We start from the raw sequence: 55,870 nt of genomic DNA on the forward strand, positions 1-55,870 counted from the left end.
TCACATCCTCGGGCAGATGATAGATGGGGCGGCCCTTGGCGTCGCGGGTCTGGTAAATTTCATGCGTGACCATGCCTTGGGTGAACAACGCGTCAAAGGGTTCAATGGCTTTTTTCGGCAGGTGGCCGGTGATCTGCATCGCCCGCGCGAAGAAACGGGAATAGAGCAGGTGCAGAATCGCATGCTCGATGCCGCCGATGTACTGGTCGACATTCATCCAGTACTCGGCCTCGGCCAGATCGGTGGGCGTTTCCGCGTTTGGCGCAGTGAAGCGGGCGAAATACCACGACGAATCGACAAATGTGTCCATCGTGTCGGTTTCACGTTTGGCCGGAGCGCCACAGGACGGGCAGGTGCAATCGCGCCAGGTCGGATGGCGATCCAGCGGGTTGCCCGGCTTGTCGAAGGTGACATCGTCGGGCAGGCGGATCGGCAGGTTTTCTTTCTTCTCAGGCACCACGCCGCAAGAATCGCAATGAACCACAGGAATCGGGCAGCCCCAATAGCGCTGACGGCTAAGACCCCAGTCGCGCAGGCGGAATTTGGTGACACCTTCACCCCAACCGGCCTTTTCCACGAAATCGACGGTGGCGTTGATGGCGTCGTCGCCCGTGGCCTCGGTCAGGCCGGCAAAATGGTTTACCCAGCAGACTTTCTCGGTTTTCGGTGGCACGAAGGCGACCTTGTCCACCGGCGTGTCATCGTCCAGCGCAAAGAACGTATCGACCACGGGCAGGCCGTATTTGCGGCAGAAATCCAGATCGCGCTGGTCATGGGCCGGGCAGGCGAAAATCGCGCCGGTGCCGTAGTCCATCAGAATGAAGTTTGCGATCCAGACCGGCAGTTCCCAATTCGGATCCAGAGGGTGTTTGACCTTGATGCCAGTGTCATAGCCCAGCTTCTCGGCGGTCTCGATGGCCTCTTCTGTGGTGCCACCCTTGCGGCATTCGGCAACGAATTCAGCGACTTCTGGGTTTTCAGCCTCAAGCTGTTTGGCAATCGGGTGATCTGGCGAGATGCCGACAAAAGACGCGCCCATCAGAGTGTCGGGGCGCGTTGTATAGACGGTGATCGGCTCACCACCATCGGTGCGCTCAAAGCCAAACTGCAAGCCACGCGACTTGCCGATCCAGTTCTCCTGCATCAGACGGACTTTTGCTGGCCAGTTTTCAAGTGTGTCCAGGGCGTCCAGCAACTCCTCGGAGTAATCGGAGATCTTGAAGAACCATTGCGTCAACTCGCGCCGTTCCACCAAAGCGCCCGAGCGCCAGCCGCGTCCCTGTTCCACCTGCTCATTGGCCAGAACGGTCATATCGACCGGATCCCAGTTCACCACAGCGTTCTTGCGGTAAACCAACCCGGCGTCGAGCATATCCAGGAATAGCGCCTGTTGCTGGCCGTAATATTCAGGATCACAGGTGGCAAATTCGCGGGACCAGTCGATCGATAGGCCCAAAGGCTTCATCTGTCCGCGCATGTCGGCGATATTGCCATATGTCCAATCTTTGGGGTGACCGCCAATCGCCATCGCGGCGTTTTCGGCGGGCATCCCGAACGCGTCCCATCCCATTGGGTGCAAGACGTTGTGGCCGGTCGCCAGCTTGTGCCGCGCGATCACGTCGCCCATCGTATAGTTGCGCACATGCCCCATATGGATGCGGCCGGACGGGTAGGGGAACATCTCAAGCACATAGTATTTCGGCTTGTCTGCCTTGTGATTGGCGGTGAAGAGTCCGGCCTTGTCCCAGGCCTCTTGCCATTTTGTTTCGATTTCATTGGCCGAGTAGCGCGACATCATACGGTCCTTCGTAACTGAAAACGCCGGGTAGGAACCCGGCGTGGTCTTTAGAGCGATTTTGAGCGGGTTGCTAGAACTTGTTGTCCGCAATCCGCAACTGTCGCGCGCGCGACAGGATCGCATCTTCGACAGCACGCGTGGTTGCGGCGCTGACCGGAGAGCCCCCGCTTGACTGCAGGGCAACCGACAAGGACCGCGCAGCCAAGGCCGGATCGCTGATGTGAACCGTTGCGCGATAGGACCGCCCTCCGCCCGGAGGGGTGCCGTATCCCGTTACAATCACTCCGGTAAACGGATCAACCTCTTGTACAGGCAGGAAATTCAGAACGTCCAGCGATGCGGCCCACAGGTAGCGGTTCACATTGGTGGTCTGTTCGGCGTTGTTGGGTCCGAAGACGTCCCAGATGGTGGAACGATTGGGATCGTTCAGCTCTCGTTCCTCGGTGCGGGTGCTTTCTGTGTTCAGCAACGCAGGGTTTGGCGCAGCACCTCGATTCTGTCCGCAGGATGCCACGGCTGCGGTCAGCATGATCAAACCCAAAATCGTCGGCAAGCGCATCGTCAGTTGGTCCTGTTTCGCTGTATTTGCGGTCTTTGGATGCTACTCCTAGCCAAGGACCCTGTGCGCAACAAGCCTAATCTTATCAAATCCCGGCTCGGAGATCGGATCAGAGCGCAAAACTGACTGTGGCATCCTTGCACCAATTTTACCACAATGCAGCCCGGTCATTTAGGCCAAGCTTGCGCAATAGGGGCAAAAAGAGCGAAACGGTTCCCGTGCTGAGACATGTGCTTTGGCATGTGTCGAGTAGATAACTCTTTTTAAACCGAGGGAAACAAGATGAAAAAAGTTCTCTTCGCATCGACGGCGCTGATTGCGACCGCAGGCGTTGCAGCAGCTGAAGTGAAATTCAGCGGTTACGGCCGTTTCGGTATCGGCTACTTCGAAGACCGCACCGCGGATCTTCCGGTTGCTGGTGCAGTGACCACCAACACCAACACTCAAACCACCACAGGCGGTGGCGTGATCACCACCACCACCACATCGACGACCGGTGGCGGCGGTACTGCTCAAGACATCGACATCGACGACACAATCCTGGTCTCGCGCTTCCGTCTGAACATCGACGGCATTGTTGAAACTGATGGTGGCGTTCGCTTTGAAGGTCGTGTGCGTATTCAGGCTGACGACGACGGTGAAGGTGAAGCCAACGAAGCACAGTTGAACGGTGCTCGCTACTCGGTCATCTTCGGTGGTCTGCGCGTTGACGCGGGCAACATCGCCGGTTCGTTCGACAACCTCGCGAACTACTATGGCTACGAAGTTGGTCTGGAAACGTTCCTGGGTCAGTACTCGGGTGTTGACTACAGCTTCGCAACCTACAGCTCGTCGGGCGCTGGTGTGAACGGCGTGTTCTTCCAGTACGCTGTCGGTGACTTCGCATTCGGTGCATCCTATGACACCGGAGCGACCAGTGTAAGCTCGGATGGCACCAACATCTCCGTCGACGATGGTCTGGATCGCTGGGACATCAGCGCAACCTACACCTTCAACAACATCACTGCCGCTCTGGCCTATGGTCAAACCGACGCAGCTTCGGGTAGCGACCCGAGCCTGACCGTTCTGACCCTGGGTGCAGAATTCGGTGATTTCGCAGGTACCCTGTTTGTCGCAGACGATGCGACCGAAGTAGATGCCACTGACGGCACTGCCTATGGTCTGTCGGTTGCCTACAACCTTGGCGCCGCGACCACCATCCAGTTCGTCTATGGTGACGGTTCGGCTGATGGCGATACCCGCAACATCGGTATCGGTGCTCACTACGACCTGGGCGGCGGTGCATCGCTGCGCGGCGGTATTGGTGAGGTCAAAGAAGGTGACGCAGACGGCCGTATCCGTGCCGACTTCGGTGCCCAGTTCAACTTCTAAGTTGATCTGAACCGCAAGGTTCTGGGGCGGGTCTTCGGACCCGCCCTTTTCTTTTGTGCTGACATGGTGTTTGTCTCGCTGCAAACCGATTGAGGATCATCATGTCGCTGACAGAGATTTCTACGCGTATCGCCAAGGCCGAAGCCAAATCCGGTCGGACCGCCGGATCGGTGAAACTGATCGCTGTATCCAAGGTGCAGCCGAATGAACGGGTGCAAGCGGTTCTTGAGCAAGGACATCGTTGCTTTGGCGAGAACCGGGTGCAAGAGGCTGCGGGTAAGTGGCCAGCGTTCAAAGACCAGTTCGAGGGGATTGATCTTCATCTGATCGGACCGCTGCAAACCAACAAAGCCCGACAGGCCATGGAACTGTGCGACGCCATCCACTCGGTTGACCGCACCAAGCTGGCGAAGACTCTGGCGCGGTTGGCGCAGGAAATGGGAAGTTGCCCGGACCTGTTCATCCAGGTCAACACAGGCGAAGAAGAGCAGAAAGCCGGTATTCTGCCTGCTGAAGCAGACGGGTTCATCGCTGATTGTCACGCGCTTGATCTGCCGGTTCGCGGCCTGATGTGCATCCCGCCGGTAAATGAAGAACCTTCCTTGCACTTTGCCCTATTGGCCAAGATCGCCGGGCGCAACGGGCTGGCCGGGATGTCTATGGGAATGAGCGGGGATTTCGAGCAGGCGATCGCCTTGGGGGCAACCCATGTCCGTGTCGGGTCTGCCATCTTTGGTGAACGTGTCAAAGCCGAGGGATAATCAGGCGCGTACCGGATGTGACGCGTTCGGCAATCCAGCGCAGGTGGTCGCGGCGAAAGGCGACACAGCCTTCGGTCGGATAGCCGGGTCGGCGCCATTGGTGCAGAAAGATTGCCGATCCTTGGTTGGGCACCGCGTTCGGCCAGTTCCAGTCCGTCAACAGAACCAGATCATACAACGGGTCGGCACGGCGCAAGCGCTCATGGCTAAACGGATAGGGGCTGGTGACCAATTGATTGTACCTGCTATCCGACGAGTCATCTGACCACAGATCCCGGGGGCCAATCGGAATGGCCCAGGGTGCGGGCGCTGAAATCCGATCCGGGCGATACAACATGCCGACGATACAGTGTGTGCCAATTGGCGTCGCACCATCCCCTTCACGTTTCGTCTCGCTCAGCCCACCTTTGCCGATGGAACATGGAAAGTGGCGACCCCGGAACCGAACGCCCTGTGGTGTCAGTACAAGGTCAGTGGGGGTCACAGCAAGTGCCCGGACTTCGCAGCTTTGGTCGCCAGATACCCGCGGTTATGTGCGGTTTCGCCAACCTTCAATGGAACACGCTCAGTCACCGCGATGCCGGTACGTTCCATCATTGCGATCTTGGCCGGATTGTTGGTCAGCAAACGGACCGAGTTGAACCCAAGAGACTTCAAGATGTCTGAGCCCAGACGAAAGTCGCGCTCATCATCTTCGAACCCAAGACGATGGTTTGCCTCGACCGTATCGAACCCCTGATCCTGCAGAAAATATGCGCGCATCTTGTTGGCCAAGCCGATCCCGCGTCCCTCCTGATTGAGGTAAAGCAGAACGCCTGCGCCCTCTGCCCCCATCTGAGCCAATGCGCCGCGCAATTGAGGTCCGCAATCGCATTTCAGGCTGCCCATCAGATCCCCCGTGAAGCACGCCGAATGCAGCCGGGTCAGAACGGGCTTGTCCCGATCCGGGCGTCCGACTTCTATCGCGTAGTGCTCTTCCCCCCCATCCTCGGGGCGAAAAACATGCAGTCGCCCGGCCTCAGAAACCTCCATCGGCAGACGGGCGGCGACGACCTCTTGCAGAGCACTACGTTGAGTCAGATGCGGTGCGGCCATGGTGTGTTCAATGCAGGTCAGCCCATGGGCCGCGGCAAAGGCACGCCCATCGTCCACCGGAACAACGACGACCGCGGGCAGCAACCGGGCGGATTTGGTCAGAGCGATGGCAATGCGATGCAGATTGGCACTGCCATTCCGTTCGGTCATCAATGGCCCCTTCATGGGTGCGTTCAGATCGTCTGAGGGGTCGGCCAGGGCCTGCACCCATGACATGTCAGCATCTGAAGGGATCAGAACGCGCGCCAAATCGCCGTCATAGGCGCGTGCTTTCAGGGTCTCGGCGCGACGTCCGGTAATCGCCACGACGGGCGCGCCACCTAGGCCTCGGACGTCGGCCAGACGCTGAGGGCTCAGCGTTTCCGCGGAAATGGCAAGCACGCTGCCCCCACTGGCATCCACCAGTGCAATGGGTACGCCCATGCGCAGGTCCGCCCGGGCACGGGCCAGAAGTTCTGTGATGTCGGGGATGAGACTCATCTGAGCTAACCTAAAACGTTTCGCCTTTTTCGTAGCGCTTTCCACCTGAAATGTGAAACATTTCCGCCGCGTCTGACACGAAGGCGTGAGACGATTGCAGTAAAGCTTGTTGATTGCATATTCCACACGCAAGTGATGGAAAAGGCTTTGGAGGACCCGGAAATGGCTCAGCTCAAGAAAATCCTGCTGGTGGATGATGACGAGGACCTGCGCGAGGCGCTCAGCGAGCAGTTGGTGATGACCGAGGATTTCGACGTGTTCGAGGCTTCGGACGGGGCATCGGCAATGGAACGCGCTCGCGAGGCGATTTACGACCTCGTGATTCTGGACGTAGGTCTGCCGGACACCGATGGGCGCGAGCTGTGCCGCCTGATGCGCAAGCAAGGTGTCAAAAGCCCGATTCTGATGCTGACAGGTCACGACAGCGACGCCGACACGATCCTGGGTCTGGATGCCGGCGCGAACGACTATGTGTCGAAACCATTCAAATTTCCGGTTCTTCTGGCCCGCATTCGCGCGCAGCTGCGTCAGCACGAGCAATCTGAAGACGCCGTGTTTGTTTTGGGGCCGTATACGTTCAAACCCGCGATGAAGATGCTGATCACCGAAGAAGATCGGAAAATCCGTCTGACCGAGAAAGAAACCAATATTCTCAAGTTCTTGTATCGCTCGGCCGACGGGGTGGTGGCGCGAGATGTGCTGCTGCATGAGGTCTGGGGCTACAATGCCGGGGTGACGACTCATACGCTGGAAACCCATATCTACCGTCTGCGTCAGAAGATTGAGCCTGATCCATCCAATGCACGCCTTTTGGTCACAGAATCGGGCGGATATCGTCTGGTGTCGTGATCTGAGGTAGATTGACTTGGATCAAAGTGATACTCTGTAGTCATCATTAAGGTATTCTCAACCCGCGCATGTCCGGGTCATGACATGCACCTCCCTGTTGGACTGCCGGGCCTGATGGCCCGGCCTTTTTTTGGAACCAGATGTCCGCACAGAAGTCCAAACCGACGCTTGGGTATCGCCAATCGGGAACACCTTTCGAAACTGTCTGTTTTGGTCAGAAATAGCGAAAAAAGAACGGGATGCTGTCCAGAAGAAGCGCAGGTTCGGTGGACTTTGGCTCTATCTCAAAAACTGCCATTCGCCCGACAAACCTGACGGGTTTTTTGATCTTCTCGAGCGCTTCAAACCGTGGGCGCGTTGTCGTCCAGTTCGTGCGAGGATTCAGATAGTCATCGAATACCAGTCGTGCAGGCTTTTTTAGCATAAACATTGCTGCAATCACGCAAGCTGGTCGGTAGATTCCGTCAACGAACACCAAATCGGGTTCTCTGAACTGTTCGTGAGAATAGATTTCAAGCGGATAGCGCCAATAGTTCCGCCATTTCTTGTCTGATTTGGGAATGCCCCATCGCTTGGTCGGTCCAAGATCAACGTGGTGCACTGTTACTTCGCTTTTGCTCTCTGCGTTCTGATCCAGGTATCGACGCAGGTTTTCAGCCCAGCTTTCGTCGGATTCTACCGAGAACACTCTTTTGTTCTCCATCTCAGCACCCATGACCGTCGAGCCGCCGCTTCCGTATTCCAGGATCGTTTCAGCTTTGCGATACGCGTCCCGCAGAAAAGCGGCTTCGGCTTCAGGTAGCGTCAATTCTGGCCGAAATGGCGTCTCGCTCACATTGTCGCGCATTTCACCGCCCTTCAAATCAAAACTGTCCGCCTCTAGGTTTCCACGACGCCCGATGGAATACAATGTTTGTTTCATTGTGGTTTTATTGCTGGGCCAAGACAAAAGTGCGGTTGGCCGCTTTCAATGTCCGTGGAACGTCTCGCCTACCTTTTCTCGTGGCAACCAGCATCGTGCCGCGCTAGGTTCCGCCCAACTGTGACAGAGGAAACCCACATCATGTCCTTCACCCTTGCCACCTGGAACATCAACTCGGTCCGTCTGCGCGAGCCTATCGTACTGAAATTGCTACAGGAAGAGGCACCGGATGTTCTGTGTCTGCAGGAGTGTAAATCTCCGGTCGAAAAGATCCCAACCGAAGGGTTTGCAGAACTGGGATACACCCACATGGTTGCGCGGGGTCAAAAGGGATACAACGGCGTCGCCATCCTGTCGCGCCTGCCGATGGAAGAGGTGGGCGACAAGGATTTTGCCGGTCTCGGCCATGCCCGTCACATCGCAGGGCGGCTGGAAAACGGTGTGACGATCCACAATTTCTATGTCCCGGCGGGCGGCGATGTACCGGATCGGGACGTGAATGAGAAATTCGGGCAAAAGCTCGATTACCTCACCGATATGCGCGACTGGTTCCATGCGGAGAAGCCGGAGAAATCCATTTTGGTCGGCGATTTGAACATCGCCCCGCGCGAGGATGACGTGTGGTCGCACAAGCAACTGCTCAAGGTCGTCTCGCACACGCCGATCGAGGTCGAACAATTGGCTGAAACACAGGATGCCGGTGGTTGGGTCGATATCACCCGTCAGGATATACCCGAGGGTCAGCTTTACAGTTGGTGGTCCTACCGGGCGCGGGATTGGGATGCGGCCGACAAGGGACGGCGGCTGGATCACGTTTGGGCCACGCCGGATATCTCGAATGCAGGGCATTCCAGCCGCATCTTGCGCGACGCGCGTGGATGGGAAAAGCCCAGCGATCATGCACCTGTTTTTGCGAGCTTTGATGTTTGACCTTTAACTCGCCCCTTGGTTTCTGCGCCAAGCGGTTGCATATAGGGCGCAAGTTCGAACCGGAGAGTGAATGCCATGGACCTTCTGAGCGGCGCAGACAGCACACCAGCCACCGATCTGATCAAGGACAGCTCTGAGGCCACGTTTATGGCCGATGTGGTCGAAGCGTCCGAAGAGATACCGATCATCGTCGATTTCTGGGCGCCTTGGTGTGGTCCCTGCAAAACTCTGGGTCCGGCCTTGGAAGAGGCCGTGACCGCCGCCAAGGGCGCGGTGAAGATGGTCAAGATCAATGTGGACGAGGCGCAGATGATCGCGTCGCAACTGCGCATTCAGTCGATCCCGACGGTCTATGCGTTCTTCAAAGGACAGCCCGTAGACGGGTTTCAGGGCGCGCTGCCGGGGTCCGAAATCAAGGCTTTCATCGACCGTGTGATCGAAGCGGCGGGCGGCGAAAGCCCCGGTGGGCAATTGGAAGATGCCGTGCAGGCCGCAGAAGAAATGCTGGCTGAGGGGGCTGCGGTTGATGCGGCACAGACTTTTGCCGCCATTCTGGGCGAAGACCCGAACCATGCGGCAGCCTACGGTGGTCTTGTCCGGGCCCATATTGCGTCAGGCGATCTGGACCAGGCTGAGGCCATCCTGAACGGAGCACCGGCTGAAATCTCTTCTGCGCCCGAACTGGAAGCGGCGCATGCGCAACTTGAGCTGGCAAAGCAAGCTGCAGATGCCGGACCGGTGGCTGAATTGACGGCATCCGTAGAAGCCGAGCCTGACAACCACCAGGCACGTTTTGATCTGGCACAGGCCCTGCACGCGAATGGCGATGTCGAGGAGGCTGTGGCGCAGTTGTTGGAGCTGTTTCGCCGGGATCGCGCGTGGAATGACGATGCGGCCAAGACACAGCTGTTCACAATCTTCGATGCGCTCAAGCCCAATGATCCGATTGTTCTGAACGGGCGGCGCAAACTCAGCTCAATGATATTTGCCTAATTCCTGATCAGAGCTACACTCGGATACATGATGCATCCCGCCGACCTGCCGGATACGGTATCCGTTTTTCCACTACCTGGGGCGCTGTTGCTGCCCCGGTCCCGCTTGCCCTTGCATATCTTCGAGCCGCGTTACCTGCAGATGCTGGATGATGCGCTGAAAACCAAGGAGCGACTGATCGGTATGGTCCAGCCCAACCCATCGGTGAGCAATGAACACAAGCTGCACAAGATCGGTTGCGCAGGCCGGGTGACGCAGTTTTCGGAAACCGAGGATGGTCGATACCTGATCACCCTGACAGGCGTGTCCCGGTTCCGGATCAAGTCCGAATTGGATGCATTTACGCCTTACCGCCGATGCGAAGTATCGTGGGATGGTTTCGATCGCGACCTGGGAAAATCCGAAAAAGATGGCGTGTTTGACCGGAAACGGTTCATGAACCTGCTCGAGCGCTTTTTCGACTCGCGCCAATTGTCGACCGATTGGGATTCGCTGAAGGAAGCGGATGATGAACTTCTGGTGAATTCGCTTTCGATGCTGATGGATTTTGACCCGGAAGACAAACAGGCCCTGCTTGAAGCGCCTTGCTTGCGCACGCGGCGCGAGACCCTGGTGACATTGATCGAATTCGCCCTGCGTGGCGGATCAAACGAGGAAACGCTGCAATGAGCGAAGCCGCACACATCTTTGACCGCCACATGCTTGAGGCACTGATCTGCCCGCAGACGCATACAACTTTGCACTATGATGCGGACAAGCAGGAACTTGTATCAAAAGCAGCGGGTCTGGCATTTCCGATCCGCAACGGTATTCCCGTGATGTTGGTGGATGAGGCGCGACAGCTGGATTAGATCGCGCGTCCTTGCAGCAGTTTTGGCAGGTCTCCGGTCAGCCCGGCCGCTTCGCGCACAAAACCACGCCGCAACCCCGGTAACGACCCAACGATCCCCATGCCAATATCGCGCCCGAATCTAAGCAGCGGATTGTCGTTCGAAAACAGCTTGTTGAACACATCCGTCGCCATCGCGAGTGAGGCCGTATCAAACCGCCGCCACGCCTGATAGCGTTCCAATACCAGGATGGAACCGATGTCCTCGCCACGACGTCCGGCCAGTGTCAGCACCTCGGCCAGCGCACCGACGTCGCGCAGTCCGGCATTCAAGCCCTGCCCGGCAATAGGATGCATCCCGTGCGCCGCGTCCCCAACCAGCGCAAGGCGTTCCGCGACAAAGGAATTGGCGATGGTCAGGTTCAGCGGGTAGGTGAACCGGTCGCCCTGAAGGCTGATATCACCCAGGAAATCCCCGAACCTTGGGCGCAGAACCTGCAGATACTCTGCCTCGGGCAGCGCATTGATACGACGCGCCGTCTCGGTGCGTTCGCTCCAGACGATGGAACTGCGGTTGCCGGTGAGCGGCAGAATAGCCAGCGGACCGGGTGGCATGAAGAACTGATGGGCTACGCCATGATGGGGCAGCTCGTGCGCGATGGCGCAAACGAGGGCGGTTTGGCCATAGTCCCAGCCGCTGCGTTTGATGCCGGCCCGTGCCGCCGTGCCGCTGCGCCGCCCATCGCAGCCGATGACCAGCTGGCCGGCGACTGAGGTGCCGTCATCCAGTGTCAGGGTCACGCCCACCGCATCCGTCTCTTGCGCCACAACGGTCTTGCCGCTGATCTGGGTGATCCGCTTCTCCTCGGTCATCGCATCAAGAAACGCGCGGCGCAGATGGCGATCTTCGACCATGTAACCCATCGGGCCTTCCTCGATCTCGGCATGGTCGAAATGCATGAAAAAGGGCGAAGGGCCCGCACCTGCGTGGCCATCGGTGACTTTGATCTCAAGCATCGGTTGAGCGTGCTCGGTGATCCGGTCCCAGATTCCGATCGCATCCAACAACCGTTTGGACGCCAGTGCCAGCGCATAGGACCGCCCGTCAAAGGCCGCGTTCTTGCGAACCTTCTCCACCAGTGAATCTATCACGCTGACCGTGTGCCCGGTTTGCGCCAAAGCCAGTGCCAGGGCAGGACCGTTCAGGCCGCCGCCAACGATCAGGATATCCGATGTCCGTGTCATGCCCTGCACTATGCGCGCCCTTTCGGGATTGTCCATGTGCGGTCCTGTCGCTACCGTCCGGATCAAGCAGAACCAAGGAGGGGTGTGATGCAGGAGTGGTTGACCATGACGGCCTGTGATCTGGGTCGTGGCATTGGCATGGGGCAGATCGATCCTGTTGAACTGACCGAGACCTATCTGGCCGCCATCGACGCCCATCCACATCGCGATCGCATCTATGCCCGCGTCACACATGCCCGTGCCCGCGCCGAGGCCAAAGCTGCCAAGGACCGCGCGACGTTGAGCCAACGCAGGTCCCTGCTGGATGGCGTTCCGATCAGTTGGAAAGATCTGTTCGATACGGCGGGTATCGGGACCGAGGCGGGCTCGGCCCTGCTGACGGGAAGGGTGCCTGATACAGACGCCGTAATTGTGCGCAATGCCACGGCCTTGGGGGCGGTCTGTCTGGGCAAAACTCATATGAGTGAGCTGGCCTTTTCCGGGCTCGGACTGAACCCGATCACGGGCACACCGCCCTGTATTGATGACGAAGATGCTGTGCCAGGCGGGTCATCCTCGGGCGCTGCGGCTTCGGTCGCGTGGGGGCTGGCAGCTGGCGGCATTGGCTCGGATACCGGAGGGTCCGTGCGTATTCCGTCGGCCTGGAACAATCTGGTAGGGCTGAAAACCACGGCTGGCCGGGTGAGTCTTGAGGGTACGGTGCCCCTGTGTCTGCGGTTTGACACGGTTGGCCCATTGGCCCGGTCGGTCGAAGATGCCGCACATTTGCTGGCGCTGCTGGAAGGTGGGACGCCCGCTGATCTGCGGGGGGCTTCCGTCAGGGGGCGCCGTTTTGCGGACCTGCAGAATGTGGCAAAGGATGATCTGCGAGAGACACCACGCAAGGCCTATGAAGATGCCTTGCAACGCCTGTCTGACGCAGGGGCCGAGGTTGTCCCGCTTGACGTGCCGGAGCTGAACGAGGCGATGGCGCTTTCGGGTGTGCTTTATACGACCGAAGCCTATGGCTTGTGGAAGGACGTCATCGAAGCCAACCCGGATGCGATGTACCCCGAAATTCTGGAACGGTTTCGCGCGGGCAGGGACGTAGCCGGGGCGGACTATGTGGCGGCGTGGTCCAAGCTCAAGGCCTGTCGCGCTGCGTGGGATGCGGCAACGGCCGGGTTTGACGCGGTACTGGCCCCCACCGCGCCCATCCTGCCGCCCAATCTGGACCGGCTGATGAGCGATCACGACTACTACGTAACCGAGAATCTGCTGGCCCTTCGCAACACCCGCATTGGCAACCTGATGGGGCTGGCAGCCCTGACCCTGCCGACCGGGACCCCCGGCTGCGGGGTGATGATGCTGGGCTATCCGGGCTCGGAAGAGGCTCTGTTGCGGCTTGGATCAGCGGCAGAAACCGCGTTGGCGTGAATGCCACAATCCCCTGATTCGACGTCTCTTTGTCTGGACGAGGCGGGATCTGATCTGTAATCTGCCAAAAAAACGGGGCGAAAATGATCCCGACATTGAGGCAGTAGTTATGAATTTTCCCGAGCGGTTTTCGAACCTACCGGAATATGCATTCCCGCGTCTGCGTACCCTGCTGGATCATCACCAGCCGGGCGGAGAGGTCATTCACATGACCATCGGCGCGCCAATGCATGACTTTCCTGCCTGGGTCACAGATGTCATTGCCGAAAATGCTGCCGGATTTCAGGGCTATCCGCCAAATGAAGGCTCGCCCGGGTTGCGCGGGGCAATCACCGACTGGATCAAGCGTCGCTATGGTGTGCCGATGGACCCCGACACCAATGTGATGGCCCTGAACGGCACCCGAGAGGGGCTGTACAATGCCGCGATGGCGCTGTGTCCCGAACAGAAGAACGGTCAAACGCCGGTCGTTTTGTGCCCGAACCCCTTCTATCAGGTCTATATGGTCGCCTCGCTCTCGGTCGCAGCAGAACCTGTGTTTGTACCCGCGACCGCGGCGACCGGCCATTTGCCCGACTATGCCGGTTTGCCCGAGGATGTGCTGAACCGGACCGCCATTGCCTATATCTGCTCTCCGGCCAATCCACAGGGGGCGGTGGCGTCGCGCGACTATTGGGCCGAGTTGATTGCTTTGGCCGAGAGATACGATTTCCGCATCTTCGCGGATGAATGCTATTCCGAGATTTACCGGGACGAAGCCCCCACAGGTGTCCTGACCGTCGCACAGCAGGTTGGGGCCGATCCTGAACGCATCACGTTGTTCAATTCCCTTTCGAAACGGTCCAATCTGGCGGGTCTGCGTTCCGGTCTGATCGCGGGCGGGGCTGATACCATCAAACGGGTCAAACAATTGCGCAACTATGCCGGTGCGCCTTTGCCGCTGCCCCTGCAAGCCGCTGCCGCCAAGGTTTGGGCCGACGAAGCGCATGTGGTCCAGAACCGCGCTCTGTATCAGGATAAATACGCAATGGCCGATGAGGTTTTCGCAAATGTGCAGGGCTACATGCCGCCCGAGGCCGGGTTCTTTCTGTGGCTACCCGTGGAAAACGGTGAGGAAACCGCATTGAAGCTGTGGCAGGAGACCGGCGTGCGGGTCTTGCCGGGCGCTTATCTTTCTCAAGGCGATCCGGGGCTAAACCCGGGCGAGCATTTTATCCGGGCCGCGATGGTGGCCCCAAAAACAGAGTTGCAGCGCGGGCTTATCACGCTCCGAGACTGCATCTATTCGTGAGGTACGAGGGCAAAATGGCATCATTGAACGCGCGCAACCGCGATCCGCTGCTGGACAGCACCACTCAGGCCGCGATCGAGCGGCGTAGCAAGGAACTGATCGGGATCGCCCTGATACTGCTGGGCTTTGCGGCTGCGGCGATGATCTGGTCCTACACGCCGGATGACCCGAACTGGATGGTCTCGACCGACGCGCCGGTGCAGAACTGGATGGGTCGGATCGGTGCCTCGATCGCCGCGCCGCTTTTCATGATCGTAGGGTGGGGCAGCTTGGGCGTCGCGCTGGTTTTGATCGCCTGGGGTGTCCGGTTCGCTGGTCATTTTGGCGAAGACCGAGCAGTCGCCCGTCTGATCTTTGCCCCGATCTGGATTGCGATTGTCTCGGTCTATGCCGCGACTTTGTTGCCCGGAGAAGAATGGCGCGCGACCCACAGCTATGGGTTGGGCGGCCTGTTCGGTGACACGGTGATGGGAGCGTTGTTGACCCTGCTGCCGATTTCCTCACATTTTCTGGTCAAGCTGATGTCGCTGGCCATGGCCGTTGGGATGATTGCGCTGGGCATCTTTGTACTGGGATTCACCAGGGTCGATGTGCGGCGTGGCATGCGGGCTTTCCTGCTGGGTCTGGTGATGTCTTACGACCTGCTGATGAATGTGCTTGGCCGCGGCGCTTCGGCAACCGCTCAGGCAGCGCGGGATCGACGGGTTCAGTGGAAAGAACACCGCGCCGCCCGCGTTGAGCCTGTGGTGCAGGACGATTTCGGCTTTGGTGATCCTGTCTTTGAAGAACTGGACGAGGCAGTGCCCGAACCTGCTCCGAAAACCGGTCTGTTGGCCCGAATGCCTGCCCTGATCCGTCGCCCGGACCCGATGCCAGAGCCCGAGTTGATTGAACCCATGGCCGTAGAGGGCTTTGACGAGATGCCGGGCGAGGATCGTATCCGCTCGAAAATCTCGGCGGCGGTACGCAACCGCAAGGTCGCAACGGGCGAGGTGACACCAGAACCCGATCCGAACCTGCCGCTGACCAAAGGTCGAGGGCGGGGGCCGGATCCTTTGATTCTGAACGCAGGATCCGCGGACGAGCTGCCGCCCGAACCGCCAATGACCTCAGCTGCGCTGCCGCCGGAACCGATGCTGACAGCCAATCCTGCGCCTGACTGGCAACAGCCTCTGCATCAGGATTTTGCACCCGAACCGGATTTCGAAGACGAGGCGGTGTTTGAAGATGAGGCCGACGCCTATGCGCAATCCCGCCCGGCGATGAAAATTCCGGTGGCGGAACCGCGCAAGCCGGTTGTCGCGCAACCCGTGCGCCGTACACCGCCGCCCTCGCGTCGGGCGCAGGCCGAGGCGCAGCCCGCGTTGTCGTTTGAAGAAAAACATGCCGATTTCGAACTGCCGCCGCTGGGTCTGCTGTCCAATCCGTCAAAAATTCAGCGCCATCACCTGAGCGACGAGGCTTTGGAAGAAAACGCGCGGATGCTGGAAAACGTGCTGGATGATTACGGCGTCAAGGGTGAGATCGTCAGCGTCCGCCCCGGCCCGGTCGTCACCATGTACGAACTTGAGCCCGCTCCGGGTTTGAAAGCCAGCCGCGTGATCGGTCTGGCCGATGATATCGCACGCTCGATGTCGGCCCTGTCGGCGCGGGTTTCGACCCTGCCGGGCCGCTCGGTCATCGGGATCGAACTGCCCAATGAAAACCGCGAAATGGTGGTACTGCGCGAAATCCTCTCCAGCCGTGACTTTGGGGACGGCAATCAGGCGTTGCCGCTGGCGCTGGGCAAGGATATCGGCGGTGAATCCGTTGTGGCTAACCTGGCCAAGATGCCCCATCTGCTGATCGCGGGGACCACCGGTTCCGGTAAGTCGGTGGCGATCAACACGATGATCCTGTCGTTGCTGTACAAGCTGACGCCGGATGAATGCCGCCTGATCATGATCGATCCCAAGATGTTGGAACTGTCGGTTTATGACGGCATTCCGCATCTGCTGTCGCCCGTTGTGACCGACCCGAAAAAGGCGGTTGTCGCCCTGAAATGGGTCGTGGGCGAGATGGAGGATCGCTATCGCAAGATGTCCAAGATGGGCGTGCGTAACATCGCGGGCTATAACGGCCGGGTGAAGGACGCGCTGGCCAAGGGCGAGATGTTCAGCCGCACGGTCCAGACCGGGTTTGACGACGAAACCGGCGAGCCCATGTTCGAGACCGAAGAATTCGCACCCGAAGCGATGCCCTATATCGTCGTCATCGTCGATGAGATGGCCGACCTGATGATGGTCGCCGGCAAAGAGATTGAGGCCTGCATCCAGCGTCTGGCACAGATGGCGCGGGCCTCGGGCATTCACCTGATCATGGCCACACAGCGCCCCTCGGTCGATGTGATCACCGGCACGATCAAGGCGAACTTCCCGACCCGGATTTCCTTCCAGGTGACCTCGAAAGTCGACAGCCGGACCATTCTGGGCGAAATGGGCGCCGAGCAGCTGCTGGGGCAGGGTGACATGCTCTATATGGCGGGTGGCGCCAAGATTACCCGCTGCCACGGCCCGTTTGTTTCGGATGAAGAGGTCGAGGAAATCGTCAACCACCTGAAACAATTCGGCCCGCCGGATTACATGAGCGGTGTGGTTGATGGCCCGGCCGAAGAAAAGGCTGACAATATCGATGCGGTTCTGGGTCTTAGCACCGGCGGCAATACCAACGGAGAAGATGCGCTCTACGATCAGGCGGTGGCGATTGTGATCAAGGATCGCAAATGCTCGACCTCGTATATCCAGCGGAAACTTGCCATCGGGTACAACAAAGCGGCTCGACTGGTTGAGCAGATGGAGGATGAAGGCGTTGTTTCGGCTGCAAATCACGTCGGCAAACGCGAAATCCTGGTCCCCGAGCAATAGGATATTTAATAACAAGGGCAGAGCGCTTATCTGGGTCTCATGAAACAGATTGCTTTTGCCCTTGCACTGACACTGGCCGCACCTGCCGCATGGGCGGACAAGCTGCCGCTGTCGGAAATATCAAACTACCTGAACCAGATGAAAACGGTTCAGACGAGCTTTACCCAGGTCAATGACGACGGCTCGCTGAGTACCGGCAAGCTTTGGATTCAGAGGCCGGGCAAGATGCGGTTTGAATATGATCCGCCAAACAGCGCTGTGGTTCTGGCACGCGCGGGCAGCGTCATGATCTTTGACCCGAAGTCGAACCAACCGCCCGAGCAGTACCCGCTGAAACGGACGCCTTTGTCTTTGGTTCTGGCGCGCAATGTCAATCTTGGTCAGGCCAATATGGTCGTCAGTCACGACTTTGATGGCACGGCAACTGTTGTCACGGCTCAGGACCCCAAAAACCCCGAGTCAGGACGGATCGAGTTGATGTTCACGGACAATCCCGTCGAACTGAGGAAATGGGTGATCCATGACAATGCAGGCACCCAGACGACCGTTCTATTGGGCGCGCTGACCGAAGGCGGGGCCCTCGATCAGGATCTGTTCTCGAAAAGCGGGTCACGCAACCGCTGACCCGTTGAGGTCAGTACCGACAGCTTGCCAATTGCGCCTGGTACAGGTCGGCCCGCGCGTCCACGTCGCTTGCCACGTTCAGCAGCCAGGACTTCTGGTTGTAGCTGCCGCGGGCAAAACCGGTGTGCCCTTCGTGATAGGCCAGATACTGATTGCGGGTGTCTGTCGGATGGATGCCATTGCGCTCATAGCTTTTGTTCATGTACCAGCCGATAAAGTCAGACGCGTCGCGGATACGGTCCCGCTTGGCGCGGCGCTTGCCGGTTTCGCGCTGGTACTCATCCCACGTGCCGTCCAATGCCTGGCTATAACCATAGGCGCTGCTTTGTCGTCCCATCGGGATCACGCCCAGCACGTAGCGATGCGGTGTGCGCGCATCATGGCGATAGCGGCTTTCCTGATAGATCGTCGCCATCTGAACGTGGACGGGAACACCCCATTTCCGCTCGGTGCTTATGAAGGCCTTGATATAGTCGGGACGTTCGCGCGCAATACTGCACGCGTCATTCAATCTGCTGGGTGGCTGTTTGGAGCCACCCCCACAGGATGCCAGAAGCAGCACCCCGAAGAGTACGAAAAGAATTCTGCTCATGTGCCTCGTGCCTTTTTTCGGGCATTCTAGCGCAGATTGAGCGCTGAGGAAATCACAATCGCTACAGAACCAATGCCAAAACAAGGGGTAACGCTGCGACAGACAGCAGGGTCGAGACCATGACCATCCCCGCAACGGCATCCGCGTCGGCCTTGAAACGCTCTGCCAGCAGATAAGAGGTGACGGCGACAGGGGTACACATTTGCAAAACCAGAACGCCAAAGGCGATGGCCTCAAGGTCGAACGCGACGGCAATCACCCAGCCGAGCGCGAAGCAAACCACGAGTTTCAGCACTGACAGCCAGACGGCCTGACCCAAACTACGGGTAGTCAGGCGTGCGATGGCCACGCCGACCGTTACAAGCATCATCGGAACGGCCATTTGCCCCAGCAAATCCAGTGTATTGGTCAGAAACAGCGGCGTCTGCCAGCCTCGCCACAGAAACAACGCGCCCAATATGGTCGCCCAGACCATGGGTTGGCGGATGACCTGACCAAAGGCGCCTTTGCCGGCGACAAGGTAGATGCCGTATGTGAATGAAAACAAAGCCGTCACAGCCAGAAAGATCACGGCATAGCCCAGGCCCGCCTGACCAAAGGCGAAAATACACAAAGGTAGGCCCAGGTTACCGGTATTGCCGAAAATCAGGGGAGAAAGATAGGTTCGCTGTTCCAGCTTCAAAACGCGAACGATGATCCAGAACACCACCGCCAAACCCAAATTGGCGACAATGGTGGCCGCGGTAAATCGCGACAGGTCCCCGCCGGGAATCTCGGTCTGCATCAGGGCAACAAAGATCAGGCTGGGCACCGCCAAGGTCATGGCGAACCGGGTGACAAACTGCAGGCGGTACTCGAAACCAAGCTTGACCCATGCAAAGCCAATTCCCGCCAGAATGAAGACGGGCGCCACGATTTCGAACACTGTCAGCAAGAGGTTCACAGACTGTTTCCTTGAATTTCACATCAATGATTGGCTTTTCCACCCGGAAAGAGGTAGTAACTTCTTTGGGGGCTGAAACAATGCTAAAGACACACGCCAAATACGGCCTGGGACAAGTTGTGAAACATAAAAAGCATCCCTTTCGAGGGGTGATTTTCGATGTGGATCCAGAGTTTTCGAACACCGAAGAATGGTACGAAGCCATCCCCGAAGACAGCCGCCCAATCAAGGATCAACCGTTCTACCACCTGTTGGCCGAAAACGACCAATCCTTTTATGTGGCTTATGTTTCAGAGCAAAACCTGATCGAAGATCAATCGGGCGAGCCGGTCGAACATCCCGATATCCCCAATATGTTCGGACCGTTCGAGGATGGCTCCTACCCGCTGCATTTCCACCTGAACTGAAATCTGGTTGGTCCGCCAATCCGTCAGTACCCCAGCGCGCAACCATCCTTACGAGGGTCACTGGCGCCCTCCAGACTCCCGCTGCTGAGGATTCGGATTGCCTGTGCCCCTCCGAGTGGCGTTTCTGGAGTTTCTACAGTGTGACCGATTTCGCGCAATTGTCTCGCCACTTGCTCGGAATACCCGCGTTCAAGCTTTAGGATGCCGCCATCGGCGAAGGCGCGGGGGGCGTTTATAGCCTCCTGCAAATCCATCCCAAAATCCGTCAGGTTCGAGACAAACCGTGCATGCCCTGTTGGTTGGTACGCTCCGCCCATGACGCCAAATGGCATCAGAATGCGGCCCTTGTCCTGCAACATCCCGGGAATGATCGTGTGCATCGGTCGCTTTCCCCCGCCAAGCTCATTCGGGTGCCCGGTGTCGAGTGTAAACCCCGCCCCCCGATTTTGCAGGAGAATCCCGTATTTCTCCGAGCAGATGCCTGAGCCGAAACTGTGGAAGATCGAATAGATCAGGGAAACCGCCATTCGATCGCGGTCAACAACGGTAATGTAAACTGTGTCCTTGTGGATCGCCTCGGTCACAGGCAAAGCCGCTGCCATTGACCGTTTGGGATCAATCAGCGCGGCAAGGTTTTCTGCAAGGCTGGGATCAAGGAACCGGTTCGCGCGCGCAGTATGGTCCGGGTCGGCGATAAATCGGTTGCGGACGTCATAGGCCAGTTTGGTTGCTTCGGCTTCGATATGCACCCGCTCGGTGCCCAAGGGATCCATACGCGCCAAATCAAAATGCTTCAGGATGTTCAGCAATAGGATCGCAGTTGCGCCCTGACCGTTTGGTGGATGCTCGACCAAATCCACCCCTTTATAGCTGCCACGCATCGGCTCGGCTGGTGTGCATCGGGTCGCTTCAAAGTCCTCTGTGGTATGAACACCGCCAACCTGTGACAGGGCGGCCAGCATGTCCTGTGCAATCTCATCCTTGTAAAAGGCGTCGCGACCGCGTTTGGCGATCTGACGCAAAACCTCCGCTTGACCCGGCGAGCGGAAGACCTGACCCACTTGGGGAACTTCACCGTCAATCAGATAATGCCGTTTGGCGGCACCTTGCAGCGTCGCGGCGGCGTTGCGCCAGTCAAATGCCACACGGGGCGCGACCGGTACGCCTTGTTCCGCGTAGTGGATTGCCGGTTGCACAATGGCGTCGAGGCCCAAACGCCCCTCAGTCTCGGACAGAAAACAGAACGCATCTACCGCCCCGGGAATTGTAACAGAATCGGGGCTGTTCAAGGGGATTGCGGTCAGCCCCCTGGCGCGCAAAGTGTCGGCATTCGCCTTTGCCGGAGCGCGCCCCGATCCGTTCAGTGCATGAATGCGGTTCTCCCCCGCGCGGTTGTACAGAACAAAGCAATCGCCCCCCAGCCCGGTCATTTGCGGCTCGCAAATACCCAGCAGGATCGCCCCGGCGATGGCTGCATCCATCGCGTTACCGCCCCGTTCCAACATGTCGATGGCCACTTTTGCGGCAAGAGGATGCGACGTTGCGCACATCCCATTGCTGGCCAGGACTTCGGATCGGCCCGGCTGGTGTAAATCTCGCATATCAGACCCTTCTCTCACAACGAGGCGAAGGTATCGCGCAGGCGAAGTTTGTCCAGTTTTTCAAGGGGAGAGTTCCTCGGCGCCGTTCACTGGGTGGGGGCTGTGACACTTGGCGCCGAGGGAAGCTATCTGAGCTACAAGCCCATTTATGGCGGCCGTTTGCGGCGACGCAATGGTTCGAAAAAGGCCTTATTGTGGCCATTTGGGGACAAATCCGCTGGTTCAAACAGGCTTGGGTATGTCAAACCGCAGGGATAGCAGGTTGCACCCATTCCGACGCTCATACCGTATCTCGTTGGTGAGTTGGTGAATAAGGTACCATCCAAACCCCCCCTCGGGCAGGTCCTGCACGTCTGTCTCAACGCTGGCCGGCACCCCATCCGGGGGTCGATATCCCGGCAATGGATGGCCCGTGTCGGATATCAGAATGTCCAGCCTGTCCCGGTCGAGCCTGCAAGAGATCTGGACCTTGGCGGGCTCAATTCCGGCATAGGCGTGCTCGACAACGTTGTTGATGGCTTCTGCCAAGGCGATCTTGACGTCACCAGCCTTGTCCGAGGGCAGGCCCCTGTGGGCGAGACTTGCACTCAGCCGAGCGATGCCAGCGCTGGCATCTGCCTCGCTTGCGGGAAAGCTCAGTTCCAGACAGGTTTCATCACTGCGCGGCGTCACACCCGTTTACTCCGGCCAGGGTTAATCTGTTGGCGCGGACAAGGCGTCGCCCAGGGACTCGAACAGACGAAAAACCGTGTCCATCCGTGTCAGTCGGAACACTTTTTCTACAACCGGCTGCAGTCCGGCAAGGTCCAGCCGACGCCCGTTTCCCAATTGTTTCATTGACGCGACGATGGCGCCCAGCCCGCTTGAATCGATAAACTGGACCCCTTCCAGATCGAGGATGATCCGGTCGGCATCGGGTTTGGTTTCGCGGCGCATGTCTTCCTTGAATTGGATGGCAATTGCTGCGTCTATCCGTTCGGAATGAACCGTGATGACCTGAGTCCTGTCGGTTACCGTGCTGGTCAGCCCCATGATTGACCGCCCTTTTTAGCTGTATTTGCGTCGTAGAAATACGCTAGACGGCAAATCTTACCATTCGGTATTCAGGATGCGAAAAAAGGAGGATACCGGGATGAAGAACGTTATAGTTGCAGGGGCAGCCCGTACGCCGATGGGGGGATTTCAGGGCATGTTCGATGGCGTCTCGGCTGCTGAACTTGGTGGCACCGCGATACGGGCAGCGATGCAGCAGGCAGGTGCCAATACCGTAGATGAAGTGTTGATGGGCTGTGTGCTTCCGGCGGGGCAAGGTCAGGCTCCGGCCCGGCAGGCCGGGTTCGCGGCGGGTTTGGGCCAAGAGGTGCCTGCGACAACGCTGAACAAAATGTGCGGATCGGGCATGAAGGCGGCGATGATCGCCTTTGACCAGATCGCCCTCGGGCAGACCGAAACCATGATTGCCGGCGGAATGGAAAGCATGACAAACGCGCCGTACCTGCTGCCCAAGATGCGCGGTGGTGCGCGTATAGGGCATGGGCAGGTCGTGGATCATATGTTTCTGGACGGTCTGGAAGACGCCTATGACAAAGGCCGTCTGATGGGAACTTTTGCCGAGGATTGTGCTGAAGCCTATCAGTTCACGCGCGAGGCGCAGGATGACTATGCGCTGCAATCACTTTCGAATGCCCTGGCAGCGCAGAACAGCGGCGCATTTGACGCCGAAATCTCTCCGGTCACGGTGCGCGGTCGGAAAGGTGATACGGTTCAGGATACAGACGAACAGCCCAAATCGGCGCGGCCCGACAAAATCCCGACCCTAAAGCCCGCCTTCCGCAAGGACGGCACGGTTACCGCAGCTAACGCGTCTTCGATCTCGGATGGTGCGGCGGCCTTGGTTCTGGCGTCTTCAGAGGCCGCCAAAGCGCAAGGCCTGACTGTCCGAGCACGCATTCTGGGCCATGCCAGCCATGCGCAGGCTCCGGGGCTCTTTACCACAGCACCGGTTCCCGCCGCGCAAAAACTGCTGGCCCGGATCGGCTGGCGCGTCGAGGATGTCGATCTTTGGGAAGTTAACGAAGCCTTCGCGGTCGTGCCCATGGCTTTCATGCATGAGATGGGCGTGCCGCGCGAAAAAGTGAACGTGAATGGCGGGGCATGTGCGCTTGGTCACCCGATCGGTGCATCGGGGGCGCGGATCATGGTGACGCTGTTGAACGCGTTGGAAAAGCGAAAACTCAAACGCGGTGTTGCGGCCATTTGTATCGGGGGCGGTGAAGGCACCGCCATTGCAATCGAACGCATTTGACGCGTGCATTTGCTTGAACTAGGCCGGGGTGACTCATGCCCAAGGCACACGAGGGGTTACATACCCCTCGCCATACCCAAAACGAGCGTACTATGACTGTGAACTACGAAACACTAGCAAAAACGATCGCGGCCCTGACCGAGGGCGAAACGGATCAGGTCGCTCTGATGGCGACGCTCGTGTGCGAGGTTCACCATTCCGATGATCGCTTTGACTGGACGGGCTTTTACCGGGTCACCGAACCGGGCCTGTTGAAAATCGGCCCGTATCAGGGCGGTCACGGATGTCTGGTTATCCCGTTCGAGCGCGGCGTCTGTGGCGCCGCAGCACGGACCGGTGAGGTTCAGTTGGTGCCCGACGTGGATGCCTTCCCCGGCCATATCGCTTGTGCGTCGTCGACACGATCAGAACTGGTCCTGCCGGTGCGGGATGGTTCCGGCAACATTATTGCGGTGTTTGACATCGACAGTGACCAGCCGGATGCTTTCAACGCAAAAGACGCCTCGGAATTGCAGGCAATCCTGAGACAGGTGTTTTCAGTCTAACCCTGTCGTTCGTGGTCATAGAAAGCGGAACCGCGATCTGTTTTTCAGACGGCACCCGGGTCGCTTGAACAAAGCGCCATGAAGACAGGTCGAAAGGCGCGAAACCGGTTTGTTTACGACGATGAAAAAATCCTTGGAAATTTCACGAAACTGAGGCATCGTGAAAAACAGGCGGAAAATTTCATAAGATTCGGAGCCCAAGCGTGAACAGCCAAGCCCCACAAAGTGCTACTCTGGGCGCAGATTTGCGCGCCTTGCGAAAGGCACGGGGGCTGACGCTGTCTGAGATCGCAGCGCGCCTGAACCGCTCGGTCGGATGGCTCAGTCAGGTTGAGCGGGACATGTCCGACCCCTCCATCTCGGATCTGCGCCAAATCTCGGAATGCCTGGGTGTGCCGATGTCGATGCTGTTTGCGCATTCGGCAGCACCGGTTGCAGAGCAGGGGTATGTCGTGCGCGCCGGATCACGCCGTCCGATGGGGTCGGGCGAGGAAGGTTTGATCGAGGAGCTGCTCTCGCCTGACCTGACCGACGATTTCGAAATGGTGCATTCGACGTTCGAGCCCCGATCGAACATGCAAAAGCCGGCCAACCGACCGACACAGGAAGTCGGGTACATGATCTCGGGCTACCTGGATCTGAGCATTGGGGCGCATCAGTTCACGGTTGGGCCGGGGGACAGTTTCCGCATCAAGCATGAACAATACCATTGGTCCAACCCCTATGATGAGCCCGCCGTGGCCATCTGGGTCATCGCGCCGCCGGTGTATTGATGAGCTTTGAGGCCTGGACCATATTCGCGCTGTTCTGGGTGGTCTTCGTCACCACCCCGGGGCCGAATGCTGTCAATTGCATTTCGAACGGTATGAGCCTGCCGGCGCCCAAGGCAATGCTGGGGGTATTGGCCATCCTGACGCAGGCCAGTGCGTTTCTGATCTTGTCAGCGCTGGGTCTCACGGCGCTGATTGCGGCCTCTCCGACCGGGTTCTTCATCGCCAAACTGGTAGGGGCGGGGTTCCTGATCTGGGTTGGCGTTCGCGGCTGGATGAACGCGACGAAACCGGCGCCTGCGTCCGAACGGCCTGCGCGGCATGTCTATCTGCATGCGCTGGCCGTCGCGACGATCAATCCCAAAAGCGTCGCCGGATACCTGGCGGCTTTTTCCCAATTCGTGCAGCCGGACGTACCGATCTGGCAGCAGATGGGTGTGATCATGCCCACCGCGCTTGTCATCACCACACTCAGCTACACCGGGTTCACCTTACTGGGTGCACTGATGGGCAAGGCCGCATTGGGGGCCGTATTCAACATTTGGGTCCGCCGTGTGATGGCGACCTGTTTCATCATCTATGGCGGGTTGCTGGGAGCCAGTTCCACGCCTGCAGCAAGGGGGTAATCACATGCATACCGGTTCCTGCCTGTGCGGCGCGGTCGCGTTTACAATCGACGGGGATCTGTCGCCGCCCTCGGCCTGCCATTGCAGCCAATGCCGCAAGCAATCGGGTCATGTCTGGGCCTCGACCTGGACCCAACAGGACAACCTGAGATTTTCGGCCAGCGACACCTTGCAGTGGTTTCGAGCCTCGGGCACGGCCCGTCGCGGATTTTGCAGCACCTGCGGTTCTTTTCTGTTCTGGCAGAACAATGACGAAGACACGATATCCATTTCCATGGGCGCGCTGAGCGAACCCACGGGCCTGACACTCTCACAGCACATCTTTGTCGCCGACAAGGGCGACTATTACGACATCACGGACGAACTGCCCCAACGGGCACAGTAACAAGGACCTAGACCAATGAGCGATTTTCCAACAAATGCCCGCGTGGTTATCATCGGTGGTGGTGTGGTGGGGACGTCCTCGCTGTATCATCTGGCCAAGAAAGGCTGGACCGACTGCGTTCTTCTGGAAAAGAACGAGTTGACCGCCGGATCGACATGGCATGCGGCGGGTAACGTGCCAACCTTCTCGAATTCTTGGGCGATCATGAACATGCAGCGCTATTCGACCGAGCTGTATTCGCGTTTGGCCGAAGAGGTCGACTATCCGATGAATTATCACGTCTCGGGGTCGATCCGTCTGGCGCACAGCAAAGAGCGGATGCAGGAATTCGAACACGCCATGTCGATGGGCCTGTACCAGGGCATCCCGATGGAGATGTGGACCCCGGAGCAGGCCAAGGAGCGTTACCCGTTCCTTGAAACCCATGACCTTGAGGGCGTGCTGTATGATCCAACCGATGGGGATATCGACCCGGCGCAGCTGACACAGGCCCTGGCCAAGGGTGCACGCGACATGGGCCAGAAAATCATCCGTTTCTGCCCGGCGACCGGTGTGACGCAGCACGATGACGGCACCTGGACCGTGCATACGGACAAAGGCGACATCAACTGTGATTACGTGGTCAATGCCGCCGGGTACTACGCGCAGCGCGTGGGTGAGTGGTTCAAACCCTTCGGCGGTCGCACCGTGCCCGCCATGGTCATGAGCCATCAGTACCTGCTGACAGATGAAGTGCCCGAAATCGAGGCCTGGTCGAAAGAGCATGGCGGCAAGCTGCCGCTGCTGCGCGACGTGGATATCTCATACTACCTGCGGCAGGAGAAGAACGGCTTCAATCTTGGGCCCTACGAGCCCAACTGCAAGGGCCATTGGATGACCGAAGATGACCCGATGCCCGAGGATTTCAGCTTCCAGCTTTGGAACGACGATCTGGACCGGATCGAGGATATTGTCACCGACGCGATGGAGCGGGTGCCGCTGATGGCGACCTCGGGCGTCGGGCGTGTCATCAACGGCCCGATCCCATATGCACCCGATGGCCTGCCGCTTATCGGCCCGATGCCCGGCGTGAAAAACGCGTTCGAGGCGCACACCTTTACCTTTGGCATTGCGCAGGGAGGTGGTGCCGGCAAGGTTCTTGCCGAATGGATCGTCGACGGCGCGACCGAATGGGATATGTGGGCTGTCGATCCGCGCCGCTATACCGACTACACGGATCAGGACTACTGCAACCAGAAAGGCATGGAGGTCTATGGCAACGAATACGCCATGCACTTCCCGCATCACGAATGGCCTGCCGCGCGCGACAAGAAAACCTCGCCCGTGCATGAGAAAGTCAAGGCGCTGGGCGGTGTCATGGGGGCCTATAACGGCTGGGAGCGGGCCAACTGGTTCGCCCAGCCAGGCGACGATACCTCACTTGAGGCCACGCATACCTGGGGTCGCTCTGGCCCGTGGGAGCAGCGGATCAAGGAAGAATGCGAGGCGGTGCGCGACCATTGTGGCGTGCTGGATTTGCCCGGCTTTTCGCGTTTCATGGTCAAGGGCGACGGTGCCGCCGAGGCCTTGCGCGGGTTGGTGACAGGTGGTTTGCCCAAGGTGGGCCGCATCAATCTTGTCTATGTCTCTGATGCTCGTGGTCGCATCCTGACCGAGATGTCCTGCCTGCGACTGGCCGAGGATGAGTTCGTCATGATCACCGCCGCAACGGCGCAGTGGCATGACCGCGATCTCTTGAAAAGCGTGATGCCCGTGGGTGTCAGTGTCGAGGATGTCACTACGACACGCGACACCCTGATCGTCACCGGCCCAAAATCGCGCGAGGTCCTGTCGGGTCTGACGGATGCTGATCTGTCACTGGGTTGGCTGACCCATCAAAGCGCCACCGTGGCCGGGCAGCCTGCCCACCTGATCCGTGTGTCTTTTGCCGGAGAACTGGGTTGGGAAGTCCATGCCTTGAACAAGGACATGCCTGCCATCTATGACGCGATCCTCGACGCAGGGGCCAAGCCTTTCGGGATGTATGCGCTGAATTCTCTGCGCATCGAAAAGGGATACCGCGCGTGGAAGGGTGATCTGAGCACCGACTACTCGCTGCTTGAAGGGGGGCTGGGACGTTTTGTCAAACTGGACAAACCACAAGACTTCCCGGGAAAAGCCGCCATCCTGAATGAAAAACAGCAAGGTGTGAAAAAGTCATTTGTCACCCTGACCGTTGAGGCCGGTGCCAGTGACGCGCCCTATATGTCTTGCATCTGGCAGGGAGATCAGATCGTGGGCGAGACGACCTCGGGTGCATGGGGTTATCGTGTCGGCAAATCCATCGCGCTGGGCATGATCAAGGCCGAACTGGCCAATCCCGGCACCGAACTCGAGGTCGAAATCTACGGCAAAAAATGCCGCGCTGTGGTAGAGCAGGATCAGCCGCTCTGGGATCCTGAGAACGAGCGGCTGCGCGCCTGACCTCTCACGGAGACTGCCATGAGCACTCGATACGCCAAATTGGGACCCGGTGAGGGTCCCAACTATGACTGGGAGAATGACCATACCTTCGTAAAGGTTTCAGGTCAGGATACGAACGGGGCGTATACCCTCATGGAGGACAACCTGAAGGCCAGCTTCGCGCTTGGCCTTCATCGCCATGACACTCATGCCGAGACCTTCTACTTCCTCGAAGGTGAGGTGGATTTCTATGTCGATGGCGATTGGCATCGCTGTATCGCGGGCACCACGATGCACGTGCCGCCCGGCGTCCCACATGCCTGCCGTACGGCAGGCGGCGGGCCGGCAAAAATGCTGATGATCTTCCAGCCATCAGGTTTTGATGAATTTTTGTCCGAGTTGGCGTTGATGAGCGAGGCCGATTTCGCCGACGAGGCCAAGATGACGGCCCTGAATGCACGGTATGACATTGTTCCGATGGGCCCTGTGCCGTCTCATCCCGATGATGCAACCTGAAAGACCCTTGCCATGACGACGCCAACAACGATGTCCGGTGTTTACCTGACCCATCACGGTGGCCCAGAAGCATTGGTATGGCGTCAGGACATCCCGGTTCCTCAACCCGGTCGGGGGCAGGTTCTGGTCCGGGTCGCCGCCGCGGGTGTCAACAATACTGATATCAATACACGGGTTGGATGGTATTCCTCGGACGTGACCAGTGCGACCGAAGACGTCGATCAGGACGTCGAGGCCGGGGGCTGGGGCGGGGCCTTGCAATTCCCACGCATTCAAGGTGGTGATCTGTGCGGCATTGTCGACGCTGTCGGAGTGGATGCCGGTTTCAAACCGGGTCAACGTGTCACCTGCCCGATCAACCTGCCGCGCCCAAGACCCGGTCATCCGCGCGGTTTCATCGCTTTGGGGTCCGAGATCGACGGGGCATTCGCGCAGTATTGCCTGGTTGAGGCGGATGACCTCTATGATGTGACTGGCTCACCCCTGACTGACATTGAAATCGCCGCTATCCCCTGCGCTTTCGGCACGGCCGAAAACCTTCTTACGCGGGCCGGAGTGACGTCGGGCCACAAGGTCCTGATCACAGGGGCATCGGGTGGTGTCGGCCTTGCCGCCGTACAACTGGCCCGATTGCGCGGGGCGTCTGTCTGGGGCGTGACCAGTGCCGCGAAAGCAGATGTGGTGAAATCTCAGGGTGCGGTCGAGACATTCGACCGCAACGCGCCCCTGCCTGCAGACATGTTTGATGTTGTGATTGACGTGGTTGGCGGCGCCGCGTGGGCAGGTCTCGTGCTGGCTTTGAAGCCCGGGGGTCACTACGCGGTTTCAGGGGCCATTGCCGGCCCGGTGGTCCAGGCCGATCTGCGCGACATCTACCTGCGCGATATCACCATCCACGGCTGCACGCATCAGTCGCCCGAGGTCTTTGGTCGTCTGGTCGAGTTGATGAATGCTGGTCGCATCAAACCTTTGATTTCCCGTACATACCCCTTAAAGGACATCGCCAGAGCGCAAGAGGATTTCCAATCCAAGGCGCTGCCTGGAAAACTGGTGCTGATCCCGTAAGGAGCTGGAAACATGGCCGACATCACCCTTCTGGATGGCTCGATCGGGCAAGAGCTGGTGAAACGCAGTGGCAAACGTCCGACACCGCTGTGGTCGACGCGGGTGATGATCGATCACCCGGAGCTGGTCCGGGATGTGCATGCCGAATATCTCCGGCGCGGTGCGACCGTCGCTACGACCAACACCTACGCTGTTCACCGCTCGCGTCTGTTACGCGAAGGGATCGAGAATCAGCTTGCACCGCTGGTTCAAACCGCCGTCGCACAGGCCAAGGCAGCGTGCGAGGGTATGGATGGGCGGGTGGCCGGATCGCTTGGCCCGCTATTGGCGACCTACAGGCCGGACCTTAAGCCCGATCCTGAAGATGCCGCCCGAAAATTCGCTGAACTGGTCGCGCTGATGGCCGAAGAAGTCGACTTGTTTCTGATCGAAACCGTGTCCTCGGTTCTGGAAGCCGAAGGCACCCTGCGGGGCACGGAAAACTGCGGCAAGCCTGTGTGGTTGGCTTTGTCTGTCATGGATGACGACGGCACCCGACTGCGCTCTGGCGAAGCATTGGAAGAGATCGCACCGCTGGTCGCGCGGTATCAACCACAAGCGCTGCTGATCAACTGCACCCGTCCCGAGGCCGTTCCGGCGGCGCTGGATATTCTGTCGGATATGGGCCTGCCCTTTGGCGCCTATGCCAATGGATTCACCCATATCGCCGAGGGCTTTTTGCAGGATGCCCCAACCGTTGATAGTCTGGAACAACGCCGTGATCTCGGACCCGACGCCTATGCCGACCACGCGATGGCTTGGGTGCAAAACGGCGCCACAATTGTCGGCGGATGCTGCGAGATCGGCCCGGACCATATTGAGGCACTGGCCCAAAGGTTAAAATCTGCCGGTCACACGATCGTCTGACCCGATTGAGAGGCTGAATGACACAGACACCAACATCAGCCAATTCGGGTGCGACCGTTCATTTCGATATCCTGCTGGCACCGGGATATGTCCTGCTGGAACTCGCGTCTTTGGTAGATGTTTTGCGCATCGCCAATCGGGTGTGCCCAACCCCCCGGTTCTCGTACAGCTATCGGTCGATCAGGGGCGGGGCCGTCGCCAGCAGTAGCGATGCGACGGTTGACACCGACAAACTCTCTTCCCAACCCAACGCGTCCTATCTGTTTGTCATAGGCAACTCGAACCCGGATCATCCTGACCTGTCCCTTGGACGCATCGTCTCGGACTATACCTATCGCGGTGCGCAGGTCTTTCTTCTGGCCGAGGCCGCCAGCCGGTACATCGACGAACAGGGCACAGCCGATTTGGCCACACACTGGGAAAACGCGTCTTTCCTGCGCGAACGTGGTGCGCGGTTCGAAGCCAAACTATCGATCGCGACCGAGCGTGGCGCAGTGGTGACCTGTGCAGGAATGGGCGCGACAACCGACATCGCGCTGGCCGTGATCGGACGCCATATCTCGGGCCCGACGCAGATGACCGTGGCAGATATCATGCTGCATGAGAACATTCGCGACTTTGCTTCGATGCAACCGTTTTCCGGCGCAAAAAACACGGCGACGGGGGATGCCAAACTGGATCAATGCATCAAACTGATGCAGGCCAATATCGAAGACCCTTTGCCGATTCACGAACTGGTAGATGCGCTGGGCCTGTCCAACCGGTCGCTTGAGCGTAAGTTCAAGGCGGTCTTCGGAACCACGCCCAACGGGTTTTACCGCGAAATGCGCCTGGCCAAGGCCAACAATCTGCTGCTCAACACCACGATGAGCGTGCGCGAAATCGGTCTGGCCTGTGGTTTTCCCAATGGGTTTTCGTCCGTGTACAAAAGTTTCTTCGGTGTCACACCCTTCGTCATGCGGCGCAAAAAAAGACAAGCGGCACAAAGATGATTTTTGCGGACGCGCTGACGTTTTTGATGGGTTCTGTGTCGATCTTTCGTGTCATGCAAAGAAGAATCTGACAAAGCGGAGTCATCACCATGGCTGATCTTCCCAGCAAGGCCCGAGTGGTCATCATCGGCGGCGGCGTCATCGGATGCTCGGTCGCCTATCATCTGACAAAGAAGGGCTGGAAAGATGTTGTGTTGCTGGAACGCAAGCAGCTGACCAGCGGCACCACATGGCACGCGGCGGGCCTGATCGCGCAGCTGCGGGCCACTGCGAACATGACCAAGCTGGCGAAATACTCTCAGGAGCTTTACGGCGCGCTTGAGGAAGAAACAGGCGTCGCCACCGGGTTCAAGCGCTGCGGGTCGATCACCGTGGCGCTGACCGAGGAGCGCAAAGAAGAGATCTATCGCCAGGCGGCCATGGCCCGTGCCTTTGGGGTTGAGGTCGAAGAGATCTCGAACGAGCGCGTTCAGGAACTCTATCCGCATCTGAACATCCAGGATGTCAAAGGCGCTGTATACTTGCCCTTGGACGGGCAGGGTGATCCGGCGAACATCGCGCAGGCGCTGGCCAAAGGCGCACGTCAACGCGGTGGCATCGTCAAGGAACGTGTGAAAGTCACCGATATTGTAAAGCAGGGCCGCAAAGTGACCGGCGTGGATTGGATCGCCGACGATGGAAGCGCCTCGGGCCACATCGAATGCGACATGGTGGTGAATTGCGCGGGTATGTGGGGTCACGCGATAGGCCGGATGGCTGGCGTGAACGTACCGCTGCACGCGTGCGAACACTTCTACATCGTGACCGAAAACATCGAAGGCATGACCCAGCTGCCTGTGCTGAGGGTGCCGGACGAGTATGCCTACTACAAAGAGGACGCAGGCAAAATCCTGTTGGGCGCGTTTGAACCGGAATCCAAACCCTGGGCAATGGACGGCATCCCCGAGTCCTTCGAGTTCGACCAATTGCAGGAAGATTTCGATCATTTCGAGCCGATCCTGGAAAAGGCGGTTGAACGTGTTCCGCTGTTGGCCGAGGCCGGTATTCACACCTTCTTCAACGGTCCGGAATCCTTTACGCCTGACGATGCTTACCATCTTGGCCTTGCGCCCGAGATGGACAATGTCTGGGTCGCGGCAGGGTTCAACTCGATTGGTATTCAATCGGCGGGAGGCGCCGGAATGGCGCTGGCCGAGTGGATGGATAGCGGTGAGAAGCCCTTTGATCTGGGCGATGTCGATATCAGCCGGATGCAGCCGTTCCAAGGCAACAAGCAGTACCTCTTTGAGCGTTCAAAAGAGACTCTGGGCCTGCTTTATGCGGACCACTACCCCTATCGCCAGAAAGCCACCGCGCGGGGGGTGCGCCGGACACCGTTCCATCATCACTTGCTGAAAAACGGCGCCGTTATGGGCGAACTCGCGGGCTGGGAACGCGCCAATTGGTTCGCCAATGATGGGCAGGAGCGCGAATACCAGTATAGCTGGAAGCGGCAGAACTGGTTCGAAAACTCGGCCGCGGAACATCGCGCGGTGCGCGAGAATGTGGGCATGTACGATATGTCTTCGTTCGGTAAAATCCGCGTCGAGGGGCCCGATGCCGAAAAGTTCATGAACTATATCGGCGGGGGCGACTATTCCGTGCCCGCCGGCAAGATCGTCTATACCCAATTTCTCAACCGCACTGGCGGGATCGAGGCCGATGTGACCGTCACCAGGCTGACCGAGACGGCCTATCTGGTCGTCACCCCGGCGGCGACCCGTCTGGCCGATCAGACCTGGATGATGCGGCATGCGGGTGGCTTCAATGTGGTGATCACCGATGTCACTGCTGGTGAAGGCGTCCTGGCGGTCATGGGCCCCAATTCACGCGCGTTGCTGGAAAAGGTTTCGCCCAACGATTTCTCGAACGCGATCAACCCATTCGGTACGGCGCAAGAGATCGAGATTGGCATGGGTCTCGCGCGGGTCCACCGCGTGACCTATGTGGGTGAGCTTGGATGGGAGGTCTATGTCTCATCCGACATGGCAGGTCACGTCTTCGAGACGCTGCATGAGGCCGGGCAGGATATGGGACTGAAACTCTGCGGCATGCACATGATGGACAGCTGCCGGATCGAAAAGGGCTTCCGCCACTTCGGCCATGACATCACCTGTGAGGATCATGTGGTCGATGCGGGGCTGGGGTTTGCCGTCAAAACCGACAAGGGCAGCGATTTCATCGGGCGCGAGGCTGTGATCGAGCGCAAGGAAAACGGCCCAAAGAACCGCCTTGTTCAATTCCGCCTGACCGATTCCGAACCGCTGTTGTTCCACAATGAACCGATTGTGCGGGACGGCGAATATGTCGGCTATCTCAGTTCGGGGAATTACGGTCATACTCTGGGCGGAGCCATCGGTTTGGGCTACGTGCCTTGCGAAGGTGAAAAAGCGGCGGACGTGCTGGCCTCGACCTATGAGATCGACGTCTGTGGCGTAAAGGTCCGGGCTGAGGCGTCTCTGAAGCCGATGTACGATCCGAAATCGGAACGTGTGAAAGTTTGAGGCCGGTTAGGGGGCTCAGCCCCCGCCGCCCGTACCGGGCGACACCCCCGGGATATTTATGGCCAGATGAAGAATGGATCCCCGGCTTCATCTGGCCATAAATATCCCGGAGCGCGAGGCAGAGCCTCGCTATTGGAACATCGCTTTCTACGCTACGCCGGTGTTGCACCTATCACAAATCGTTATGGGGAAGTTCACGGTTTTCAGAGTTTTCAAACGCTCGTGAACTGCCTTACACCGATCCGGTATCAACCGGAGACTGACCGTGGCAGACGTGCCCATGCCTTCTCAGAACGAGGACACGCCCAAAGGGATTGCGCTTGCGGTCACAGCGTATGTTCTTTGGGGGTTTCTTCCTCTGTACATGAAAGCGCTGGACCATATCGGGCCAGTGGAAATTGTCGCGCACCGTGTCATCTGGTCGGTGCCTTTTGCCGGGTTGTTGTTGGTGGCCCTGGGGCGTACGCGCGACTTGAAGGCGGCGCTTGGCAATCCCAAGATGCTGTGCATGGCAGCCGTTACGGCGGCGCTGATCTCGGTGAATTGGGCGATCTATGTCTGGGCGATCTCGACAGGTCATGCGCTGGATGCCGCTTTGGGTTACTACATCAATCCGCTGTTCAGCATTGCTTTGGGCGCGATTTTGTTACGAGAGCCGTTGACGCGAACCCAACTTGTGGCCGTTGGTCTGGCTGCGCTGGGTGTTTTGGTTCTTGTCCTCGAAGCCGGGCGCCTGCCATGGGCGGCTCTTGGACTGATGGTATCGTGGGGCTTTTACGCGTTTTTCAAGCGCTCTTTGCCCATCGGGCCCAATCAGGGATTTTTGCTTGAGGTTCTGATCCTGTTGATCCCGGCCTTGGTGTATGTGACCTGGCTGGGTGCGCAGGGCACCGGTCACTTCGGGGTGGTCGCCTCGGATACTCTGCTGCTGTCCTGCGCCGGAGTGGTAACTGCCGTTCCGCTTCTGGTCTATGCCAACGGGGCCAAACTGGTGCGGCTATCGACCATGGGTATTTTGCAGTACATTGCCCCGACCATGATCTTCATCACGGCAGTGATTGTGTTTGGGGAACAGACCGACCGGGGCCGCATGATTGCGTTCCCGCTGATCTGGGCTGCTTTGGTGGTGTACTCTGTACCGATGATCCGACGGTCGCGATCTCAGGCCTGAAGCAGCATCCGCGCAGCTTTCTCGGCCCAAACGGCATAGGTCTTGGGGCTGGGGTGATATCCGTCCGGTGCAGCCAGGGCCGGGTCGTCGGGTAAATCCAGCGTCAGGTGCCTAAGTTGCGGATGGGCGGCTGCAACCTGTTGCAAGCCGCGATCCAAACGGGCCGATTGACGGCCCAGAACCCATGCCAGGGGATGCGGTAAGGCCGGAAAGCGGTTCATCTGGGGCACTCCGGTGACCACCACTTTGCGCGCGCCAAAGTGTTTGGTCAGCAAATGTGCCAAACGGTTCTGGCGCTCGACGAATGTCTTCAACGTCACCCCCCGGGTTACATCGTTGACGCCCAATGCAGTGACCACGGCATCGAACTCGCCCTCGATCCGTTGCAAACGATCGAATGTATCCTGAGTCGTGCGCCCCGTTGCCGCCTCGAGCCGCCATTCGACCGAGTGATGCCGACCGAGTTGGCGCACCAGATGACCCGAAAGCGCCTGATCCTGAGTGCCCGCGCCCACTCCGGCGGCAGAACTGTCGCCCGCAATCAACAGGCGCAGACGCGGCCCTCGGCCGCTTCGCCCTTCGCGCGGCCCAACGGGTTCAGGTAGCATTTGGGCATTGCGGCGAACGGCCAGACCTTGCACAGCAAGAACCGGCAGCAAGGGCACGCGGAGAATCTGATCGGCTGCAATTGGGATTGGCATCGTCACCCGAGAGCGGTCTGGAATTCCGAAAAACGCGGGTCGCTCGTGAAGCGGGCCATCATCGCCGCGCGCAGGGCACTTACGGTCTTGTGAGGGCGCATGACAACTTCAAAATCCTGTATCAGACCTTCGTCGTCGAGGGTGATCAGATCCACACCAATGGCGTCCAGGTCTCCCACTTTGCATTGGAACTCCAGCGCCCAATCCTTGCCATCGCCCATGATCCGCCGGTATCGGAACCCGGAAAAAACCTGCCCGACATGCCCGAGCAATGCCGCAACCGGGGCGCGGCCTGTCCAAGTGCTGTAGTAGGTTGGCGGCATGAACCGGACGTCTTCGGCCAGAAGGTCGAGAATGAGGGTTTCATCACCTTTGGCCACGACTGCCTGCATGCGTTCGATTGTTGGATGCATGTCTTCTCCCTATGTTTGCCACAAGGGTTCACCAACGCTGCGCTGCACGCAAGGACGACGTTGCGGGAAGGAACGCTCTGCGATAGGCACAACCGAATGAGCGAGACCTACGATCCCCCCCAGACACCGCTGGATGTGCTGCACGAAGATGCCCAAATGATCGTGGTGAACAAACCGCCGGGTCTGTTGTCCGTGCCGGGACGGGGTGAACACCTGGCCGACTGTCTGCTAACCCGAGTACAGGCGGCGTTTCCTCAGGCGCTGTTGGTCCATCGGTTGGATCGGGATACTTCGGGCGTGATTGTCTTTGCCCAAACGCCTCATGCCCAGCGCAATCTGAGCCTGCAGTTCGAGCAGCGCCAGACCCGTAAAACCTATGTTGCCCGTGTTTGGGGCCGGGTTGAGCCCAAGACCGGCACAGTTGATCTGCCGTTGATCGTCGACTGGCCCAACAGACCGCGTCAGATGGTGTGTCATGATACCGGTAGACCGGCGGTCACAGATTGGCGTGTCCTCAAGCACGAGGGCACCACCACGCGTATACGCCTGTTTCCCAAAACCGGTCGCTCGCATCAGTTGCGTGTTCACATGCAGGCGCTGGGCCACCCTATTCTGGGTGACCCGTTTTACGCCGAAGGCCCTGCGCGGGAATTCCCACGTCTGATGCTGCATTCTGAAGAGTTGCGTCTGAAAAACCCGGAAGGCGGTGTGTCGATGAAGTTTCGCGCACAGGCAGATTTTTAAGGTCAGGCCGTACTGCCCCAGAGCATTTTCAGATTGCCCAGCGAAAAACGACTGGTGCGTTTTCGGCGTTCCGGTCGTGCCTTGTGTCGCGCTGCGGCCAGTTCACGCTCGATTTCATAGCCGCGCAGTGTATGGTCCTGCGACCAGCGCTCCAGCTTCAGGCTCATCAGAACATGTTCGTCTCGGCTTGGCATATGGGGACCTCCTTTTTTCAAGCTCGATCCAGACTGCCCCTCCACTCCTGACACCGCCTTGTCAGGGGCATGTGCTAATGTGTCAGCAGATTGACAGGAGGCCCCGCCATGAGCCGCTCAACCCGGTTGTTTGAAATCATCCAGATTCTGAGGGCCACGGACGCGCCTGTGACAGCGGATCAACTGGCCGAAAAGCTCGAGGTATCGACGCGCACTGTTTACCGCGACATCGCTGAACTGCAGGCGCAGCGCACGCCGATCGAAGGCGAGGCAGGTGTCGGTTATCTGATGCGGCGAGGCTATGATCTGCCGCCGCTGAATTTTGATGCGGAAGAGGTCGAGGCCCTGTGGGTCGGGCTGTCGATGCTGGCGCGAACCGGGGATAGTCACTTGCAGCGGGCGGCGCGGCGCATCTGCGACAAGATTGACGCGCTGCATTGCCCTGCCGATTGGTTGCAGGTCGCAACCTGGGGTGCGCCGGTCGATGATCCGGCTAAAGGGTGCATTCCGGTGGCCAGTTATCGCCAAGCCATTCGGGCCGAGCAGAAACTGCGCATCACCTATGTCAATGGCGCAGGCGAGCGCTCGGTACGGGTCGTGCGGCCTGTGGCCCTGATTTATCATATTGAATGTACGATGCTGGCGGGGTGGTGCGAGTTGCGGAACGGGTTCCGCCATTTCCGAACTGACCGCATCTGGGCGTGCGAAGACACCGGGCAGAGTTTTCGGGGTCAGGGCAATTCACTGAGGGATTTGTGGCAGGAACAGGAGGGCGACGATCTGGCTACACAGTCCGCCTGATCTCGTTTTGGGCGGGGTTTCGCCGACTTCACCGTATTGTTGCTTGAGCCCGCGCGCCGCTGCGATGATATACTGCCCCTCAACAAGGCAAACCCGATCAACGGGGGCCGGAGCAGAAGGTGATACCATGACGATTTCCAAGTTTTTTCTGGCGACCGGGCTGTGTTCGGCGATGGCTCTGGCGGCCTGTACCGATCCGGGCACATTGAACCTGCCATCTGATCCGAACCAGAATGCCAAGCAGGGTGCGCTTCTGGGCGGGCTGGTCGGTGCCGGTGTTGGCGCAATCGCCAATGATTCGAACCCGCTGTTGGGGGCCGTGGCGGGTGGCGCCATCGGTGCAGCAGGTGGCGGGCTGATCGGCAACCAGCTTGACCGGCAGGCGGCCGAACTGCGTCAGCAGCTGGCAAATGACGGGATCACCGTCGTCAATGCAGGCGACCGCCTGATTGTCACTGTTCCGAACGACATCACGTTCGACACCGACAGCGCAACAGTACGTCCGGCTTTGCGCTCCGACCTGGTGCGGGTCGGCCAGAACCTCGTGAACTACCCCAACTCCAACGTTCAGATCATCGGTCATACCGACAGTGACGGAGACGCAGCTTACAATCAGGGCTTGTCAGAGCGTCGGGCAAACGCGGTCGCTGACGTGTTGCAGGCCAATGGCGTGAACTTTAGCCGGATCGTCACAATTGGTCGCGGCGAAAACAACCCGGTTGCCTCGAACCTGACGCCCGAAGGCAAGGCCCAAAACCGCCGGGTCGAGATCGTGATCGTACCCAGCGGCACGTCCTGACCTCTTTCAGACTTCCGAGGTGGGGCAGCTTTCGGGTTGCCCTTTTTCGCGCATGGACTGTGCAACAAAACGGGGTTTGGATCAGGCGCATACCGGTCTAACTAATGGGAAACACTGAAACGGAGTTTTCTGCGATGTCCCAACCGACCCTTCTTGGCCTGTCCGGTTCCTTGCGCCAGAACGCAACAAACCGGAAGCTTCTGCGCGAGGCCGCACGTTTGTTCGAGCCCGCCAGCTTCATAGAAGCAGACCTGAACCTGCCCCTGTATGATGGCGACCTGGAAGAGGGCGACGGGATTCCGGCCGCTGTTCATACGCTTGCCGAGCAGATCGCGCAGGCCGATGCGGTGATCATTTCCACGCCCGAATACAACAAAGGGCCGTCGGGTGTTCTGAAGAACGCTCTGGACTGGGTGAGCAGGACGTCGGGCAATCCATGGTCGGACAAGCCTGTGGCTGTGATGTCGGCGGCGGCAGGTCGTGCCGGAGGCGAGCGGGCGCAGATGATCCTGCGCGCCTGTATGGTGCCGTTTCAGCCGCGCATCCTGCAAGGTCCCGAAATTCATTTGGCCGACAGTTCGAATGCGTTTGACGAAACGGGCAAGCTGCTCAGTGATCGGTATGAGAAGTCTCTGCACACGTTGATGCAAAAACTTCGCTCTGAGATCGGTCTTCGGTAAGCAGTACTGGTGGTGAGTGTTGAGCGACGAAATGATGTGATGGACCCAACCCGGGCGGCCGCGCTGCAGGTTGCATTGGGGCAAAGACCTACAATCTGTCCCGGTTCCGCGCTGCCGCCGTTCTTCCATCAACTCTACTTCTGGACACCCCGCGCCCCGTCCGATCTGGGGCGCGACGGGCATCCTCGTGTCGGAATTGACCTTATCCCGGATATGGGGCTGCCGCGCCGCATGTGGGCCGGAGGGCGGCTACAGTTCCACGCTGACTTGGTTGCTGGCATCGCGGCGGAACGGCGCTCGGTTCTGGACCAACAAAGCCGTAAGTCCGGGCGCACGGGACCGTTGGGTTTCGTGACGCTCAAACACGAGATCTGGCAGCAGGGCACCTGTTGCGTGCGCGAATGGCAGGACTTGGTCTATCGCGACGACCCCGCACCGGATCAAGTGAAACCAACGCCGCCCGTGGCCCGCGCTGATGAAACAGACCGCCGCGAGATCAGCTTCGACAATACGCTTTTGTTTCGCTATTCCGCCCTCACATTCAACGGCCATCGTATTCACTACGATCTCGACTATGCGCGCGAGGTTGAAGGGTATGATGGGCTGGTCGTACACGGACCGTTACTGGCGCAGTTGCTGATGCTGTTCGCGGAGGATGTGATTGGCCCTTTGACAGGTTTCTCATTTCGGGCAACTGCTCCGCTGATGCATTTCGAAACGGCCACACTGTGCCGCAACGGGCGGGATCTGTGGGTTCGTGCCCCGGATGGGCGGCAATGCATGCAAGCCGAAGCGCGGTCAGAGTGAGGCTTCGGGCCGGAACTCATTGGGGATCGCGTCCCGGTCGTCCAGTATCAAATCTGCCATCACCTCGGCAATTTTCGGCGCCATTCCGAAACCGATCTTGAAGCCGCCATTGGCAATGAACTGGCCAGCATGCACAGGGTGCGCACCCAGCATCGGCGCGCGGCTTTTGCTGCGGGGACGGACGCAAGCCCAACGTTCGATCACCTCGGCACCGTGCAGCACCGGAACGGCGCGGGTAGCGCGCTCTATCACGTCCTCGACCGCGCCATCGGTACTGGTCGGATCGTCATAGTCCCGTTCAGAGGTCGACCCGATAGCCAAAGTTCCGTCAGCGTGCGGTACGATGTGGATGGCGTCGACAAAGAGCTGCGGCACCGCACCCGCGTCAAACCGCAAAAGCGCTGCCTGACCTTTGACGCCATTGCCCAAGGTTTTGCCCAAAGCCCTACTAAGCTCTTGCAGTCCAGCAACGCCCGTCGCGTGAAGAACGCGCCCCTTGTCCGCAGCGTCTGCGGAGACTTCGACGCCCATGACAGAAAGGGCGGCGACCAAGGCGGCACAGGCCCGGCGCGGGTGCATCCGCGCCGTCAGCGTATCGTGGATGACAAATCCGGTGGGGCTGGGCGGGCACCACGACCCCGCATCAGATGCATCCAGAACACGCCACTCGGCGCGGCCCTGCCACAACTCTTGCGCCGTGATCTGCCGTTGCCGCGCAAGGTCCAGACCGTGCTGGTCCATGATCGGTTGCAGGCGTCCCAGCCGCCCATACCCGGCAGAAACGCCCCCGGTGGCTTCGACCTGCGCCCAGAACGGCTCAGCCATGATCAGACTGTCAAACTGAAAGGCTTTCTTGGTGTTCCAGTTTTCGGGGACATGCGGGGCCAGGGCCCCGACCAAACCCCCGCTTGAGCCCGCGCCGGGGCCAAACGGATCTACCACCTGCACCTTGGCGCCGCGACGGGCGCAGGTCCAGGCGATGGACAGGCCGAAAATTCCTGCCCCTCGTACCGTCACATCGACCATTGCCAATTCCCTTTTCCTTGTTCAGTGTCGCGCCGCTTAGCTACAGGATTCCCCGATGGCAGACCAGCACGCCGAATTGACGTGGAAGGACGACCGGATTCCGGTCTCGGACCAGTTCGATGACCCCTATTTCTCGTTGCAGAACGGGTTGGAGGAGACGCGGCACGTCTTTTTGTCGGGCAACGATCTGCCTGCGCGCTTTGCCCCGGGATTTCGCATTGCCGAACTGGGGTTTGGCACGGGTCTGAACTTGTTGACAGTCTGGTCGGCCTGGGAGGCCGCGGGACAGACCACCCCGCTGAGTTTCACAAGCTTTGAGGCGTTCCCGATGGGTCCCGAGGATATGGCGCGCGCTTTGGCGGCGTTCCCCGAGCTTCAGCCCTGGACGGACCGGTTTCTGGCACAATGGACGGGTCAAACATGCCGGTTTGACACCTTGCATCTTGAGGTCATCCAGGGCGACGCGCGTCAGATGCTGCCGAATTGGACCGGCAAGGCTGATGCATGGTTTCTCGACGGGTTTTCACCTGCCAAAAACCCCGAGCTTTGGGGGGAAGGCCTGATGCAGCAGGTGGCCGACCACACGGCGTCAAACGGCACCGCAGCTACCTATACGGCCGCAGGCTTTGTGCGCCGTGGGTTGGAAGAGGCGGGCTTCACCGTTACCCGTGCCCCCGGATTTGGACGAAAGAGACACATGACCCGGGCGGTCAAAGCATGACCCAGCAGAACAATGTGCGCGCCGGTATCGCGCTGATGATCGCGTCTACGGTGGTGTTTGCCCTGCAGGACGGGATCTCTCGCCATCTGGCGGGAACATACAACACCTATATGGTCGTGATGGTCCGTTATTGGTTCTTTGCTGCCTTTGTCATCGCACTGGCCGCCCGCGCGACCGGAGGGTTGAGAGCCGCCGCCCGGACCGACCAGCTCAAGCTGCAGATCTTCCGTGGGGTTTTGCTGGTAACCGAAATATGTGTCGCTGTGTTTGGCTTTACGGTATTGGGTCTGATCGACAGCATGGCGGTTTTCATCTGCTATCCCCTGATGGTCGCCGCACTCAGCGGTCCTGTGTTGGGCGAGAAAGTAGGCTGGCGGCGCTGGACGGCGATTGGTGTCGGTTGTGTCGGCGTTCTGGTCATCCTGCAACCGGGTATGGGCGTGTTCAATCCCTGGGCCATCATCCCCCTGATTTCAGCACTTCTGTTTGCTGTCTATGCTTTGCTGACCCGCTATGCCGCGCGGCGCGACAGCTCGACCACCAGCTTTTTCTGGACCGGCGTCAGCGGTGCCGTGGCAATGACCCTTGTCGGCATGTGGTTTTGGGAACCGATGGCAAGTGCGGACTGGGTCTGGATGGGTCTGCTTTGTGTCAGTGGCGTCACTGGCCATTGGCTGTTGATCAAATGCTATGAAATGGCCGAGGCCAGTGCCGTACAGCCCTTTGCCTATTTTCACCTGATCTGGGCCGCAATCCTGGGGATCGTGATCTTTGGAGAGGTGCTGCGCCCCGAGGTTGTCATAGGCGCAGCATTGGTCGTGGCAGCGGGCCTGTTCACCCTATGGCGCGAACGCAGCCAGGGTTGAGCCGGTCAGTTCTTTCGAAAACGGCACCGGCAACGCCGGCTTACCCAGTCGCGCGCGGTAGACCGGCAGGCTTTCGGCAACACGCATCACGTAGTTGCGGGTCTCGGAAAAGGGGATGGTTTCGATCCAGTCGATCACATCCACCTGTCCGGCACGTGGATCCCCGTAGCGTTCCATCCAGGAAATGGGGCGTCTGGGTCCCGCGTTGTACCCGGCGGCCATCATCACGACATTGCCGTTGAAATCCGCCGCCAAGCTGGACAGGTAGTTGGCCCCCAGCTTGGCATTGTACTGCCAGTCCGAGGTTAGCCGGCCAGTCTGATGTCCGCCGAGTATGCCCAGATCCCGCGCCACCAGTTTGGCGGTCGCCGGCATCACCTGCATCAGACCGCGCGCACCTGCGCCGCTGACTACGACCGGATCAAACTCGCTTTCGCGCCGGGCGATGGCCAGCGTCATCTCTTTGGCCATCGGCAGCCCCATATCAGCGACAGGATGGACTGGATAATAGGCGGCGGGCAGGACGGTTCCCGCAGTCGCCGCACGTTTGGCGATCATCACTGCCAGATGCGGCTCTTGCAATTCGATCACCAAATCGCCCAGCTGCGTGGCCTGCACCGGATCAAGGCTTTCGACCAGATGCGTCAAGAACCGTTCTGACAAGTTGTCCTCGCCAGCTTTCAGAAGAAGCAGCCCGGCCTCCAGCACACTGGAGTCCGCAAAATCCGCCTGACGCCAATGCGGCGCGCGGCGTGGGTTGGCAAGTTCACTGTCAAAGGGCCGCCCAATCTGCTCGGCCGCAAGCAGACCATAGAACGAGGTTTGATGGTCAGCGCCCATCGCAAAGGCCTCATATGCTTTCTCGGCGTCGCCCTGCGCGGCGTAGGCACGGCCCAGCCAGTACCCACCGCGTCCCTTGGAGATGGGTGACTGAACCGCATCCGAAAAGTTCTGGAAATGCCGCACCGCTGTTGCCGGGTCGTTCAGCTTGCGCAGTGCAAGAAACCCCGCCAGCCATTCCAGATCGGCATAGCCATACCCCATCTCGGGCGTCATGTGGTGACTGGCGGCAACATCATAGGCGCGCGCCGCACTGCCTTGCCGCATCTCCAGTCGCGCCAACCGGCGGCGCCCCTCGGCCCATTTGTCCGGCTCACCCAGGGCATCCGGCCCCGTCGATCGTGCCAGCATCAGGTCAATTGCACTGTCGTCCAGCTCTTTTTTGTCACGCCAGACAAAGCGGTCAAAGGCGAGACCCGGCGCGTCCGCGACCGATTTCGGAATCGCTGCAACCTTGGAATCGACGCCGGTTTCGCGTTTTTGCAATGCGATCCGGGCCTCCGCCAGTTTGCGTTGATCGGCACTGACCAGCGGCAGCATACGCCCGGCGCTGACCAGATGATTGTCCCACAACATCCGATCCAGTCGCGCAGCGTGATGGGGTTTCAGGAGCCTGCTGAAATTCTCCAGATAGTCCTTCTGCAACCCCGACCCCATGGGCATGGTCCGCCATGCCGTGACGATATCGGCCTCTGCATCGCCAATACGACCCTTGGCTTTCAGAGCGACCGCATAGTTCAACGCCCCCTCTGCCGTTTGCGGCGGCAAGTCGGAATAAAACTCCAACACCCGATCCGGATCGGCCCCGGTGAAAGACGGCTCGCTTTTGCGGCGCAGCCAGGCCAACCCGGGCCAATCGGGTCGCCGATCAAGAAACACCAGCACATCGCCAGAGCTGCCGAACCCTTCGCGCAACCAGTGCCAGACGATAATGTCCCGTGATACAGATCCCCGCGCGCCTGAAACACGCAGCGCCTGGTTCCAGTCGCCCTTGCGCATTTCCGCAAGGCCCGCGCGCAAATCGCCCGCTGCATCCGCCTGCGCATGGTTTACCCAAGTCACCGAGTTCAAAATCACTGCCGCCAACACGGCCAGAAAGCGTGTCATCCCTTGCATTTCCCAACCAACCGAGGATAGAGGCTTTGAGGATAAACCTTGCGCCGCCGGGATCAACTCACAAACCCAGGATAAGTGCGGTGTGAGGCGTGAAAACTGCAAACTTCACCTTAAGGAGCATTCCATGTTCAAAGGCTCGATGCCCGCTCTTGTCACCCCGTTCCGCAACGGTGAGCTGGACCTGGAGACGCTCAAACACCTGGTCGAATGGCACATCGAAGAAGGTTCAACGGGGTTGGTTCCCGTCGGCACCACTGGTGAAAGCCCGACCCTCAGCCACGAAGAGCATGAAACCGTGGTGGAAGAGGTCGTCAAAGCTGCGGCAGGGCGCGTTCCGGTCATTGCCGGTGCGGGATCGAACAACACGGTCGAGGCGGTGCGCTTTGTCCAATTTGCGAAAAACGTGGGCGCGGACGCGGCGCTGGTCGTGACGCCCTATTATAACAAACCGACTCAGCGTGGTATGGCCGAGCATTTTCGGACACTCCATGACTGTGCAGACATTCCGATCATCATCTACAACATTCCCGGTCGGTCGGTCATCGACATGACACCGGCCACAATGGGCGAATTGGCCAAGCTTCCGCGCATCGTCGGTGTCAAAGACGCGACAGGTGATCTGGCGCGAGTCAGCCAACAGCGCGCAAGCTGCGGCGCGGATTTCTGCCAACTGTCCGGCGAAGACGCCACGGCGCTTGGCTTTAATGCGCATGGTGGCGTTGGCTGTATTTCGGTGACCGCGAACGTAGCCCCGAGACTCTGTGCCCAGTTCCAGCAGGCAACGCTGGCCGGAGACTACGCCAAAGCACTGGATTATCAGGACCGCCTGATGCCGCTGCACGAAGCGATCTTCATCGAACCCGGACTGGCGGGCGCCAAATACGCGCTTGGTAAACTCGGCCGTTGCAACGATGAGGTTCGTTTGCCTCTGACAACACTGGAAGACGACACCAAGACCGCCATCGACGCGGCCATGGCGCACGCCGGTCTGATCTAGTCAAGTCCGCTGACAAGAAACAGGGCGGCCTCGAACCCCGAGAGCCGCCCTTTCCATTTCAAAAACGGCCCATGCTTCACCTGGCCAGAAATATCTCGGGGGATGAATTGGCCTGGCAGGCCAAGAAGGGGGCTGGCGGCCCCCTTCCCTCAGCGTTTGCCATAGTACAATCCGACCACATGCTCGGCCTGCGCGAAAAACAACCAGCGCGACATGGCGACACCTGCCAGATGCGAGATTACGGCAATCAGGGCCAACAGGTGCTTCACCACAAATCCCTCAACGGGAACTAGGATCAGGAGCAGCGGCAGAACAAATCCAAACCCCAAAGCCATGATACGCAGCTTCTGAGCATGTTTCCGGCCGACGACATGTACAAATTCACGAAGCAGGTAATTTGTGCCGGTATGGGGCGGTTCAAAGGCCCGCACATCTCCGCGATCACCCAACCCGGTTGCGGTGCCCAAGGTGGTTGCCGATTTGACAAAGGCACTGTCGCCTTGCTGCCAGTAAAGGATTTGTATGAGCGCGGCGATCAGCAGCAAGGGCCATGCGAGCGAGGTTTGTCCGGCCAGCAAGGCTCCGCCTGCCAGACTGAAGCTCAGAAACAACGCCGGGGTCAGTTTCATGTTCCAACGCGGGATGGTCTTGAGCTGCGTGTATATCATCGACGTGGTGAAAACGGTCGCCAGCGAAAACAGCGCTCCGAGCCAACCAAGTATGTTCCAGCTCTGACCCAGAAAAACGGTCCCCGCTGCATAAAGGCCCATGACCACCAGTGCGATCACCGCGCACCAGCCTTCGCGGCTCAGCCAGCTGGAGCGCCACTGTGTAAACGCTTTCCAAGCCCGTTCCGGGTGGCCGAGGTGGAAGGTGGAGGCCATCAGCCCTCCGACCGCCAGGGCGTAGGCTATGGCGAAAAAGACAAATGCCACTGCGCCCGTGACATCGGGCATTCCCAGACCCAGAAAGAACAGCAGGCCAAATCCCAGGCCGGACAGGGTGGTGAAAACTATAACGGACGGTGCTGGATGCATCAGCTGGTCCCTCCGGGCATTTTGTCGAGGGTTTTGTCCAGCCAGCCGAGGAAGCCTTTGGGTTCTTCTGCGACCGGGGTGAGAAGTGGGGCCAGAATATCGATCTGGTCCTCGACCTTGTCCTTGGGGCGCGGCGGCAGGTATTTGTTGACGGGTTTGGTGCCCATCTCGGGCATCAGGTCCATGCCTTCGCGCTCTGCCACCAGTTTGCTGACATCGCTGTCGGGATCGCCCAGATTCCCGAAATGCCGGGCCCCTGCAGGGCAGGTACGCACGCATGCGGGTACGCGGTCTTCTTCGGGAAGGTTTTCGTTGTAGATACGATCTACGCAGAGGGTGCATTTCTTCATCACACCTTCTGCGATATCCATCTCGCGCGCACCGTAGGGACAGGCCCAGGCACAGAGGCCACAGCCGATGCAGTCGCTTTCGTTCACCAGTACGATCCCATCCTCAACACGTTTGTAACTGGCGCCGGTCGGGCAGACGGTGACACACGGCGCATCCTCGCAATGCAGGCAGGATTTCGGGAAATGGATCAATTGCGCATGACCCTGGGCGGGCTGCACCTCGTAGGAATGCACACGGTTCAGGAAGGTGCCCGACGGGTCACCCCCATAGGCATCCTGATCCGACAGCGGCGCGCCGTAGTTTTCGGTGTTCCAGCCTTTGCAGGAAATCACGCAGGCATGGCAGCCGACACAGGTGTCGAGGTCGATAACCAGACCCATCTTGCGGTCGGTGGATTGGGGGAGCTGGGTCATGTCAGTGAACCTCTGCTTGAAGGGCGGTGGAGGGGGCCAGCCCCCTCTTGAGCCTCTGGCTCAATTCACCCCCGGGATATTTTTGGCCAGATGAAGTGCGGATCGGGGTCATTTGCCGACCTTCCACGCAAGGTTCTTCGGTCCGGTGCCTACGGGTGATTTGATCGGGGCAAATTCTGGCTGGCTTTCGGTATCAGTCGGCGGGTTGGTTTTTTCGATTTTGACCTTGAGGTCGAACCACGCGGCCTGTCCCGTCACCGGGTCGGAATTCGCCCACCGCATTCCGTCACTCTTGGGCGGCAGCAGTTCGTGGATCAGGTGGTTGAGCAGGAAGCCTTTGGTGGCCTCGGGGGCATCTTCCTGCAAGGCCCAGGCGCCCTTGCGCTTGCCGATGGCGTTCCAGGTCCAGACGGTATTGTCGTTCAGCGCGGCCATTTCCATGACTGGGACGGTGATTTCACCATGAGGTGAACTGACCTTGGCCCAGTCGCCATCCTGCAACCCGTGTTCGCGCATCAGCTTTGTGGGCACATAGAGCGGGTTGCGGCCGTGCAGCTGTCGCAGCCATGCGTTCTGGGTGCCCCAGCTGTGATACATCGCCATCGGGCGTTGGGTCAGCGCATTGACGGTGAAGCCTTCGTTGCCTTGCTGATCGGTTTCATACCAGATCGGCAGCGGTTCCATCGTGTCTTTGATGCGCTGGCGCAGGTGGTCAGGGGGCTGGCGGTCGCCAAAGCCCTCTGCCGCCAGTTGGAACTTGCGCATCGGTTCGGAATACAGCTGGAACAGATAGGGTTGCGGGCTGTCATAGAGGCCCATGCCGACGGCCCAGTCCTGATAGGCCGCGTTCCAAGGTTTGTAGTAATTGGCACCTTCGGGTATATGCGCCGCGTAGAAGCCGCCGTTCTCAATGTAGCGGTTCAGCTGGTCGGGGTTGACCTCTCCGCGCCCTTCCTTGTCGCCGGTCTCGCCCCGGAACCCGGCCAGCGGGCCGATACCCGGCTTGCGCTGGTGGTTGACGATGTATTCGGCGTAGTCTTTCCATTTGGGCGTGCCGTCTTCATTGGTGAAGCCCGGCAGGCTCATCCGGTTGGCCAGTTCTATAAGCACAGACTGGAAACCGCGTACATCGCGGTCGGGTTCGATCACCGGCCAGCGGATCGCATCGGCGGCAGCGTCGGCCTCGCAGATCGGACGGTCAAGCAGCGAGATACAGTCGTGCCGTTCCAGATAGGTGGTGTCAGGCAGGATCAGATCGGCATAGGCTACCATTTCAGAGGAATAGGCATCGGAATAGATGATCTTGGGGATCACATATTTGCCGTCTTCCGTCTTCGCGGTCAGCATCTCCATCACGCCTTTGGTGTTCATGGACGAGTTCCACGACATATTCGCCATATACATGAACAGCGTGTCGATCTTGTAGGGATCGCCCGCTGCGGCGTTCGAGATCACCATATGCATCAGCCCATGGGCGGACATCGGGTTTTCCCATGTGAAGGCCTTGTCGATGCGCTGCGGCGTACCACAATCGTCGATCAACAGGTCCTCAGGCCCACGCGGGAAGCCGAGGTGCGGACCTTCCAGTGGACGGCCCGGGCGGCGGTCGCCATGTGGCGTGGGATGGGCTTCGATCGGTTTGGGGTAGGGGGGTTTGAAGCGAAAGCCGCCGGGGACCTCAACCGTGCCAAGCAAGATCTGAAGTACGTGCAGGGCGCGACAGGTCTGGAACCCATTGGCATGGGCCGAGATACCGCGCATGGCGTGGAAGCTGACGGGGCGACCTGTCATTTTAGAGTGCTTTTCGCCCCTAAAATCCGTCCATTCGTGGTCCAGCTCGATGGCTTCCTCAAAGGCGACGCGGGCGATTTCAGCGGCGATGGCGCGAATGCGTTTGGCGGGAATGCCACAGCGCTCGGCCACGGTCTCGGGGGCATGATCGTCGCTGAGGTACTTCTCGGCCATCAAGTGGAAGACCGGACGGTGGGTGACGCCGTCTTTTTCATACGTGGCGGACAGGTCCGGGCGAACGCCCGGCTTGTCAAACGCGGTGAGTTCACCGGTGCCCCGGTCGATCACCAGCGGTTTGCCATCTGCATCGCGCAGGAACAGGCCTTTTTCCGGGCCTACGGCGGCATTCACCAGAACTGGCGCGTTGGTGTAACGGGCAAGGTAGTCGAGGTCGATCTTGCCCGCCTTCATCAGCACATGGATCAGCGACAGGATAAACAGACCATCTGTGCCGGGCGTGATCCCGACCCAGTCATCGGCCACGGCGTTATAGCCGGACCGGATCGGGTTCACCCCGATCACACGCGCACCGCGCGCCTTGATCTTGCCGATACCCATTTTGATCGGGTTGCTGTCATGGTCCTCGGCCACGCCGAACAGCATGAACAGCTTGGTGTGATCCCAGTCAGGCTGGCCGAACTCCCAAAACGCGCCGCCCATGGTATAGATGCCGCCAGCGGCCATGTTGACCGAACAGAACCCGCCATGAGCCGCATAGTTGGGCGTGCCGAAATTCTGCGCCCAGAAGCTGGTGAAACTCTGGCTTTGATCGCGTCCCGTAAAGAAGGCCAGTTTCTGCGGCGCGGTCTCATGTAGTTCGTTCAGCCAACCAACGGCGGTGCTGATCGCCTCATCCCACTCGATCTCGCGGAATTCGCCGGAACCGCGTGGACCGACCCGGCGCAGCGGTTTGCGCAGGCGCGACGGGGCGTTGACCTGCATGATCCCGGCGGAACCCTTGGCGCAGAGCACACCCTTGTTCACGGGATGATCGCGGTTGCCTTCTATATAGGCAACCTTGCCGTCCTTCATGTGAACGTTGATGCCACAACGACAGGCGCACATGTAACAGGTGGTGCGACGAACCTCGTCTGAAACTGTTGGGCTGGTGTCGATCTTCGGTTGCTGGATGGTCATCTGGCGTCCTTCTGTCGGGGCGGCGGATCAGGTTAGGAATGTTATTCCGGCAAGGATAACTCCTGCAATAAAAAGAGTTTCCACGATGATCAGGGCAATCGCGGCACCGCCGACCGAAAGCACCTGTTTCAGGTTGGTCTTCATCCCGACCGCGGCGATGGCGATCAGCAGAAGCCAGCGCGAGGCCTGGCTGAGCAGATCGGTGATGAACTGCGGGATAAGGCCGAATGAGCTGGCCGTAGCGAGAACCAGAAACCCCAAGACAAAGCCCGGCAGGATTGGCGGGCGCTTGCCGCTTTCATCCATTTCTGCCACGCCCCGTATGATCAACGAGGCCACCAGGACAACCGGAGCAAGCATGGCAACGCGGAACAGTTTCACCAATGTCGCCGTATCGCCCGTCTGTTCAGAAACGGAAAACCCTGCGCCGACCACCTGTGCCACATCGTGGATGGTGCCGCCCAGAAAGACGCCCCCTGCCACGTCGTTCATTCCCAAGGCCCGAACCAGAATTGGATAGGCGATCATCGCGATGGTCGACAGCACGGTGACACCGAGCACCGTAAAAATCAGCCGTTCTTCCGAGCGTTCGTCCTTTGGGAGGATGGCGCTGATTGCCATCGCTGCCGAGGCACCGCAAATCGCGACTGACCCGGCGGTCAGAAAGGCAAATCGCCACTTGTGTCCGAAAAACCGCGCGATCAGCAGTCCAAAGGCGATTGTCAAAAGCACACCACCTACCACCAGCGCGATCAGATCCCAGCCCAGCCCCAGCATCAGGCTCATCGAAACCCGCACACCCAGCAGGGCAACGCCAAGTCTCAGCAGGGATTTCGCTGCAAATCCGATGCCTTCGACGGTTTTGCCTTCTTCTCCGAGAAAGCTGACAGCAATACCCAGCAATAGCGCCAACAGCATGGCTGGCGTAGCGTAGTGCTCGGACAGGAACTTGGCCGCGACAGCAACGGTAATGGCCACCATAACGCCAGGAAACAGCACCCGGACACGCTCTTTGAGGCGTGCGTTGATTGACGGCAATGCTGTTTCAGCGGAGGCCATTTGTTGGTCCTTTGCATGTGTGGATCAAGCCCCCGACCAGAGGCCATGATCCAAGTATCAAGAGATCAGCGATTGCAGCGCGGTGACGGCAATCATCTGCGTCACGTCTTCGGCGCTGCATCCGCGGGACAGGTCATTGGCGGGCCTCGCAAGACCCTGCAAGACCGGGCCGATGGCCGTATACCCGCCGATCCGCTGGGTGATCTTGTAGCTGATATTGCCCGCATCCAGATTGGGGAAGATCATCACATTGGCCTGACCGGCCACCGATGATCCGGGGGATTTGCGGGCACCCACCGATGGCACAAAGGCGGCGTCGAATTGCAGTTCGCCATCGACCTCCAGCTCGGGTGCGATCTGGTGGAGAATGTCAGTCGCCTCGATCACCTTGTCGACATCCGGGTGTTTGGCGCTGCCCTTGGTGGAAAAGCTGAGCATCGCAAGCTTTGGATCGACCTGCAAAAGCGTTTGGGCAGAGTTGGCCGAGGCGACAGCGATCTTGCTGAGTTCTGCTGCGGTCGGATCAATGACGAGGCCGCAGTCGGAATAGAGCATGGCCCGCGCGCCGGGTTGCGCGTTGTCCGGCGGGTACATCAGGAAGAAGGACGACACCATCCCGGCATTGGGGGCCATGCCGATCACCTGGATAGCAGCGCGGACAATCTCGCCAGTGGTGTGAACAGCGCCACCGACCGTGCCCGAAGCACGGCCACTGCGTACCAGCATGGCGGCATAGACGGATACCGTTTCAGCGGCGGCGCGGGCTTTTGCGTGATCGACACCCTTGTGCTGACGCAGTTCGAAAAAGGTCTGGGCAAATTCCTCGGTCAAATCCGAGGTTGAGGGGTCATGGACTGCGATGCCGCTTGACGGAGTGGCCCCCTGATCTTTCAGGGCGGCTTCTACATCGGCTTGCGGTCCAACCAGAATAACATCGACCAGATCGGCCTTTTGTGCGGCCAGCGCCCCCGCGACAACGCGGGGATCACTGCCTTCGCATAGAGAAATCACGGGCCGGGTGGCCGGAGCGCGCTGACGCAACAGCTCAACGGGTGTTTGTGTCATGCGCGCTGGCTCCGGTTCCGCTTAGACGGCTTGCGCGTGCATGTCGTCGGCAGAGATACCGGCAACCGCCACAGGCTTTTTCATCGCGTCGCGGCGGAAGGGTTCACCCAGCTCCTGGTTGATCATCGCTTCGATCAGGGTGGTGATACCGTTCTTCTGATCCTCGATGGCCTGGTTCAGGGCCGCAGTCAGCTCGTCTTGCGTGCGGGCCACGACGCCTTTCAGGCCGCAAGCCTGTGCGATACCGGCATAGGAGACCTGGGTATCCAACTCGGTGCCGACAAAGTTGTCGTCGAACCACAGGGTCGAGTTCCGCTTTTCCGCGCCCCACTGGTAGTTGCGGAAGACGATCTGCGTTACCGCAGGCCATTCAGAGCGACCGATTGCCGTCAGCTCGTTCACCGCGATGCCAAAGGCGCCGTCCCCAGCGAAGCCGACAACCGGCACGTCTGGTTGGCCGATCTTGGCGCCGACGATGGCGGGCAGGCCATAGCCGCAGGGGCCGAACAGGCCGGGCGCCAGGTATTTGCGGCCTTCGTCAAAGTCGGGATAGGCGTTGCCGATGGCGCAGTTGTTGCCGATATCGGACGAGATGATCGCCTCGCGCGGCAGCGCCTGCTGGATCGCGCGCCACGCCATGCGGGGGCTCATCCAGTCCGGCTTGGCTGCGCGGGCACGTTCGTTCCAGCTGGTGCCGGGATCGTCCTGCTCATGGGTCAGCGAGGTCAGCTCCTGCGCCCAGGCGGATTTCTTCTGCGCGATGTTGGCTTTGCGCGTCTCGCGACCGGCATTGCCCGCATCGTCGGACAGCTGGCGCAGGATGCCGTTTGCCACCTTGGCCGAGTCGCCCACGATGCCCACGGTGACCTTTTTGGTCAGGCCAATCCGGTCAGGGTTGATGTCGACCTGAATGATGGTGGCGTCTTCGGGCCAGTAGCTCATGCCATAGCCGGGCAGGGTCGAGAACGGGTTCAGCCGGGTGCCAAGGGCCAGTACCACGTCGGCCTCCTTGATCAGTTCCATCCCGGCTTTTGAGCCGTTATAGCCCAGCGGGCCGGCAAACAGCGGGTGATTGCCGGGGAAGGCGTCATTGTGCTGGTAGCCCACGCAGACCGGTGCATCCAGACGCTCGGCCAGTGCGATCGAGGCTTCGATACCACCCTCGGACAGCACCACACCGGCACCGTTCAGGATGACAGGGTTCTTGGCGGTCGACAGGATCTCTGCGGCTTTGGCCACCGAGTTTTCACCGCCCGGGCTGCGTTCGAATTCGATCGGCTCGGGGATTTCGATGTCGACGACCTGAGTCCAGAAGTCGCGCGGAATGTTCAGCTGTGCCGGACCGGACAGGCGCTTGGCCTGGGCGATCACGCGTGTCAGAACCTCGGCGACGCGGGTCGGGTCGCGGACTTCTTCCTGATAGGCGACCATGTCCTCGAACAGCTTCATCTGCTCGACTTCCTGGAAGCCACCCTGACCGATGGTTTTGTTTGCTGCCTGAGGTGTGACCAGCAGCAGCGGGGTGTGGTTCCAGTAGGCGGTCTTGACTGCGGTCACGAAGTTGGTGATGCCGGGGCCGTTCTGGGCGATCATCATCGACATCTTGCCGGTGGCGCGGGTGTAGCCATCAGCCATCATGCCGGCGCTGCCTTCGTGGGCGCAGTCCCAGAACATGATTCCTGCTTTCGGGAACAGATCCGAGATTGGCATCATGGCCGAGCCAATGATTCCAAACGCGTGTTCGATCCCATGCATCTGCAGAACCTTAACAAAAGCTTCTTCTGTGGTCATTTTCATATGACTGATCTCCGCGCTGGTGAGGGATGGCCGGGCACGCTGCCCCGCCTTTGTCATTGGTTTTGACCTATAGGGCAGGGCGACGTTAGGTCCAGAAAGCTGCGCGGATTATGTCCAGTCGACCGCTAGCTGGTTCGAATTGCATCGGCGATCAGCTTCACCCCCGGCTCGATGCGATCCTCCTGAATCGAAGAATATCCGAGGCGGTAGAAGTTCTGCGGCTGATCGGGCCCCGAGAAGAAGGGCAGGCCAGGTTCGATATGCACGCTTTGACCCTGCAGCTTTTGGGCAAGCAAGGTGGTATCGACATGCGGGGGCGCTGACATCCACAGGGAAGACCCGCCCATGATGCCCCGCCCGGCAACGGTCAGGCCATGGTGTTCAACAGCCTTGTCGAGCGTTTCGCGCCGTCCTGCGAGAACTTTGGACATCCGTCTGATCTGAGCGTCGTAGTGGCCCAGCGACAGGAAATAGGCAGCTGTGCGCTGAATATGTCCGGGCGGGTGGCGCAACACCAGAGACCGCAGGGCGCGGGCTTCGCGGATAAATGGCTCGGACCCGACCATGTAGCCCAGCCGCAATCCGGGGAAGAGCGATTTTGAGAAGCTGCCGACATAGATCACACGCCCATCTCGGTCCA

The 55,870-nt window shown here is 59.3% G+C and carries 55 protein-coding genes (2 of these 55 running past the window's edge); 32 read left to right on the forward strand and 23 right to left on the reverse strand.

The window, feature by feature from the left end:
* Positions 1-1,795: the 5' portion of a leucine--tRNA ligase gene (gene leuS / locus ACR0L4_RS06105; protein WP_480511394.1), read on the reverse strand. Its footprint begins 740 nt before the window's first position; 1,795 of the gene's 2,535 nt are visible here — the first part of the coding sequence; its start codon is at positions 1,793-1,795; its stop codon lies beyond the left edge, outside the window.
* Between the two features lie 73 nt (positions 1,796-1,868).
* Positions 1,869-2,357, reverse strand: a complete 489-nt coding sequence (locus ACR0L4_RS06110) for a DUF3576 domain-containing protein (protein WP_170750105.1) — start codon at positions 2,355-2,357, stop codon at positions 1,869-1,871.
* A 282-nt stretch (positions 2,358-2,639) separates the two neighbouring features.
* Here ACR0L4_RS06110 and ACR0L4_RS06115 point away from each other — a divergent pair, with 282 nt between their 5' ends.
* Both ACR0L4_RS06115 and ACR0L4_RS06120 read left to right on the forward strand, forming a co-directional pair.
* Positions 2,640-3,728, forward strand: coding sequence for a porin (locus tag ACR0L4_RS06115; RefSeq protein ID WP_170750104.1), 1,089 nt, complete (start codon positions 2,640-2,642; stop codon positions 3,726-3,728).
* A gap of 101 nt (positions 3,729-3,829) precedes the next feature.
* Entirely contained in the window at positions 3,830-4,489 is a 660-nt protein-coding gene (locus tag ACR0L4_RS06120) for a YggS family pyridoxal phosphate-dependent enzyme (protein WP_480511396.1), read from the forward strand.
* Here the strand turns inward: ACR0L4_RS06120 and ACR0L4_RS06125 are convergent.
* Positions 4,473-4,973 carry a L,D-transpeptidase family protein gene (locus tag ACR0L4_RS06125; protein ID WP_480511398.1) on the reverse strand — a complete coding sequence of 167 codons (501 nt, stop codon included), beginning with the start codon at positions 4,971-4,973 and terminating at the stop codon, positions 4,473-4,475. The two genes, ACR0L4_RS06120 and ACR0L4_RS06125, sit on opposite strands and share 17 nt — an antisense overlap.
* Entirely contained in the window at positions 4,970-6,064 is a 1,095-nt protein-coding gene (gene ribA, locus ACR0L4_RS06130) for a GTP cyclohydrolase II (protein ID WP_480511400.1), read from the reverse strand. Before ribA ends, ACR0L4_RS06125 begins: the two co-directional genes overlap by 4 nt.
* Before the next feature lie 162 nt (positions 6,065-6,226).
* Here ribA and ACR0L4_RS06135 point away from each other — a divergent pair, with 162 nt between their 5' ends.
* On the forward strand, positions 6,227-6,913 hold the full coding sequence (locus ACR0L4_RS06135; protein ID WP_170750269.1) for a response regulator transcription factor: 687 nt from the start codon (positions 6,227-6,229) through the stop codon (positions 6,911-6,913).
* Between the two features lie 214 nt (positions 6,914-7,127).
* Here ACR0L4_RS06135 and ACR0L4_RS06140 read toward each other — a convergent pair whose 3' ends face one another.
* Positions 7,128-7,835 (reverse strand): O-methyltransferase, encoded by a 708-nt coding sequence (locus ACR0L4_RS06140; protein WP_480511402.1) that lies wholly within the window; start codon positions 7,833-7,835, stop codon positions 7,128-7,130.
* A 141-nt stretch (positions 7,836-7,976) separates the two neighbouring features.
* Here ACR0L4_RS06140 and ACR0L4_RS06145 point away from each other — a divergent pair, with 141 nt between their 5' ends.
* The 4 genes from ACR0L4_RS06145 (at position 7,977) to ACR0L4_RS06160 (ending at position 10,609) form a co-directional block, all read left to right on the forward strand.
* Positions 7,977-8,765, forward strand: a complete 789-nt coding sequence (locus ACR0L4_RS06145; protein WP_170750100.1) for an exodeoxyribonuclease III — start codon at positions 7,977-7,979, stop codon at positions 8,763-8,765.
* Between the two features lie 75 nt (positions 8,766-8,840).
* Positions 8,841-9,758, forward strand: coding sequence for a tetratricopeptide repeat protein (locus ACR0L4_RS06150; protein WP_480511404.1), 918 nt, complete (start codon positions 8,841-8,843; stop codon positions 9,756-9,758).
* Between the two features lie 27 nt (positions 9,759-9,785).
* Positions 9,786-10,427 carry an LON peptidase substrate-binding domain-containing protein gene (locus tag ACR0L4_RS06155; protein WP_170750098.1) on the forward strand — a complete coding sequence of 214 codons (642 nt, stop codon included), beginning with the start codon at positions 9,786-9,788 and terminating at the stop codon, positions 10,425-10,427.
* On the forward strand, positions 10,424-10,609 hold the full coding sequence (locus ACR0L4_RS06160; RefSeq protein WP_170750097.1) for a Trm112 family protein: 186 nt from the start codon (positions 10,424-10,426) through the stop codon (positions 10,607-10,609). Before ACR0L4_RS06155 ends, ACR0L4_RS06160 begins: the two co-directional genes overlap by 4 nt.
* Here the strand turns inward: ACR0L4_RS06160 and ACR0L4_RS06165 are convergent.
* Positions 10,606-11,868: an FAD-dependent monooxygenase gene (locus ACR0L4_RS06165; RefSeq protein WP_480511407.1), complete on the reverse strand. Its 1,263-nt coding sequence runs from the start codon at positions 11,866-11,868 to the stop codon at positions 10,606-10,608. The genes ACR0L4_RS06160 and ACR0L4_RS06165 overlap by 4 nt on opposite strands.
* A 51-nt stretch (positions 11,869-11,919) precedes the next feature.
* Between ACR0L4_RS06165 and ACR0L4_RS06170 the strand changes: the two genes are divergently transcribed.
* From ACR0L4_RS06170 to ACR0L4_RS06185, 4 genes are all read left to right on the forward strand, one after another.
* A complete protein-coding gene (locus ACR0L4_RS06170; RefSeq protein WP_480511409.1) occupies positions 11,920-13,248 on the forward strand; it encodes an amidase in 1,329 nt (442 codons plus the stop codon).
* Between the two features lie 109 nt (positions 13,249-13,357).
* Positions 13,358-14,539, forward strand: a complete 1,182-nt coding sequence (locus tag ACR0L4_RS06175) for an aminotransferase class I/II-fold pyridoxal phosphate-dependent enzyme (protein WP_480511411.1) — start codon at positions 13,358-13,360, stop codon at positions 14,537-14,539.
* A gap of 14 nt (positions 14,540-14,553) precedes the next feature.
* Positions 14,554-17,442: a DNA translocase FtsK gene (locus ACR0L4_RS06180; RefSeq protein WP_480511413.1), complete on the forward strand. Its 2,889-nt coding sequence runs from the start codon at positions 14,554-14,556 to the stop codon at positions 17,440-17,442.
* A gap of 39 nt (positions 17,443-17,481) precedes the next feature.
* The gene (locus ACR0L4_RS06185; RefSeq protein WP_480511415.1) at positions 17,482-18,066 is read left to right on the forward strand and encodes a LolA family protein; all 585 of its coding nucleotides are present in this window, start codon (positions 17,482-17,484) and stop codon (positions 18,064-18,066) included.
* A gap of 10 nt (positions 18,067-18,076) precedes the next feature.
* On the opposite strand, the gene ACR0L4_RS06190 is transcribed toward ACR0L4_RS06185, so the two are convergent.
* Both ACR0L4_RS06190 and ACR0L4_RS06195 read right to left on the reverse strand, forming a co-directional pair.
* On the reverse strand, positions 18,077-18,658 hold the full coding sequence (locus ACR0L4_RS06190; protein WP_480511417.1) for a transglycosylase SLT domain-containing protein: 582 nt from the start codon (positions 18,656-18,658) through the stop codon (positions 18,077-18,079).
* Positions 18,659-18,719: 61 nt separating this feature from the next.
* Positions 18,720-19,601, reverse strand: a complete 882-nt coding sequence (locus ACR0L4_RS06195; RefSeq protein WP_480511419.1) for an AEC family transporter — start codon at positions 19,599-19,601, stop codon at positions 18,720-18,722.
* 80 nt (positions 19,602-19,681) lie between these two features.
* Here ACR0L4_RS06195 and hspQ point away from each other — a divergent pair, with 80 nt between their 5' ends.
* Entirely contained in the window at positions 19,682-20,008 is a 327-nt protein-coding gene (gene hspQ, locus ACR0L4_RS06200) for a heat shock protein HspQ (RefSeq protein ID WP_170750089.1), read from the forward strand.
* A gap of 23 nt (positions 20,009-20,031) precedes the next feature.
* Here the strand turns inward: hspQ and ACR0L4_RS06205 are convergent, their stop codons facing one another.
* The 3 genes from ACR0L4_RS06205 to ACR0L4_RS06215 form a co-directional block, all read right to left on the reverse strand.
* Complete coding sequence (locus ACR0L4_RS06205) at positions 20,032-21,609, reverse strand: gamma-glutamyltransferase family protein (RefSeq protein ID WP_480511421.1); 1,578 nt, start codon at positions 21,607-21,609, stop codon at positions 20,032-20,034.
* Between the two features lie 222 nt (positions 21,610-21,831).
* The gene (locus ACR0L4_RS06210) at positions 21,832-22,281 is read right to left on the reverse strand and encodes an ATP-binding protein (RefSeq protein WP_480511423.1); all 450 of its coding nucleotides are present in this window, start codon (positions 22,279-22,281) and stop codon (positions 21,832-21,834) included.
* A gap of 21 nt (positions 22,282-22,302) precedes the next feature.
* Positions 22,303-22,641 carry an anti-sigma factor antagonist gene (locus ACR0L4_RS06215; RefSeq protein WP_170750086.1) on the reverse strand — a complete coding sequence of 113 codons (339 nt, stop codon included), beginning with the start codon at positions 22,639-22,641 and terminating at the stop codon, positions 22,303-22,305.
* 100 nt (positions 22,642-22,741) lie between these two features.
* Here ACR0L4_RS06215 and ACR0L4_RS06220 point away from each other — a divergent pair, with 100 nt between their 5' ends.
* The 12 genes from ACR0L4_RS06220 (at position 22,742) to rarD (ending at position 35,875) form a co-directional block, all read left to right on the forward strand.
* The gene (locus ACR0L4_RS06220; RefSeq protein WP_480511426.1) at positions 22,742-23,914 is read left to right on the forward strand and encodes an acetyl-CoA C-acyltransferase; all 1,173 of its coding nucleotides are present in this window, start codon (positions 22,742-22,744) and stop codon (positions 23,912-23,914) included.
* A 92-nt stretch (positions 23,915-24,006) separates the two neighbouring features.
* On the forward strand, positions 24,007-24,459 hold the full coding sequence (locus ACR0L4_RS06225) for a GAF domain-containing protein (RefSeq protein ID WP_170750084.1): 453 nt from the start codon (positions 24,007-24,009) through the stop codon (positions 24,457-24,459).
* 203 nt (positions 24,460-24,662) lie between these two features.
* Positions 24,663-25,232, forward strand: a complete 570-nt coding sequence (locus ACR0L4_RS06230) for a helix-turn-helix domain-containing protein (RefSeq protein ID WP_170750083.1) — start codon at positions 24,663-24,665, stop codon at positions 25,230-25,232.
* Positions 25,232-25,855, forward strand: coding sequence for a LysE family translocator (locus ACR0L4_RS06235; RefSeq protein ID WP_480511428.1), 624 nt, complete (start codon positions 25,232-25,234; stop codon positions 25,853-25,855). Before ACR0L4_RS06230 ends, ACR0L4_RS06235 begins: the two co-directional genes overlap by 1 nt.
* Positions 25,856-25,859: 4 nt before the next feature.
* Positions 25,860-26,240 (forward strand): GFA family protein, encoded by a 381-nt coding sequence (locus ACR0L4_RS06240; RefSeq protein ID WP_170750081.1) that lies wholly within the window; start codon positions 25,860-25,862, stop codon positions 26,238-26,240.
* A 15-nt stretch (positions 26,241-26,255) separates the two neighbouring features.
* Positions 26,256-28,703, forward strand: a complete 2,448-nt coding sequence (locus ACR0L4_RS06245) for a GcvT family protein (protein ID WP_480511430.1) — start codon at positions 26,256-26,258, stop codon at positions 28,701-28,703.
* Between the two features lie 18 nt (positions 28,704-28,721).
* A complete protein-coding gene (locus ACR0L4_RS06250; protein WP_170750079.1) occupies positions 28,722-29,198 on the forward strand; it encodes a cupin domain-containing protein in 477 nt (158 codons plus the stop codon).
* 12 nt (positions 29,199-29,210) lie between these two features.
* Entirely contained in the window at positions 29,211-30,263 is a 1,053-nt protein-coding gene (locus ACR0L4_RS06255) for an alcohol dehydrogenase family protein (RefSeq protein WP_170750078.1), read from the forward strand.
* Between the two features lie 12 nt (positions 30,264-30,275).
* Positions 30,276-31,169 carry a homocysteine S-methyltransferase family protein gene (locus tag ACR0L4_RS06260; RefSeq protein ID WP_480511433.1) on the forward strand — a complete coding sequence of 298 codons (894 nt, stop codon included), beginning with the start codon at positions 30,276-30,278 and terminating at the stop codon, positions 31,167-31,169.
* A 17-nt stretch (positions 31,170-31,186) separates the two neighbouring features.
* Complete coding sequence (locus ACR0L4_RS06265; RefSeq protein ID WP_480511435.1) at positions 31,187-32,161, forward strand: GlxA family transcriptional regulator; 975 nt, start codon at positions 31,187-31,189, stop codon at positions 32,159-32,161.
* An 89-nt stretch (positions 32,162-32,250) separates the two neighbouring features.
* The gene (locus ACR0L4_RS06270; protein ID WP_480511437.1) at positions 32,251-34,704 is read left to right on the forward strand and encodes a GcvT family protein; all 2,454 of its coding nucleotides are present in this window, start codon (positions 32,251-32,253) and stop codon (positions 34,702-34,704) included.
* A 280-nt stretch (positions 34,705-34,984) separates the two neighbouring features.
* Positions 34,985-35,875: an EamA family transporter RarD gene (rarD, locus tag ACR0L4_RS06275; RefSeq protein WP_480511798.1), complete on the forward strand. Its 891-nt coding sequence runs from the start codon at positions 34,985-34,987 to the stop codon at positions 35,873-35,875.
* On the opposite strand, the gene ACR0L4_RS06280 is transcribed toward rarD, so the two are convergent.
* Together ACR0L4_RS06280 and ACR0L4_RS06285 are read right to left on the reverse strand one after the other, a co-directional pair.
* Positions 35,866-36,576, reverse strand: a complete 711-nt coding sequence (locus tag ACR0L4_RS06280; protein WP_480511800.1) for an SGNH/GDSL hydrolase family protein — start codon at positions 36,574-36,576, stop codon at positions 35,866-35,868. The two genes, rarD and ACR0L4_RS06280, sit on opposite strands and share 10 nt — an antisense overlap.
* Positions 36,577-36,578: 2 nt before the next feature.
* On the reverse strand, positions 36,579-36,989 hold the full coding sequence (locus tag ACR0L4_RS06285) for a nuclear transport factor 2 family protein (RefSeq protein ID WP_480511439.1): 411 nt from the start codon (positions 36,987-36,989) through the stop codon (positions 36,579-36,581).
* On the opposite strand from ACR0L4_RS06285, the gene ACR0L4_RS06290 reads away from it, so the two are divergent.
* Positions 36,984-37,733, forward strand: a complete 750-nt coding sequence (locus ACR0L4_RS06290) for an RluA family pseudouridine synthase (RefSeq protein ID WP_480511441.1) — start codon at positions 36,984-36,986, stop codon at positions 37,731-37,733. The two genes, ACR0L4_RS06285 and ACR0L4_RS06290, sit on opposite strands and share 6 nt — an antisense overlap.
* A 2-nt stretch (positions 37,734-37,735) precedes the next feature.
* Here the strand turns inward: ACR0L4_RS06290 and ACR0L4_RS06295 are convergent, their stop codons facing one another.
* The gene (locus ACR0L4_RS06295; protein ID WP_480511443.1) at positions 37,736-37,927 is read right to left on the reverse strand and encodes a hypothetical protein; all 192 of its coding nucleotides are present in this window, start codon (positions 37,925-37,927) and stop codon (positions 37,736-37,738) included.
* A 108-nt stretch (positions 37,928-38,035) separates the two neighbouring features.
* Between ACR0L4_RS06295 and ACR0L4_RS06300 the strand changes: the two genes are divergently transcribed.
* The 4 genes from ACR0L4_RS06300 to ACR0L4_RS06315 all read left to right on the forward strand — a co-directional run bounded on the left by ACR0L4_RS06300 (position 38,036) and on the right by ACR0L4_RS06315 (position 41,014).
* Positions 38,036-38,728 carry a helix-turn-helix transcriptional regulator gene (locus tag ACR0L4_RS06300; protein WP_170750070.1) on the forward strand — a complete coding sequence of 231 codons (693 nt, stop codon included), beginning with the start codon at positions 38,036-38,038 and terminating at the stop codon, positions 38,726-38,728.
* A gap of 127 nt (positions 38,729-38,855) precedes the next feature.
* Complete coding sequence (locus ACR0L4_RS06305; RefSeq protein WP_480511445.1) at positions 38,856-39,527, forward strand: YiaD family glycine zipper/OmpA-like lipoprotein; 672 nt, start codon at positions 38,856-38,858, stop codon at positions 39,525-39,527.
* Between the two features lie 134 nt (positions 39,528-39,661).
* Positions 39,662-40,207 carry an NAD(P)H-dependent oxidoreductase gene (locus ACR0L4_RS06310; RefSeq protein WP_170750068.1) on the forward strand — a complete coding sequence of 182 codons (546 nt, stop codon included), beginning with the start codon at positions 39,662-39,664 and terminating at the stop codon, positions 40,205-40,207.
* 39 nt (positions 40,208-40,246) lie between these two features.
* Positions 40,247-41,014, forward strand: a complete 768-nt coding sequence (locus ACR0L4_RS06315; protein WP_480511447.1) for an HTD2 family dehydratase — start codon at positions 40,247-40,249, stop codon at positions 41,012-41,014.
* Here ACR0L4_RS06315 and ACR0L4_RS06320 read toward each other — a convergent pair.
* Positions 41,006-42,040 carry an NAD(P)/FAD-dependent oxidoreductase gene (locus ACR0L4_RS06320; protein WP_480511449.1) on the reverse strand — a complete coding sequence of 345 codons (1,035 nt, stop codon included), beginning with the start codon at positions 42,038-42,040 and terminating at the stop codon, positions 41,006-41,008. The two genes, ACR0L4_RS06315 and ACR0L4_RS06320, sit on opposite strands and share 9 nt — an antisense overlap.
* Before the next feature lie 55 nt (positions 42,041-42,095).
* Here ACR0L4_RS06320 and mnmC2 point away from each other — a divergent pair, with 55 nt between their 5' ends.
* Entirely contained in the window at positions 42,096-42,761 is a 666-nt protein-coding gene (gene mnmC2 / locus ACR0L4_RS06325; protein ID WP_480511451.1) for a tRNA (5-methylaminomethyl-2-thiouridine)(34)-methyltransferase MnmC2, read from the forward strand.
* Positions 42,758-43,627 (forward strand): DMT family transporter, encoded by an 870-nt coding sequence (locus tag ACR0L4_RS06330; RefSeq protein WP_480511453.1) that lies wholly within the window; start codon positions 42,758-42,760, stop codon positions 43,625-43,627. Before mnmC2 ends, ACR0L4_RS06330 begins: the two co-directional genes overlap by 4 nt.
* Here the strand turns inward: ACR0L4_RS06330 and ACR0L4_RS06335 are convergent.
* Complete coding sequence (locus ACR0L4_RS06335; RefSeq protein ID WP_170750063.1) at positions 43,601-45,574, reverse strand: lytic transglycosylase domain-containing protein; 1,974 nt, start codon at positions 45,572-45,574, stop codon at positions 43,601-43,603. The genes ACR0L4_RS06330 and ACR0L4_RS06335 overlap by 27 nt on opposite strands.
* Positions 45,575-45,707: 133 nt before the next feature.
* Between ACR0L4_RS06335 and dapA the strand changes: the two genes are divergently transcribed.
* Complete coding sequence (gene dapA, locus ACR0L4_RS06340; RefSeq protein ID WP_170750062.1) at positions 45,708-46,580, forward strand: 4-hydroxy-tetrahydrodipicolinate synthase; 873 nt, start codon at positions 45,708-45,710, stop codon at positions 46,578-46,580.
* 149 nt (positions 46,581-46,729) lie between these two features.
* Here dapA and ACR0L4_RS06345 read toward each other — a convergent pair whose 3' ends face one another.
* The 7 genes from ACR0L4_RS06345 to pdxR all read right to left on the reverse strand — a co-directional run.
* Complete coding sequence (locus ACR0L4_RS06345) at positions 46,730-47,617, reverse strand: dimethyl sulfoxide reductase anchor subunit family protein (protein ID WP_480511455.1); 888 nt, start codon at positions 47,615-47,617, stop codon at positions 46,730-46,732.
* Positions 47,617-48,381: a 4Fe-4S dicluster domain-containing protein gene (locus tag ACR0L4_RS06350; protein ID WP_480511457.1), complete on the reverse strand. Its 765-nt coding sequence runs from the start codon at positions 48,379-48,381 to the stop codon at positions 47,617-47,619. Before ACR0L4_RS06350 ends, ACR0L4_RS06345 begins: the two co-directional genes overlap by 1 nt.
* 108 nt (positions 48,382-48,489) lie before the next feature.
* Complete coding sequence (locus ACR0L4_RS06355; protein WP_480511459.1) at positions 48,490-51,309, reverse strand: molybdopterin oxidoreductase family protein; 2,820 nt, start codon at positions 51,307-51,309, stop codon at positions 48,490-48,492.
* Between the two features lie 27 nt (positions 51,310-51,336).
* The gene (locus ACR0L4_RS06360; RefSeq protein WP_480511461.1) at positions 51,337-52,368 is read right to left on the reverse strand and encodes a YeiH family protein; all 1,032 of its coding nucleotides are present in this window, start codon (positions 52,366-52,368) and stop codon (positions 51,337-51,339) included.
* Between the two features lie 57 nt (positions 52,369-52,425).
* Positions 52,426-53,433, reverse strand: a complete 1,008-nt coding sequence (gene pta / locus ACR0L4_RS06365) for a phosphate acetyltransferase (protein WP_480511463.1) — start codon at positions 53,431-53,433, stop codon at positions 52,426-52,428.
* Positions 53,434-53,454: 21 nt separating this feature from the next.
* Positions 53,455-55,230 carry a sulfoacetaldehyde acetyltransferase gene (gene xsc / locus ACR0L4_RS06370; protein WP_480511465.1) on the reverse strand — a complete coding sequence of 592 codons (1,776 nt, stop codon included), beginning with the start codon at positions 55,228-55,230 and terminating at the stop codon, positions 53,455-53,457.
* Positions 55,231-55,355: 125 nt separating this feature from the next.
* Positions 55,356-55,870, reverse strand: the 3' end of a protein-coding gene (gene pdxR / locus ACR0L4_RS06375) for a MocR-like pyridoxine biosynthesis transcription factor PdxR (RefSeq protein WP_170750055.1). The gene runs 946 nt beyond the window's last position; only the last 515 of its 1,461 coding nucleotides appear in the window; the start codon falls outside the window, past its right edge; it ends in the stop codon at positions 55,356-55,358.

The organism is Ruegeria sp. AB5 (genome assembly GCF_056542645.1).

Excerpts from the sequence above, each read along its gene's own strand:
- ACR0L4_RS06310 (WP_170750068.1), top strand. The coding sequence starts at position 39,662 with ATGTCCCAACCGACCCTTCTTGGCCTGTCCGGTTCCTTGCGCCAGAAC.
- xsc (WP_480511465.1), bottom strand. The coding sequence starts at position 55,230 with ATGAAAATGACCACAGAAGAAGCTTTTGTTAAGGTTCTGCAGATGCAT.
- mnmC2 (WP_480511451.1), top strand. The coding sequence starts at position 42,096 with ATGGCAGACCAGCACGCCGAATTGACGTGGAAGGACGACCGGATTCCG.
- ACR0L4_RS06260 (WP_480511433.1), top strand. The coding sequence starts at position 30,276 with ATGGCCGACATCACCCTTCTGGATGGCTCGATCGGGCAAGAGCTGGTG.
- ACR0L4_RS06220 (WP_480511426.1), top strand. The coding sequence starts at position 22,742 with ATGAAGAACGTTATAGTTGCAGGGGCAGCCCGTACGCCGATGGGGGGA.
- hspQ (WP_170750089.1), top strand. The coding sequence starts at position 19,682 with ATGCTAAAGACACACGCCAAATACGGCCTGGGACAAGTTGTGAAACAT.
- ACR0L4_RS06315 (WP_480511447.1), top strand. The coding sequence starts at position 40,247 with ATGGACCCAACCCGGGCGGCCGCGCTGCAGGTTGCATTGGGGCAAAGA.
- ACR0L4_RS06335 (WP_170750063.1), bottom strand. The coding sequence starts at position 45,574 with ATGACACGCTTTCTGGCCGTGTTGGCGGCAGTGATTTTGAACTCGGTG.
- ACR0L4_RS06235 (WP_480511428.1), top strand. The coding sequence starts at position 25,232 with ATGAGCTTTGAGGCCTGGACCATATTCGCGCTGTTCTGGGTGGTCTTC.
- ACR0L4_RS06270 (WP_480511437.1), top strand. The coding sequence starts at position 32,251 with ATGGCTGATCTTCCCAGCAAGGCCCGAGTGGTCATCATCGGCGGCGGC.
- ACR0L4_RS06190 (WP_480511417.1), bottom strand. The coding sequence starts at position 18,658 with ATGAGCAGAATTCTTTTCGTACTCTTCGGGGTGCTGCTTCTGGCATCC.
- ACR0L4_RS06265 (WP_480511435.1), top strand. The coding sequence starts at position 31,187 with ATGACACAGACACCAACATCAGCCAATTCGGGTGCGACCGTTCATTTC.
- ACR0L4_RS06305 (WP_480511445.1), top strand. The coding sequence starts at position 38,856 with ATGACGATTTCCAAGTTTTTTCTGGCGACCGGGCTGTGTTCGGCGATG.
- ACR0L4_RS06170 (WP_480511409.1), top strand. The coding sequence starts at position 11,920 with ATGCAGGAGTGGTTGACCATGACGGCCTGTGATCTGGGTCGTGGCATT.
- ACR0L4_RS06175 (WP_480511411.1), top strand. The coding sequence starts at position 13,358 with ATGAATTTTCCCGAGCGGTTTTCGAACCTACCGGAATATGCATTCCCG.
- ACR0L4_RS06115 (WP_170750104.1), top strand. The coding sequence starts at position 2,640 with ATGAAAAAAGTTCTCTTCGCATCGACGGCGCTGATTGCGACCGCAGGC.
- ACR0L4_RS06145 (WP_170750100.1), top strand. The coding sequence starts at position 7,977 with ATGTCCTTCACCCTTGCCACCTGGAACATCAACTCGGTCCGTCTGCGC.
- ACR0L4_RS06290 (WP_480511441.1), top strand. The coding sequence starts at position 36,984 with ATGCATGTCTTCTCCCTATGTTTGCCACAAGGGTTCACCAACGCTGCG.
- ACR0L4_RS06225 (WP_170750084.1), top strand. The coding sequence starts at position 24,007 with ATGACTGTGAACTACGAAACACTAGCAAAAACGATCGCGGCCCTGACC.
- ACR0L4_RS06150 (WP_480511404.1), top strand. The coding sequence starts at position 8,841 with ATGGACCTTCTGAGCGGCGCAGACAGCACACCAGCCACCGATCTGATC.
- ACR0L4_RS06345 (WP_480511455.1), bottom strand. The coding sequence starts at position 47,617 with ATGCATCCAGCACCGTCCGTTATAGTTTTCACCACCCTGTCCGGCCTG.
- ACR0L4_RS06185 (WP_480511415.1), top strand. The coding sequence starts at position 17,482 with ATGAAACAGATTGCTTTTGCCCTTGCACTGACACTGGCCGCACCTGCC.
- ACR0L4_RS06240 (WP_170750081.1), top strand. The coding sequence starts at position 25,860 with ATGCATACCGGTTCCTGCCTGTGCGGCGCGGTCGCGTTTACAATCGAC.
- ACR0L4_RS06330 (WP_480511453.1), top strand. The coding sequence starts at position 42,758 with ATGACCCAGCAGAACAATGTGCGCGCCGGTATCGCGCTGATGATCGCG.
- ACR0L4_RS06245 (WP_480511430.1), top strand. The coding sequence starts at position 26,256 with ATGAGCGATTTTCCAACAAATGCCCGCGTGGTTATCATCGGTGGTGGT.
- ACR0L4_RS06180 (WP_480511413.1), top strand. The coding sequence starts at position 14,554 with ATGGCATCATTGAACGCGCGCAACCGCGATCCGCTGCTGGACAGCACC.
- ACR0L4_RS06205 (WP_480511421.1), bottom strand. The coding sequence starts at position 21,609 with ATGCGAGATTTACACCAGCCGGGCCGATCCGAAGTCCTGGCCAGCAAT.
- ACR0L4_RS06140 (WP_480511402.1), bottom strand. The coding sequence starts at position 7,835 with ATGAAACAAACATTGTATTCCATCGGGCGTCGTGGAAACCTAGAGGCG.
- ACR0L4_RS06355 (WP_480511459.1), bottom strand. The coding sequence starts at position 51,309 with ATGACCATCCAGCAACCGAAGATCGACACCAGCCCAACAGTTTCAGAC.
- pta (WP_480511463.1), bottom strand. The coding sequence starts at position 53,433 with ATGACACAAACACCCGTTGAGCTGTTGCGTCAGCGCGCTCCGGCCACC.
- ACR0L4_RS06215 (WP_170750086.1), bottom strand. The coding sequence starts at position 22,641 with ATGGGGCTGACCAGCACGGTAACCGACAGGACTCAGGTCATCACGGTT.
- ribA (WP_480511400.1), bottom strand. The coding sequence starts at position 6,064 with ATGAGTCTCATCCCCGACATCACAGAACTTCTGGCCCGTGCCCGGGCG.
- ACR0L4_RS06165 (WP_480511407.1), bottom strand. The coding sequence starts at position 11,868 with ATGGACAATCCCGAAAGGGCGCGCATAGTGCAGGGCATGACACGGACA.
- ACR0L4_RS06250 (WP_170750079.1), top strand. The coding sequence starts at position 28,722 with ATGAGCACTCGATACGCCAAATTGGGACCCGGTGAGGGTCCCAACTAT.
- ACR0L4_RS06160 (WP_170750097.1), top strand. The coding sequence starts at position 10,424 with ATGAGCGAAGCCGCACACATCTTTGACCGCCACATGCTTGAGGCACTG.
- dapA (WP_170750062.1), top strand. The coding sequence starts at position 45,708 with ATGTTCAAAGGCTCGATGCCCGCTCTTGTCACCCCGTTCCGCAACGGT.
- rarD (WP_480511798.1), top strand. The coding sequence starts at position 34,985 with ATGCCTTCTCAGAACGAGGACACGCCCAAAGGGATTGCGCTTGCGGTC.
- ACR0L4_RS06300 (WP_170750070.1), top strand. The coding sequence starts at position 38,036 with ATGAGCCGCTCAACCCGGTTGTTTGAAATCATCCAGATTCTGAGGGCC.
- ACR0L4_RS06135 (WP_170750269.1), top strand. The coding sequence starts at position 6,227 with ATGGCTCAGCTCAAGAAAATCCTGCTGGTGGATGATGACGAGGACCTG.
- ACR0L4_RS06120 (WP_480511396.1), top strand. The coding sequence starts at position 3,830 with ATGTCGCTGACAGAGATTTCTACGCGTATCGCCAAGGCCGAAGCCAAA.
- ACR0L4_RS06350 (WP_480511457.1), bottom strand. The coding sequence starts at position 48,381 with ATGACCCAGCTCCCCCAATCCACCGACCGCAAGATGGGTCTGGTTATC.
- ACR0L4_RS06285 (WP_480511439.1), bottom strand. The coding sequence starts at position 36,989 with ATGCATCCAACAATCGAACGCATGCAGGCAGTCGTGGCCAAAGGTGAT.
- ACR0L4_RS06255 (WP_170750078.1), top strand. The coding sequence starts at position 29,211 with ATGACGACGCCAACAACGATGTCCGGTGTTTACCTGACCCATCACGGT.
- ACR0L4_RS06155 (WP_170750098.1), top strand. The coding sequence starts at position 9,786 with ATGATGCATCCCGCCGACCTGCCGGATACGGTATCCGTTTTTCCACTA.
- ACR0L4_RS06360 (WP_480511461.1), bottom strand. The coding sequence starts at position 52,368 with ATGGCCTCCGCTGAAACAGCATTGCCGTCAATCAACGCACGCCTCAAA.
- ACR0L4_RS06280 (WP_480511800.1), bottom strand. The coding sequence starts at position 36,576 with ATGCCAATCCCAATTGCAGCCGATCAGATTCTCCGCGTGCCCTTGCTG.
- ACR0L4_RS06110 (WP_170750105.1), bottom strand. The coding sequence starts at position 2,357 with ATGCGCTTGCCGACGATTTTGGGTTTGATCATGCTGACCGCAGCCGTG.
- ACR0L4_RS06320 (WP_480511449.1), bottom strand. The coding sequence starts at position 42,040 with ATGGTCGATGTGACGGTACGAGGGGCAGGAATTTTCGGCCTGTCCATC.
- ACR0L4_RS06295 (WP_480511443.1), bottom strand. The coding sequence starts at position 37,927 with ATGCCAAGCCGAGACGAACATGTTCTGATGAGCCTGAAGCTGGAGCGC.